This window comes from Bradyrhizobium lablabi (genome assembly GCF_001440475.1).
Classification (GTDB): Bacteria; Pseudomonadota; Alphaproteobacteria; order Rhizobiales; family Xanthobacteraceae; genus Bradyrhizobium; species Bradyrhizobium lablabi.
Genome location: NZ_LLYB01000053.1, coordinates 13,947 through 71,617, shown reverse-complemented (window position 1 = coordinate 71,617; position 57,671 = coordinate 13,947). Strand labels below are relative to the sequence as shown.

Here is a 57,671-nt window from a genome sequence, read left to right as displayed (position 1 = left end):
GCCAGCGGGATCGTCAATGGCACGTCGCGTGTACGCGATAGAGCGCTGGCGCCATTTGCGACGCGCACCGCTACCTTACGGGGTGGCCATAGCGTGCGGCGGTATCTGGACCATCTTCAGCAAAGGATTTTGACATGTCGTCCGCGTTGCGCCTCTCGATCATCCTGGTGCTGTTGCTTGCAACCACCGCGTTCGGGCTGATTGCCTATAACATGAACCTGCCGAAACAGGTCCCGGTCCCGGTAGTAGAGCTTAAGGAGCAGGGGCCGACGCCTCCTTCGACTGTCGGATATTTTGTTGCGGCACGTCCGCTATCGAAAGGTACATTGGCTCGCGAAGATGATTTCACGGTTCGCTCGGTGCCGCCTGAACGTGTTCCAGCAGGAGCGATTCTTGAGACGCCCGACTCGAAGGTCGGACTTCCCGGCTCGCTGGTTCGCAAGTTCGTCGACGCTGGCAGTCCGATCACTTTACAGGACGTATTGCGACCGCGAGATCGGGGTTTCCTGGCCAGCGTCCTGGCACCGGATAGCCGCGCCATCAGCATCAAGGTGGACGAGGAGTCTGGCGTCTCGGGCCTGATCAGGCCAGGTGATCACGTTGATGTCTTACTGACCCACGTGTTCGAGAAGGCAGATCCCGCGCGTCGGGCCTTGAGCGAAACCGTTCTGAGCAACGTTCGAGTCATTGCGATTGACCAGGAGATTGTGCAAGGCGGGCGAGCTGTCAGCTCGATGGCCGGCAAGCAAGCGCAAGCCGTGTCGCTGGAGCTTACGTCAGAGCAGGTCAAGAAGATCACAGTCGCAAAGCAGATTGGAACGCTCTCCCTGGCCGTGCGGGCAGCAGTCGATGGTTGGGATACAGCGGACACTGGCGCCATCTCCAGCTGCGATGTGTCGCCGGAACTTGCTCGCCAGAATGCAGTCGCCGGCCGGACCGCATCGGTAGTCGTCCATTCTGGTGGTCAGACCAAGCAGTACTCAGTCAGGAAACAAGACTCGGACTTCGGCGACGCCATCTTTAGTTGCGATGGGTCGGAAGTTTCGCGCCGAGGTGCGACGATGGTGGCAGGCAAGTCGCTGGAGAAACGTTGATGAGCGTTAACATTGCAGTCGTCAGTTCGCCTGAAGAAGCTACATCTGTCGTAGCGCGCAACCGAGTCGTCTGTTTTGTAAATGACGAGCTCAGTGCTGCGGCTCTGCGCAAGGGCCTCGAAGGTAGCAACGTATCGATCAGGCGTGGCACGATCCGTAATGCCATACGGATGCTCGAAACCGACACCGAATTATTGGCGTTGGTTACGGACATCAGCGGAATCGATGATCCATTTGCCGAACTGGAGAGGTTGGCCGGCGTCTGCCCACCCGACGTCCGGGTAGCTCTGATCGGTGAGAGCAGGGAGATCACCTTCTACCGTCAGCTTATGGACCTCGGCTTGACCGAGTACCTGCCGAGGCCGATCACGCGGGACATGGTGCTGGACCAGCTGCGCCCGAAGCTGCTTGGCGACGTGGCGCCGGGGCCGACCGACCGTGGCGGGCATGTGATCTCGATCTGCGGCGCGCAGGGCGGTGCCGGCGCAACGAGTATCGCCATCAATCTCGCGCTGCAGCTGGCCGAGACCACCAAGGCCAAGGTCGCGCTGCTCGACCTTCATCTGCAGGGCGGCGAAACAGCTGTCATGTTGGGTGTTCAGCCCGGGCCAGGTCTACGTATCGCGCTGGAAAACCCGATGCGCGCGGACACGTTATTCCTGGAGCGCGCCGCAATTGAAGTCAACGAGCGCGTCTGCCTGATTTCCGCCGATGAAGAGCTGGATGCGCAGCTCGACATCACCGAGGCGGGCGTGAGGCACGTGCTGGGTCTGCTACGCCAACGGTTCAATTACATCGTTGTCGATGTACCGGTGCCGTTTCCGCCATCGATCCATCCGGTGATCACTCTTTCTCGTCACGTGCTGGTGCTGCTGGAAGCCGAGGTGACCGGACTTCGCAATGCCCATGCACTGCGCACCGCCGTCACCAACATTGCCGGCAAGGATCGGGTCTTTACTTTGCTCAACCGTGCCAATCGCCCCGGCGGCCTACCCAGGGCCGCGGTTGTCAAGGCCTTGGGGGCAGAACCGGACATGGTGGTACCCGATCTCGGGAAAGGGATGACCCAGGCGGTCAATCTCGGAATTCCAGCGCTCACGCACGTATCGGGTTTGCGACGTCACCTCGCCCCGATCGTACGGGAGATCACGGGGCTCGGCGCCGAGCGGAAGGGACGGCTCAGGAGGCTGCTCGGATTATGAAGACCTTTGGTAGGCGCGACGACGACACGCCAGCTCGTTTGCCTGCATTGACGCCATTGCCTGCGTCGACGCAGAGCGTGCCTGCTTCTGCGCCCAGGCACGAACCTTCACCCCAGCGGCCCATGATATCAGCGTCGCTCCGCGAGCGCGTCATCGAGCTGATTGAGCCATCGGTGGCCGCGACTGTTTCGCGCGATGTCCTTCGGCGGCAGATTGAGGAGATCATCCATGGAATCGCCAACGAGGAACGGCTCGAGCTGTCAGGTCGCGAGCAGCTTCAGCTAGCGGATGAAATTGCGGACGACATGACCGGCTACGGGCCTCTGCGTCCGCTTCTGCTCGATCAATCGATCAACGACATCATGATCAACGGACCGAGTAACATCTATGTCGAGCGAAGTGGCAAGCTGGAGCGAATCGCGGTGCGATTCCGCGACAATGATCACATCGCATCGGTGGCGCAGAAGATTGCTGCGCAAGTTGGGAGGCGTGTTGACGAATCCAGTCCGATGGTAGATTGCCGCTTGCCGGACGGCAGCCGGGTCAACATCATTTTTCCGCCGCTAGCGATCCATAGCCCCTGCATTTCGATCCGAAAATTTCCAAGCCGCCGTTTGGATATCGCAGGGATGATCGAAAACGGGTCAATGACCGCAGCCATCGGACAATTGCTGGAGATTGCCGCCCGGTCTCGGCTCAACGTTCTGGTCTCTGGCGGCACCGGGTCCGGCAAGACGACGCTGCTGAACGCCATGAGTCAATTCATCGATCACAGCGAGCGCATCGTCACCATCGAGGATGCCGCGGAGTTGCAGCTTCAGCAGCCCCACGTGATCAGCCTGGAGACCCGGCCGCCCAGCCTCGAAGGCACAGGGCAGGTGACGCAACGCGATCTTCTATGGAATGCCCTGCGCATGCGTCCTGACCGGATCGTCGTGGGTGAGGTGCGCGGCGCCGAAGCATTTGACATGCTGCAAGCAATGAATACCGGCCATGATGGCTCGATCTCCACGGTCCATGCCAATAGCGCCCGCGATGCCCTGACCCGCATCGAGAACATGGTGCAGATGGGACAGGTCAATCTGCCGTCGCGGGCCATTCGAGCTCAGATCGTCGCTGCGCTGGATCTCATCGTGCAAGTCGAGCGCATGCGGGATGGGCAGCGCCGCATTGTCCAAATTAGCGAGGTGATGGGGCTGGAAGGAGATGTGATCACCACAAATGACATCGCAGCCTTCGAGTACCAGGAGGACGATGTGCATGGGCGGATATCCGGCACCTACAGTTCCACGAACGCCCTCCCGAAGTTCAAGAGCCGTCTTGTCTATTTTGGGCTTGATCGTGCCTGGGCCGAAGCCATGAGGCAAATATGATACCGGAGTTCGTGATCGTCACTGTTCTGGCGCTTGCGATGTGCGCGGCGGTCAATTCGTTGTGGCTCGACGGTCGAGAGCGACGCATGCAGCGCCAGCTGACGGTAGCTCTACCAGCCTCGCATCCGGTCAATCTGCCATCTATTCGGCGGGCGGAGACCGGCTCCCGGTCTCTGTTTCTCCATCGCTTGGCCAATTACAGGCCCGAGATGGTTCACGCCTGGCATCCGGCGTATGCGCTGGTTGCCGCCGCGATCACGGTGGCGGCAATCTTCCTTGCCAATCACCTGCTGAGATTTCCCACCCTTTACGTGTCTGTCGCGGCTGCAATTGCCGCCATAGTGGTCGTGCGAGTTCTGTTTGGATGGCAACAACGTCGCTTCGCCAGTCAACTTTTTCGACAGCTGCCCGACGCGATCCAGCTGGTGACGAGTACGGTTCGATCTGGTCTGCCTGTGCACGAGGCATTTCGCACGATCGCGCGCGAGATGCCGCAACCAACTGCCGGGCAGTTTGCGATCGTATGCAACGAAGTAAATCTGGGAAGACCTCCGGAGGAAGCCGTCGAAGCCGTCTATCGGCGAACGCAAGTGGCAGAGTATGCAATGTTTGCGGTGACGCTTGCCGTTCAGTTGAAGTCAGGCGGCAGCTTGGCCGAAACCTTGCAGACGCTGGGCGACACTGTGAGTCAGCGTGTTGCCCTGGCTGCTCGCGCCAAGGCGCTGGCAGGAGAAGTGATCTTTTCCTCACGAGCACTTACGATCTCCCCCTTGATTGCGGGCGCGTTGCTATACGCAGCCAATCCGAAAAATGTTGATTTATTGTTCTCTGATCCGACTGGAAACAAGCTCCTGGCTTACGCGGTAGCGTCAGTGCTTATCGGGCACCTGGTGATCAGTTGGATGGTCAGACGGGAAACAGAGCTATGACTTTTGGCCTCAGTCTGGTGGCTCTCACAGTCGTAGCCGGGACGGTGACCTGCTTGTTGGTCATCCGTGAAATACATGTCCGTGCATTGGATACGCGGGTATCAAATGCCGTGATGGGGCTCCCTTACCGGTCAGCGCCGTTCCAAGACATGACCAGTTGGTTTTCGTGGCTCGGCACGCGGTATCGGCGCTTCTACGCCGAGGAGAATCTGGAACAGCTACGAACGATCCTTCACTCATCAGGTTTCAATCATCATCGAACCTTGCCGATCTGGATCGGTATCAAAGTTGTCAGCACGTTCTTGTTCCCGGTCATTGCGCTGCTTCTGGCGCAGCTTTCGGGAAGGGGGCCTGCCGACGTGCTGGTCTTCGGGCTCATTGGCGTGGTGATCGGAATTATGGGGCCGCGATTGATTCTGTCGGTGCTGAAACGGCGTTTTGATGCGGCCATTCGTCTAGGCACACCGAATATGATCGATCTGCTGGTTGTGTGCAGCGAAGCCGGAATGGGCATGGAGAGCGGGCTGGCACGTGTGGCGGAAGAAATGAAGCAGTCCAATCCCGCCATGGCCTGGGTGTTGCGTCGACTTCTTGATGATCTCAGGATATTGCCAAATCGCGTCGACGCATTCGAGAATTTGGCATCAACCTCGGATGGGCTTCGCCGGTTCGGCACCATGATCAGCCAGAGCCTGCAGTATGGGACGCCGTTGAGCCAGGCGCTACGCAGTATCGCTGTCGACCTGCGGCGAGAACGTATTACCAAGCTCGAAGAAAGAGCACACAAGTTAGGCGCCAAGCTGACCATTCCGATGGTGCTGTTCCTGCTTCCAGCCATGTTCATCATCATGGGAGGAAGTCCCGTTCTGCATCTTATTCGTTCGTTCGCTAGCTTCGGTAAGTAGCCATGAGCACGATCGCCCTGTCGAAAAACTGTTCTTACGATCGGATCATGCGGCTGTTTGGCAGCATGTGGTTCTTTTTGCTGGCGCTTTGCGTGGCCATCAAAATTGGGGCATCGCCTGCCGATTCCTGGCCATCGCTTCTGTCGGGCTTTTGTCTCGGCATTTTCTACATGCTCCTGGCGCTGTTGATCATGACGCGCGCTCCGGCAAAGGCGCATGCAGATGGCCTGCTTCCGAGAATAGCTGCGTTCGTCGGCAGCTATCTGCCATGGTCGATCAGCTTCCTGGGCAGAACAGACGAAACGCTGCCAAACCTGGCATCGACAGCTTGCGTGCTGGTCGGCACGATCATGATGCTGGTCACCATCCGACATCTAGGTCGGTCATTCAGTTTGGTGCCACAGGCGCGTTCGGTGGTGCAGACCGGTCCGTATCGGTGGATCAAGCACCCGCTCTACCTCGCAGAAGAAATCGTGGTCCTGGGCGTCGTGCTGCAATACCTCACACCGGTTACGGTGATCGTACTGGTCCTCCATGTGTGCATCCAGATATGCCGAATTCTTTACGAGGAAGACCTGCTTCGGCGCAATTTCCCTGAGTATTCCAGCTACGAAGCATCGCGTTGGCGAGTGGTCCCTTATGTTTGGTGAGCGGCTATGCGTGGCCGAATTGTCATAGACATGGTTCAAATCGCTACTGCCCGGACGCCGCGATCGGAAGTGGTCGGTATCGGTCGAGGCAGGCTGGCGTGCCCTGGAGATACGTTCATCGCGGATCAGCGCGGCGCTGTCGCGTTTGAAACAATAATCGTTTACATATTCTTGGTGGCTTCCCTGCTCATGCCGCTCGCCGACGTAGCCGCCGCAGGTTTCCGGTTTATCTCCGCGTGGACGGCGCTGCGCTCGTTCGGGCAGTATATCCAATATAAAAATCCAACCGACCCTGCGAACCCAGGAACCTGGATATCAGGGCTTCAGAAGACGGTCGCAGGGCATACCATCAGCAACATCCAGGTCATGTGCGGAACAACTGTCTGCAACTCAGGCAACCTTACCGCGACTCCCAAGTACTTTACTTTTTCGACAACTGTCACTTTGGCCCCGATTGTATTGACGTCGGTGCTGTGCCCGAACAGCTGTACGTACACGTTGCCTTACTCTGAACGCTTCCAGTAGGTGTTTCCATGCGTAATCTGCTCCGTTCCAGACGAGGCTCAGCCGCATTCGCGACAGTCATCGCACTCGTGCCGCTCATCGGCGTGGTCGCGCTCGGGGCCGAGGCCGGATCGTGGTACGTTACCAGGCAGCACGCGCAGAACGCCGCTGACTCCGCCGCCTACTCGGGCGCCTTGCAGCTTGCATGCAGCATTGCCGGTGTCTGCAATACATCTTTAGTGGCTGCTAGCGGCAAGCAATTCGCGGCGCAGAACGCGTTCTGTAACCTCGGCGACACCAGCTATCCGGGCTCGAACTGTGTGAGCCTCCCGAGCGGAATCTCGCAGGCCGTGCAGATCGATATCGGCGATTATGCGGGCGCGTTCACAACGCCGGCTGCAGGAAGCGGCAACGCCGTTCGCGCCAGGGTCAGCCAGCAACAGCCCGCCTACTTGGCCGCAGTGCTGGGCCTGACCACCGTCAACATTCCCGCCCAGGCCATTGCTGTGGTCCAGCAGCCGAGCAAGGTCTGCGCCTTGGCGCTTGGACCAGATCCGAACGCCGGTGGTGGGGCGCTTAAAATTGCGGGTAACGTCAGCAACAACGGAACCGGTTGCCCAATAATGTCGGACGCTAGTGTCCAATTTGCCAGCACAGCAACTTTCAACGGTAGCGGATGGGCCGTCTTGGGTGCAACTGGCTGCAGTCCAGCCGGCACCTGCGCCAATCCCGGCGTAACGCACAACTATTTTATGCCGTACGCATACAATCCGCTTAGCAAATTGGACAGCCAATCGTTCAACAGCAGGACTGGCCCGTCAACAAAACCATGTGGTGGCAATGTTACCAATGGCGTCACATGTGCGCTGAGCCCGAACAGCGCTGGCGGCGTTTACAGCGACCTGAAGGTGAACGGCGGAGGCACCTTAGATTTTGCCCCCGGAACGTACTTTTTCTACAAAGCAACGATAACTTTTGCCGGTAACGTCAAATGCACCGCTTGCACACCGTGGCCGCCTGCGGGCACAGGTCTGGGTGTGACGCTCATATTGCTCGGGGATTCGAGCATGTCCATCGCTGCCGGCGCTACAGTTGATCTGTCCGCGCCTTCTACCAACACTTTCTCTTCTGATCTGAACGGGGTCCTGATTGATGATCAGGCACCGAACAAGAGCAGCAATCAAGTTACAATCAATGGCGGTACGGTTAAACTAGGTGGTGCGATGTATTTCCCGCACGTCGACGTTACGTTCAACGGATCGACTCAAAGCGCCAATACGACCTGTTCACAAGTGATCGCCAAAACACTCACCATGGGCGGTGGTGGCTTCCTGAGCACGGATGGATGTAATCCGGCCACCGTCCCTTACACGCAAGTCGTCGTTTTGGTGCAATGATGAGAAAGCTCGACAATCGAGGTGCTGCGGCCTTCGAGCTTATCCTCGTCTTCGTGCCGCTTTTCACACTCATCTTCGCCATCTTCGACCTCGGACGCTATGCGATCACGATGCAGTCCTTGCGAACGCTCGCGGGCGCCGGCGCCCGGGCGGTCATGATTCAGTGCTACACGCCCGAAGTAGTGAAAAATCAGTCGCCGTCCGGCTGCACCAACGATCCCATGTCCGCTACCGACAAGCAGAACGCGGCGCCGTTCCTGTATCGCGGCGGTCTCGCGCCGACGTTGACCGTGGCGTCCGGCGGCAACAATTTGACGGTCACAGCTTCTCAAGCCGGCTTCGTCATGCTGATGCCGATATGGGGCACAGCACTCAATGCGCCGAGCGCCTCCACAACCATCCCCTTCTAATCGGGCCTCGTTCTGGCGTGCGTGCGGTAAGCGCTGGAGTTTGGCCCGACTTGAAGGATGTGTACCGCGTCGGTCAGGGAACGTTTGGCGGGCTAGTTGTCGAGCGCAGAGAGGTAGGAAATTAGGGGCGGCGCAATGCACGAAAGCGGGCATAGCAGTGGTGTCTCGGCAACATTTAAAAGTTTTCTCCGTTGTTGCACAGACGGATAGAGGTCTCTTCTTGCTAACGATGCAGATGAGGGGATGATGATTCAGTGACGCATTCGCGGCGAACACTTGGCCTGTGTGAGGCGATGCTGAGTTTGCGCGCGAGACCGGTATGCGTAACGACAAGGAATTCGAACGTAACGATTTGTATTGGAACTGCTTGTAAGCTCTACGACCTGGTGTGCGGGGAGAGTTTTAGGACGCCGAGGCCGTAAATTTACGGGGACGGAAGTGGATCGCGGCGAGGGGAATCGAATGAGGGGCGGTCGCGTTTTTGGTGGCGCGCGAGGGAGGCTTTTCGTCTCGGGCGCAATAGTTCTTGCCGCTGTGCTTGGCTTGTTTGATTCTGCTGATCATGCGGGGGCCGCAGAGCGGCGGAGTTCCGGCGGCGGCGTCTTCGTCAGCGAAATGAACGATGTCCAGCGCGTCAAGGTCACCGTCAACAAGTCGCGCACCTTCAGGGTCGATACGCCTTTTTCAACGATTGTCGCAGGCTCGCCCGACATCGTTGACGTGAAGTCCTTGAGCGATCACCTGATCTACATCCAAGGCAAGCAGACCGGCACCACCAACGTCATCCTGTTCGATTCCTCGATGAAGCAGATCGGCATCCTCGATGTCGAGGTCGCGATCGATACCGGAAATCTTCAGCAGAACATCCGGACCAGCACCGGCATGCGGGGAATTCGCGTCTCGGCCTCCGAGGGGCAGGTGGTGCTGAGTGGAACCGCGACCGACGCGGTTGCGGCGGAGCGGGCGATGGCGATCGCCACCAGCACCGTTGCGAAAGGGGGCGTCGTCGTCAACGCGATGAGCGTCGCGGCGCCGCAACAGGTGATGCTGGAAGTGCGCTTCCTCGAGGTCAATCGGGACGCCGGCCGCAACCTCGGTGTGAACCTGTACGCTGCCAATGCCAATGGGACCAATGTCGGGAATACGGGACTTGGCAATTTGAACACTGCGGCGGGCCGAACACCGATTGGTGGTATTAATACGGTCCAAAGCCCCCTTGGCAATGCTGGCGGTACGCCTGTTGGTGCTTCTCCTACCGGTAGCCTTCCGCTACTCGGAACTGTGGGAACGCTCCTCGGTACCGCGGGCGGTGTAGCTCCTGTCCCGTTCGGAAGTTTGTTGACCAGCATCGTTCGAACGGCCAGCGGCGGGTCCGTGGACTTGCTGATCACTGCATTGGAAACCAAAGGATTGGTTCGCCGGCTGGCGGAACCGAACTTGGTCGCGCTTTCGGGCGATGCGGCGCGCTTCCTGGCAGGCGGCGAATTTCCAGTGCCGATTCCAACCACGAGTGCAGCCGGTTTCCCCACCATTTCTATCGAGTACAAGAAGTTCGGCGTTGAGCTGGCCTTCGTGCCCACCGTTCTCTCGCGCGGCGTAATCAACCTCCGGGTTGAACCGTCGGTCAGTGAGCTTGATTTCGCCAATGCGGTGACGATTGCGGGGACGACAGTTCCAGCGTTGACCCGCCGCGACGCGCGGACCACGGTTGAATTGCGCGATGGTCAGAGCTTTGCCGTCGCCGGTTTGCTGCAGACTCGCAATCGGCAGGAGGTCTCGCAATTGCCCTGGATCGGTTCGGTGCCGGTGCTCGGAACGCTGTTTCGCAGTTCGTCCTACCAGCAGCAGGAAACCGATCTCGTCATTATCGTCACGCCGCGCCTCGTTGCGCCGGCGGCCCCAGGCCAGACGCTGGCGTCGCCGCTCGACTCGCGGCTGCCGGCCAATGATGTCGACTTCTTCCTCAATGGCCAGATGGAAGTGCGCAAGCGCTACAACGACTACGTCAATTCCGGTGGCGAGCTTAAGGGACCCTACGGTCACATCATCGCGCCAGAGGTCACCGCGACGATTCCGGTACCGGCCCCCGCTGCAGACCAGCCGGTCGTGAAAACGCTCAACTGAGAAAGGAAGCGAGAGATGACCATCAGGTATCTGGCTCTGTTCGCACCCATCCTGCTCGGGGGCTGTTACGGACTGTACGGTCATGACGAGGTGGACCGCTACTTCCAGCGTTCCGACACCATCACGATGAGCGCCGGTGATGCCAAGCAGGTCAATGCCGTCACCCATACAATCCATCCGTGGCCGCGAAACGTCGGTGATCGCAGGATCGCATACGACGCTCGGCGCGTGGGCGCCGCCGTGACGCGCTATGGCAACACGAAACAGCCGGTGGATCAGCTTCCCGACATTGGCGATGCGACGAAACAGATGGGCGTGCGGACTGCCCCAACCCAGAACGTCAACATAGAAGGATTGGGCGCCGGATCGACTGGTGGAGTATCAGTGCCGGTTGGTGGCAGAGAGTAGGTAATTTGGTTTTGGTAAGTAGAATTAGCAGTGATTTTTTACGAACGGCGCAGTGAGTCTGCTGGACCGCGCGGGGGACGAAGGTTTATGCGGCGTCTGATTTTAGTGCTGGCCTGCTGCTGCTTGGGGATAGTCCTTGGCGGGTGCGATTACACGTTGAGAGAGGCCGCAATCGTGGCGCCGGTGGATCCGCCGGGCGGCGACCCCGTACAGGAACCGACCGACGTCAAGTATTATCCTTCCGACGAGCCCGTGCGCCTGGGGCTGGAGCATTTCAATCGCGGCGCCTACGGAATCGCTAATCGCTATTTCAGGGATGCTGTCGAGAAATCGCCGAAGGACGTCACGGCCTGGATCGGGCTCGCGGCGAGCTATGATCGGATACGTCGCTTTGATCTCGCCGATCAGGCCTATGCGCAGGCGATCCGGCTGGGGGGCGAAACCGTTCAAGTTCTCAATGATCAGGGATATTCGTACATGCTGCGCGGCAATCTGAATGCGGCGCGGCGAAAGTTCGAGAAGGCTTATTCGCTCGATCCGACCAACCCGGTCATTGCCAATAACCTTGAGCTTCTCAATGGCAGCCGACGGTTCATCGAAAGGCCGCCGAATAATCAGCCATAAAGCCGACCTGTCTTTTTTAGAAGACCAGACGATCTAATACGGCGGCAATACCGCATCGGCCTTTTGACTGTCTCGCTTAACGATGATGATCGCCCCGTTTCGGATGGCGAATCGAGCGCCGACTAATTTGGGCACCTTTTCCGTTAGCGATGATGGCAGAGGGATTGTTCCTCCCGCGACGGGATCGCCGACGTTGATGGCCGGTGTCGCCTGGCCCGCATATGGCGCCGGCTTGATGTATTCACGGATCAACTGAACTTCCTCGCGCGAAAACGTGAGCGGCGCCTGTTGTGGCAGACTTTGCAACAAGGCTTTGCCCTTGTCGGCGGCGGCCTTGATCTCCGCCTCCCTGGCTTTCTCCGCCTGATCAAACTTTGCCAGCCGTTCCCTTGAGGAAAGCAATTCGCGTTGCAGCGAGGCAATCTCGGCTTTCAGGGATTTGATCTGCGTGAGTGCCACCACGGCGCCGGCGCAGATCGTGATGACGAGCAGGGTCAGGAGCGCAAAGGTTCCGCCGCCAATCCCCGCGGCTCTGCGCCGAGCCGTTGTACCCGGTGCATCCCGCACCAGATGACCGCGCCAGATGCCGCCCAGCCGCTCGAGCCTTGCGGCGATTGCCTTGAGGATGCGGCGTGAAGTGTCTCGCGTAGGTGGTCGGAACCCGAAGCCGGAACTCCGCGTCAGAAAAGCAGGTGCGTCCGCGGCGCGATCGGGAATGCAAGGCGCGTTACCGGCTTCCAGCGCGCTCAAAAGCGAACGGCCGGCATCAGTGATTTGTAGTTCCTGACTTTCCAGGACCACCAGACCGGACTGAACGATGTCGATATCGCCAAGCGGCGAGAGCTCTTCCGTCGCTTGGGCCTGATCTTCGTTCGCGACAAGGATTGCAACTTCGCGCGTGACTTCCTCGAGTGTCGCACGCCCGTCGGGGCGTTGAGCCAGCACCGTCAGGATAGCCAACTTGAAGTGCATGCTAGCCCTCGCCATCCGCGAAGCGGCTGAGTCCGGCCTTCGGCAGCGTTCAACAATTCCGCCGCCGTGGAGTCGAGCGTATCATGCAACATCGAGATTCGCGATTGCCGACGCATTTTGCCGCAGTTGGAGGAAGCTGCGGCAGGCTCCGTCTTAATGCAGAGATTCGCTTTTGACGGTGTAAATTGAAGGTCGCTACGGTCGCGATTACCCTTTCATCGTGTAATGACGGCCCGTCCCGCGGCCGTGCGATNCCTGCCAGCCATGCCTGACGAGTTCTGGATCGATGTGTTCTTCCTGCGGCCANCCCGACACACAGGTAGGCCATGAATTTCCAGTTCTCGGGAACCTGCAGGACTTTTGCAACATGCGCCGGGTCAAGGATTGAAACCCAGCCTACGCCAAGCCCAACAGACCGAGCCGCAAGCCAGAACGTCGCGAGCATGGCGGCGACCGAATATTCGAGCGTCAGCGGCATGGTACGGCGCCCGAGATTGGCCCCTTGATTTGTGCTCTGATCGCAGAACACGGCAAACTGCACGGGCGCAAGCTGCAGCCCTTCCAGTTTAAGCCGTGCGTAAGCGATTGCGCGGTCCGCTTCATAGGAAGCAAGCGCCTCCGCGTTGCAACGCGCGAAGTCCTCTCGGATTTTGTCTCTTGCGTCTTTGCTTTCGACGTTCACCCATCTCCAGGGCTGGCTGTTGCCGACGGAGGGTGCAAGTTGCACGAGATCCAGCAAGGCATCGATCGTCTCTGCCTTGACCGTGTCAGCGCGGAAGCGTCTCACGTCGCGACGCCACGCGACAAGCTGCGCAAATTGTGCCCGGAATCGTTCATCGAAAACCGGCGGCGTCGACGTCGAAAGGTTTGAACCGGCGAGCGGCTCGCGGCTTGCCGTGCTTTGCTGGTCGGGGTCGGGCATCAGGTTTCCGCGATGATGTGAAAGAAGCTGCCGGTCACGCGGCCACGGCGGCTTCCCGTGGGCGCGAAATCGCTGCCGTAAGCGTCGGTGACAAAGGCGAACGGCTCGTCCGAGCCATGAGCCGTGATCTCCGCATAGTGGAATTCGTGTCCCTTCAGCGTCTTTCCGAGGGGACCGAGGCACCCGGAGGCTGCAAGGCGCGCTTGCCTGTAACCGAGATGCATTTTCGGTTTGAAAAAGCTCGTTTGAACGCCGAGAAGTCCGGCCATCGGATAGGTCTTTCCCGCCGCGTCGGTCAGGGTCTCACCCAGGATCATGTAGCCGCCGCATTCGCCATGAACGGGCTTGATCGCCGCGAAATGTCGCAGCCCCTCGAGAAAACGGCTCGCCGAGGCAATTTGCGCGGCGTGAAGCTCCGGATATCCGCCCGGCAGCCAGCAAATATCGCAGTCAGCTGGCGGAGGCTCATCAGCAAGCGGAGAGAATGTTCGTATTTCCGCGCCGCTGTTGCGCCAGCCATCCAGGATATGACGATATGTAAAAGAAAACGCCTTGTCGTGAGCGATCGCGATGCGCTGTCCCGGTGGCTGCAGTGCTGTTGCGTGTGGGCCCGCCTGCGAGGCAAGAAATGCTTCCGCGCATCCGAAGAGGGCGTCCATCTGCACGTGTTGCGCCACGAACTCCGCCATTGCGTCCAGTTTGCTTTCCAGCTCCGGCGTTTCAGCGGCCTGTACCAAACCCAAATGGCGCTCCGGCAGCGCCATGCCGTTGGATTTTGGCAGGCTGCCCAGGATGGGAATTGCAAGTCTGGAAATTCCATCGCTTACCAGCCGAAGATGCCTTTCACTGGCAACGCGGTTCAGAACGATGCCCGCGATCTTCACCCGTTCATCAAAGGTCATAAAGCCCTTCGCGATGGCGCCCGCAGATTGCGATTGCGCACTGACATCGAGCACCAGCACCACGGGAAGGCCGAGCGCAGAGGCCACGTCCGCGGATGAGCCGCTGCGACCGGGTTGAACGGGAACGCCATCGAACAAGCCCATGGACGCTTCGCAGATCAGCAGATCGCTGTCCTTCGCAGCTTCGGCTGCAAGCTGTGCGATCAGACCAGGTTTCATCGCCCAGCTATCGAGATTGACGCCAGGCTGGCCGCAAGCGGCACCATGAAAGGCCGCATCGATATAGTCCGGCCCGCATTTGGCGCCGGCCACGCGAATTCCACGTCTTCGGTAAGCCCGAAGAAGTCCGATCGTCAAAGTAGTTTTGCCGCTGCCGGATCGGGGAGCAGCAATCATGAGACCGCGTGGGGGAGGGGCAGCTATCATTCTACGCGCCGGTTGCCGAGCGCAAAATCACGTGCGCGACGCTGCTTGCGACGGACGAATATGCCTGCGCCAAGGTCACAGATCCAATCTCCTCGATGTCGTGCCGAGTTGCACAGCGAGATCCTCGATTTGCCCCAACGATCGCGGCGGCTTCGCCTTGCGATCGATCCGTCCGCGAAACACATCCGCAAGTACTTGATTTTACTTTGGAAAGTTTCAGCGGTGGCATGGACATCAGGTTCTTTCTTGTCAATGCGGTACCTGACGCAACTCGGCTGATCGGTCAACCGCCGTTGACCGGAGCATCTTCGGCGGTTAGCGTCATCGGCGATGGTCCTTCCGCCAGGAAGGTGAAAAGGGAAGCCGGTGCGATAACCTCAACGCCGGCGCTGCCCCCGCAACTGTAAGCGACGAGCCCGCGCCGGTGCCACTGGGATTTCCCGGGAAGGCGGCTACGGGCAGTGACTCGCGAGCCAGGAGACCTGCCATCACGAACTGTGCTTTGGAGGCGTCTGGGCGGGGTGCACCGGACGGGAGCGAGCCCGACGGCGCCGTTTGCCGTCGCGCGCGACCCAACAAAGCTCGCGGCCGCAAGGCCATGATACGAGCAAATGATGGATCGCGACAGCGCTACTCAACCCGCTGGTCAAGCCTTGATCGAACAGCCGCAGGCCAACCTGCCTGACAGGCCCGTCGTCGTGAGTGTTTGCATTACCTGCAAGACTGCGGACGGCGGTGCTGTGGTCGGCCCGGAGATGTACGCGGCTGTGCAGGCTGCGATCGGAAAAGACGGCGCCAACGTTGCCGTCCGCCCGGTGCAATGCCTCAGCGTTTGCAAGCGCCCGGCGACGGTGGCGGTCACGAGTCCCGACGGATACACATTCTTGTTTGGCGATCTGCAGACCGAAAGCGGCACTGCGGCGCTGGTATCCTTCGTGCAATCCTACCAAAAATCCGATTTCGGTCTGGTCCCCTGGCGGGAACGTGCAGAGGTGCTGCGAAAGGGCATGGTGGCACGGGTACCTCCCATCCGTTGGTCACCGGACGACGGACGCGCACCGAAATGACGGATCTGGCGACGACTTTGGTGCTGGGTGGCGCCCGCTCCGGCAAATCTGCGTTTGCGGAATCGCTTGTAAGCGACAGCACGCTGGCGAAGGTTTATATCGCGACGGCTACCGCCGGCGACGAGGAGATGAAGAGCCGGATTGCGTTGCACCGCGCCCGGCGCGGCGAGGGCTGGATCACCATTGAAGAGCCGCTGGCGCTGGTCGACGCGTTGACGCGCGAAGCCGGCCGCAATCGCGTCGTGCTGGTGGACTGTCTCACCTTGTGGCTGTCGAATCTAATGTTCGCCGGGCGCGATCGAGACGTCGAAGCCCGCCGTTTGACGCAATTTCTGGACGTCGCAAAGCATCCCGTCGTTCTTGTCTCGAACGAAGTCGGTCTTGGGCTGGTGCCGGAAACACCGCTCGGCCGCGCGTTTCGCGATGCGCAGGGGCGACTGAACCAGGTGGTCGCCGCAACCGTTCCGCAAGTTGTGTTCATGGCAGCCGGACTTCCGCTCTGGCTCAAGCGCTAATCTCAAGGAGAATGAATATGTCGCGTGTTCCGGTTACGGTGCTGACTGGGTTTCTTGGCGCTGGCAAGACCACCTTGCTGCGCTCGCTGCTGACCCAGGCGGATGGACGCCGCATCGCCGTCGTCGTCAATGAATTCGGCGACGCTGGTTTCGACGGCGGCCTCGTGGAAGAATGCGCAGCGAACGCCTGCGCGCCGGGTGACGTCATCGAACTTACCAATGGCTGCATCTGCTGCACGGTGGCGGATGACTTCATTCCGACAATGGAGCTGCTGTTGGGGCGCGACAAGCCGCTCGATGCCATTGTCATCGAGACTTCAGGGCTGGCGTTGCCGCAACCCTTGCTGAAGGCATTCGCATGGCCGGCGGTGAAAACGCGCGCCACGGTTGACGGTGTCGTTACCGTCGTCGATGCGCTGGCGCTGTCGGAAGGTCGGGTTGCGCTCGATGAGGACGCGGTCGCAGACCAGCGCGCCGCGGATGACTCGATCGATCATGACGACCCGATCGAGGAGGTGTTTGAAGATCAACTGGCTTGTGCCGATCTTGTCGTGCTCTCGAAGAGCGACCTGGTGTCATCAGTGGCGCTTGCCGATATTGAAACACGGTTGAAGGCTGCGCTCCGCCCGGGAGTCAATGTCGTGCGTTCGACCGGCACATTGGCACCCGCGGTGTTGATCGGAATGAACGCCGGGGCCGAGGAGGACATGGCGCCCCGCGCCGGCCATCACGGCGAGGATGAAGAACACGATCACGATGATTTCGACAGCATCGTCGTCAAGCCGTCGGTCGCCCTCAGCGTCGACGAGGTGCGTGGTCGGATCAGCGACGCGCTCGGTCTCGAAGGCGTGTTGCGCGTCAAGGGCCATGCGCGGGTCTCGGACAAGGTCGCGCCCGTGGTGGTGCAGGCTGTCGGGAGCCGTGTCGATCTGGTGTTCGGCCGACCGGACGCGAAGCAGGCCGAGCGTCTCGTCGTGATCGGGCTCAAGGGATTTGACGGGACCGCCGTGCGGCGGGCGTTGGTGGAGTAGTCCGCGAGAGCCAGATGCATCTCAAGCTCGACACCTCAGGCGGCATCGACGATGGCGATGTCGCGCGCGATCTCGGACAGGCTACCGCCGATATCGTCGTGTTGTCTGCGGCGGACAGCGATCTCGCCGCATTTGGCATCGCCCATGCAGCGATGCCGGACGGCTTTCCGACGGTGCGGCTGACCAATCTGTTGGCGCTGGGTCACCCAGCATCGGTGGACGCCTTTGTCGAGCGTACGCTGAGGGAAGCAAAAATCGTCGTGCTGCGCATGCTGGGGGGCGAAAGCTACTGGCCGCACGGCGTTGAAAGCCTGCGGAGCGATGCATTACGTCGAGGTTCGCTGTTCGCCTGTATTCCCGGCGAGCTGGATTGGAATGCCTCGCTGGCCGCGCGCGGAACGCTGGATCGCGATAGCACACACGCGCTGTGGCGTTACTGCACCGAAGGCGGCGTCGAAAATGCCCAACTCGCGCTTCGCTTTGCGGCGCACCTGATCGGCCGAGGTGAGGCACCGGTGCAGGCGCGGCCGATGCCACCAGCGGGATTTTGGGGCGGTGAGCCGCCACGTTCCGACCGCCCCAATGCAATCATCGTGTTCTATCGCGCGCTGGTGGCCGGTGGCGACACCGCCGGCATCGACATGCTGCGCGAGGCGCTCAATGCGCGCGGGCTCAATACGGTCTGCCTGTTCGTCACCAGCCTGAAAGACGGACGGTCGGCAGCATTTTTGCAGACGGTACTGGCGGCCTATCCGCCTGACATCATCATCAATGCGACGGCGTTTGCGACGGCGACCACGAACGACGATGCCGGCGTGCTGGCGGCGTCAGGTTGCCCGATCCTGCAGGTGGCGCAGGCCGGCATATCCCGGGCCGCCTGGGAGGCTTCGACGCGGGGCCTGGCGCCACGGGATCTCGCCATGCATGTCGTGTTGCCCGAAGTCGATGGCCGCATCTTCGCGAACGTCATCGCTTTCAAGGAACGCAGTGACAGCATAGGCGAATTTGCGCCGACGACGTTTCGTCCGGCCCCGGATCGGGTCGATGCGACGGCCGATCTGGCGCTGGCCTGGGTGCGGCTGCGCCGAGAAGCTGTGGCCGAACGCCGGGTAGCGCTAATTCTTGCCAACTATCCGAACCGCGACGGCCGGCTGGCCAACGGCGTCGGCCTGGATACGCCGCAAAGCCTGATCGACGTTCTCAAGGCTTTGGAAAGGGCAGGGTACGATACCGCGGAAGCGCCTGTCGACGCTGAAACCATGATGCAGCTGCTGCAGCAGGGTCCAACCAATGCGCTCGAGCAGCGCGCCACGCGCACGAACGGCGTGACATGGTCGCTGGCGGACTATTACGCGGCCTTGGCGGTGTTGCCGGACACTGTCAGGGGCGCGGTTGAGGGGCGATGGGGCCGCGCCGAACGGGACCCGCATGTCGTCGATGATGCGTTTCGCCTTGGCCTGCATCGGTTCGGCAATATCATAGTCGGTGTTCAGCCCGCGCGCGGTTACAATATCGATCCGAAAAGCAGCTATCACGATCCGGATCTGGCGCCGCCGCATCACTATCTCGCGTTCTACTTGTGGATCAGGCGGGAATTCGACGCGCACGCGGTCGTTCATCTCGGCAAGCATGGCAATCTTGAATGGCTTCCGGGCAAGAGCACTGGCCTGTCGCAGGATTGCCTGCCAGAATCCGTGCTGGGTCGGTTGCCGCATCTCTATCCGTTCATCGTCAACGACCCCGGCGAAGGTATCCAGGCCAAGCGCCGTGCCGGCGCCGTGATCGTCGATCACCTGACGCCGCCGATGACGCGCGCCGAGTTGCACGATGATCTGGCGCGGCTGGAGGCGCTGGTCGATGAATTCACGCTTGCCGCCGATCTCGATCCCAAGCGCGCCGATGCCATTGCCGAGGACATCCTGTCGCTGGCGCGGGCTCAACGGCTGGATGCCGACGTCAATGTCACCCGGGACACCCCGACGGCGGAGGCGCTGCGTGCGCTCGATGCGCATTTGTGCGACCTCAAGGAGATGCAGATCCGCGATGGCCTGCACGTGTTCGGTCGCGCGCCCTCAGGATCGCAACGTAACGACCTCCTGGTATCGATTGCCCGGCTGCCGCGCTCGGATTTGAAGATGCAGGATGCCTCGCTGCACCGCGCACTGGCTACCGATCTCGGTCTCGGCGATTTCGATCCACTGACGCGCAATCTGGCCGATGAATATGCCGGCGCGCGCCCGAAGGTACTCGCCGGGTTTGGGAATGGTCCATGGCGTACGGCTGGCGACACGGTGGAGCGCATCGAAGCGCTGGTGCTGGCCCTGGTCGCCGGCGAGCGCGACGTCGGTCCTGCATGGACGGCCACGCGTGCGGTGTTGGACTGGATCGATGCTGCCTTGCGTCCGGCCATTGACCGCTCCGGGGATGCCGAGATGGCGGCACTCCTTGCCGGGCTCGATGGCCGTTTCATTCGGCCCGGTCCTTCCGGCGCTCCGACGCGTGGGCGGCCCGATGTGTTGCCGACCGGTCGAAATTTCTTTGCTGTTGACGTTCGTGCGGTGCCGACGCCGTCGGCATGGCGCATCGGCCGGCTTTCCGCCGAGCGGCTAGTCGAATCCTATTGGCAGGAAGCCGGCGAGTGGCCGCGTTCGATCGCATTATCGGCCTGGGGTACCTCGAATATGCGCACCGGCGGCGACGACGTCGCCCAGGCGCTGGCGCTGATCGGCGCCCGCCCGCTATGGGAGGAGACCTCCGGCCGGGTGACCGGTTTTGCGATCACGCCGCTGTCGGAGCTGAAGCGTCCGCGCGTCGATGTCACCTTCCGCGTGTCGGGCCTGTTCCGCGACGCGTTTCCGACGCAGATGGACATCATTGGGTCGGCCATCCGGGCGATTTCTGTGCTGGACGAGCCGGCCGAGGCAAATCCAATCGCCGCGAATGTTCGCGCAAAAAAGCTTGCGCTCGAAGCCGCCGGCCTCGACGGTGCCGCCGCTGAGCGGCAAGCGGGCTACCGCGTCTTCGGCTCAAAGCCCGGCGCCTATGGCGCAGGATTGCAGGCGCTGATGGACGAGGGCGGTTGGGACACGCGATCCGACATCGCCAACGTCTATCTCTCCTGGGGTGGCTACGCCTACAGCAGTGGGACCGAGGGTGAAGCCGCGCGCGACGATTTCGCTGATAGGCTCAAGGACACCGACCTCATCGCGCAAGCGCAAGATAATCGCGAACATGATATTCTCGACTCCGACGACTATTACCAGTTCATGGGAGGCCTCGCGGCCACCGTGCAGACCCTGCGCGGCGCCGCACCACGCATCGCGCATATCGATACGTCTCGACCCGAGGCGCCGCTGGCGCGGCCGTTGTCCCACGAAATCTCCCGCGTGGTGCGTGGCCGCGCCGCCAATCCGAAATGGATTCGCGGTGTGATGCGACACGGCTACAAGGGCGCCTTCGAAATCGCCGCTACCGTGGACTATCTGTTTGGCTTCGCCGCTTCGACTGACGCCGTCGCCAATCATCATTTCGATCAATTGTTCGCGTCTTACCTCGAGGACGAGGGCGTCCGCGAATTCATGCGCGGTGCCAATCCTGCAGCCTTGCGTGAAACCGCCTCGCGCTTTGCCGAGGCGATCCGCCGCGGGCTGTGGACGCCGCGTTCCAATCGCGCGCGTGATCTGATTGCAGAGCTTCTGCCGAACCAGCAACGGGAAATCGCATGAACGACCCTTCAAATGTGCCGAACGACCACGATGCCGAGAACGCGCGCCACAAGGAGAAGGCACAGAAGCACAAGGCAGCGCGCGACAAGATCATGGCGACCAAGACCGGCGAAAAGGGCTTGCTGATCGTCCATACCGGCGCAGGAAAAGGAAAAACCTCGGCGGCGCTGGGTATGGTCTTTCGCCATATCGGCTACGGCTTTCCCGTGGGCATCGTACAGTTCACCAAATCGCCGGAGTGGAACACCGGCGAAGCGCAGCTTCTGAGGACGTTCCCTGACCTGGTGACGCTCCACATCATGGGAGAGGGCTTCACCTGGCTCACACAGGATCGCGAGCGGGACATCGCGGCCGCCTCCGCCGGCTGGGAGCGCGCCAAGGAGATGATCCGTGACGACCGCCATCGCCTGGTATTGCTGGACGAGCTCAACATTGTGCTGCGTTATGACTATCTCGATCTCGAAGCGGTCCTGAAATTCCTCCGCGACGAGAAGCCGGCGGACAAGCACGTCGTCATCACCGGCCGCAACGCCAAGCCGGCGCTGATCGAGATGGCCGACCTCGTCACCGAAATGACGCTGGTCAAGCATCCATTTCGCGCCGGGATCAAAGGCCAGAGAGGTATCGAGTTCTGATGAACACGCGCACACCCGCGTTGATGATCCAGGCAACCGGCTCCAATGCCGGAAAGTCGACGATTGTGGCCGGTCTGGCGCGGGCGCTGGTACGGCGTGGCCTGAAGGTGGCGCCGTTCAAGCCGCAGAATATGTCAAACAATGCCGCTGTTACGGTGGATGGTGGCGAGATCGGGCGGGCGCAGGCAGTGCAGGCCCGCGCCGCGCGGATGCCGCCGAGCGTGCATATGAACCCGGTGCTTCTGAAGCCGGAGACCGATACCGGTGCCCAAATCATCGTTCAAGGAAAGCGCTGGGGGACGCTTCGCGCGAAGAACTTCCTCGACAAAAAGGCGGCACTGCTGCCTGCGGTGCTGGAGAGCTTCTCGCTTCTCGCCGATCACGCCGACCTTGTTCTGGTGGAAGGCGCCGGCAGCCCCGCGGAGATCAACCTTCGCCCCGGCGACATCGCCAATATGGGATTCGCGTCGGCAGCCAACGTTCCCGTGGTACTCGTCGGCGATATCGATCGTGGTGGTGTGATCGCAAGCCTCGCCGGCACGCATCTCGTGCTCGAGCCCGAGGAGCGGGCGCGTGTCCGCGGTTTCATCATCAACAAGTTCCGCGGCGATGTAAGTCTGTTCGATCAAGGTCTCGTCGCGGTGACGCGCCTGACCGGCTGGCCATCGCTCGGCGTCGTACCATGGTTGCCGCAGGCGGCCTGGTTACCGGCCGAAGACGCCGTCGATCTCGACCGTGCGCATGCATCGTCGTCCACGCGCGTTATCGCGGTGCCGGTACTCGCCAGAATTGCCAATTTTGACGACCTTGATCCCTTGGGCATGGAGCCCGGGGTGAAGCTGATCTTCGTCCGGCCAGGCGAAGCGATCCCCGGCAATGCCGACGTGATCATCCTGCCCGGCAGCAAGTCGACGATCGGGGACCTCGCGTTTCTGCGCGCGCAGGGGTGGGACATCGACATCAAGGCGCATGTCCGTCGCGGTGGTCGCGTGCTCGGCCTGTGCGGCGGCTATCAAATGCTCGGCAAGACCATTGCCGACCCCCAGGGCGTCGACGGCGCGCCCGGCATTATCGAGGGCCTCGGTTTGCTCGATATCGCGACCGTGATGAGTGCCGACAAGTCGACCACGCTTGTGCGGGGCACCCATTGTGCCACCGGCGCGGATGTTGAGGGCTACGAAATCCATCTCGGGCGCAGCGAAGGCCGTGACTGCGAACGGCCGATGATCATGATCGACGGCCGGCCGGATGGCGCAATATCCGCTGACAGGCGGGTGGAGGGGACCTACGTCCACGGCCTGTTTACCGGCGACGCCTTTCGCAAGAAGTGGCTGGCTGATCTGGGGATCGCGTCAAGCATCGCCTATGAGGCGCAGATCGAAGCGGCGCTTGACGCCCTGGCCGATCATCTGGAAATGCATCTGGACATCGATCAGATCCTGAAGATTGCCCATAGCCGTCAGAGCAGCAGCGCGAGCGCGGCATAGATCGCCGCCTGCAGCAGGCAGGCGGCGACGAACAATTTCAGCGCGCGCCCGATATCGTCAGGCGTGGCCGCCTCGCGCGCACCGGCGTTGAGAAAGGGGTCGTTGACGAGACCTTCGGCGTAGCGGCGCGGCCCGGCGAGCGCGATCCCGAGGGCGCCGGCCATCGCGCTTTCCGGCCAGCCGGCATTCGGCGACCGGTGACGGGCCGCATCCCGGATCATCACCCGGAAGGACGTCCCGACCGATCCGTTCGCTATCGGGGCAACGACGGCGATCAACGGCCCGGACAACCTGGCGGGAACGAGATTGACGAGGTCGTCGAGCCGCGCCGCCGCCCAGCCGAACCACCGGTAGCGCTCCGAGCGATGGCCGATCATCGAATCCGCCGTGTTGATGGCCTTGTAGGCGAGCAGCCCGGGCAGCCCCAACAGTGCCAGCCAGAATACCGGCGCGACGATGCCGTCCGAAAAGTTCTCGGCGGCCGATTCAATCGCCGCGCGGCTTACCGCGGCTTCATCGAGTTGATCGGGATCTCGTCCCACGATCATAGAAACCGCGACGCGGGCGCCAGTGAGCCCGTCGGATGCGAAAGCCATGCGTACCCGGCTGACGTGCTGGTAGAGGCTGCGCTGCGCGATGAAGACCGATGCGACGAGGGCAAGTATCACGTTTCCGCCCGTGACGTACCGCGTTATCTCGGTGAGGAAAAAGCCGGCAATACTGGCAATTGCGACCAGCACGGCGATGGTGGCAATGCCGGCAATCCTGCGCAGCAATGGCGGCCAGGCGTCGCGATTGAGCAGACGGTCCAGCAGGGCGATGAGGGCCCCGAACCACGTTACCGGATGCGGCAACCGCCGCCACAGCCAATCGGGATCGCCGATGACGGCATCGAACGCCAGGGCTGCGATGACGACGAGGAGCGTATCACCCCAGATCAGCATTAGCGGGTCACGCGCTCGAGCTCGGAGGCGAGGCGTTCCAGCGCATCAATCAATGTAAGCCCGCCGCAAACGGTCAGCTTTTCCGGGATCACAATACGTTTCGTCGCGGGATAGAAACGCTCGAGCGCGGGATGGAGCAGGAACGCTCCACCTTCGTCCTGGGCCAAATCGCTGCTGCTGGAAACCAGGAGAAAGTCCGGCCTCAAGCTGACGATGGCCTCCAGCGAGGCGAGGCCTCCCGTTTTGTTGCCGAGCTCGCCCGCGGCGTTATTCAGGCCAGCGGTCCTGAGCAGTGAAGTGGTCAAGCTGTCGCTGCCGGCGACCCAACCGCGTCTCGACACCGCCAGCACCCGGTAGGATTTGCGCGATGCGACCTCCCGGACATGGGCGACCGCCGCATCGAGCCTGCCGATCTCGCGCGCCGCCCGATCCGGATGTCGCACCAGCTCTCCCATCTGGCGGATATGCTTCTTCACATCGTCAAGGGAGCGGGCCACATCGAATTCGACGACGCGAAAGCCTTTCTCCTTCAGTAATTCGCGCGTGGCGCGCTTGGTGAAGCGGCCGGACACCACGACATCCGGGTTCAAAACCAGCACATCCTCCGCACCGCCCGATAAGGGAGGAAATTGCGCGGCCTTGGCGGCGTCCCAGGAGCGAACGGGATCGCGCGCATAGGGGCTGAGACCGAGAATTTGCGCAGGGTCGGCGAGCGCCACCAGCAATTGATCGGTACAAAGGTTGATTGAGGCGATGCGGGGAAGTTCGGCGGCAGCAGCTTTATTTTGTGAGCTGATTGCCATAAACATCGTCACCGCGAGGAGCACGTTGCAAATCGTTGCGCGCGTTGATCGAGGCATTGGCATTTGTTGTCGATAGTACATGGAGGCGATCTCACGGAGGCGATAGCGCGCCATGGTGGCACGCCGCAGCAATGGCTCGATCTGTCGACGGGGATCAACCCGTGGCCATGGCCGATACCGGCTGACCTGCCACCCGCTGTTTGGCAACGCTTGCCCTCGCGGGCCGACCAGGACCACCTCATCGCGGTCGCCCGCACAGCCTATCGGGTGCCCGGCGGGGTCGGGATCGCAATCGCCCCGGGGACGCAGGCGCTGATCCAATGGGTGCCAAGGCTGGCCGCCCCGGGACCGGTTGCGATCATGGGACCGACCTATGGCGAGCATGCGTTGACGTGGCAGCTGGCAGGGCAGGAGGTCGTCGCATGGGATGATCCCGGCAAGCTGCCCGAAGGCGTGCGCCACGCCGTCATCGTGAATCCGAACAATCCCGATGGACGTGTCGTCAGCCCCGACGCGATTGTCCAGCTCGCTGCCCGGCTGGGCGATCGTGGAGGCTGGCTCGTTCTGGACGAGGCGTTTGCCGACGTTGAACCCAGCGTCAGCGCCGTCGCAGTTTGCAAAGGACTGCCGATTGTGATCCTGCGCTCGTTCGGCAAGTTCTACGGCCTTGCCGGATTGCGGCTCGGCTTCGCCGTCGGCGCGCCCGACATCGTGCAACGCATCGTCGCCGCGCTGGGGCCGTGGTCTTGCTCCGGTCCGGCATTGCATATCGGGGCGCTTGCGCTTGCCGATCGGCAATGGGCCGAGGGCACGCGCGACAGGTTGAAGCGCCAGGCGAACAGACTCGATGATGTCCTGGTGAAGGCCGGCTTCGAAGTCGCGGGCGGTACGTCGCTGTTCCGTCTTGCGCGTCATCGGGATGCTCTGAAAAGGCACGCTACGTTGGCCCGACAACATATCTGGTGCCGCTGCTTTGAACGACATGAGGACCTGCTTCGATTCGGCCTGCCGCCCGATGAAGCTGCTCTCCATCGCCTGTCCGCTGCCTTCGCCAAGAGCGACTAGCCAATTCATCGCTCAAACACCGGTCCATGGCACGATCACGCGTTCGCGCTGGTAGTCGGCACGATAGGCCGTCACCTTGAACACATCGGCCATGACGGCTTCGGATAACGCCTGCTCCGGCGTGCCCTGCGCGACGAGGCGGCCGTTCGACAGCACAAGAATGGTGTCGGCGAACCGGGCGGCAAGCGCGAGATCGTGGGTGACCACGATCACCAGAACGCCACCGTCGGCCGTGCTACGAAGGTTCTTCATCACGTCGATCTGAAAACGCGGATCGAGGGAAGCCGTCGGCTCATCTGCCAGCAGGATGGGCGCTTCGACCGCCAGCACCCTGGCGAGCGCGACGCGGCTACGTTCGCCGCCCGAGAGCTCGGTAACGCGACGCGCCGCGAGCGTCGTGATGTCGGTCGCCTGCATCGCGCGAGTTACGGCAATTTCGTCCTCCGGTGAAAGGCGAGCCGGATCGGTCGCGCCACGCGGGTAACGCCCGAGCGTGACGATATCTCTTACCTGCAGCGGCCAATGCACGACATGCCCCTGCGGGAGGTAACCAAAACGCCTGGCGCGTTCGCGCAACGGCAGCGACGACAACGGGTCGCCGCCGACCTCCACGGTACCCGTCGACTGCACCAATCCAGCGAGCGCCCGCAACAGCGTGGTCTTGCCGGCACCGTTCGGACCAACCAGTGCCACGAGGTGCCGGCTTGAAAACGACAGTGAGACGTCCTTCAGCACGGCACGGCCGGACAGGGTCACGCCAAGCCCCTCAACCCTGAGAAGTGCGCCGTTCATGCAACGCCTCCGGCCAATGCCCGGCGCTCACGCACGATCAGATAGAGAAAGAATGGTACGCCGATGATGGAGGTGAGGACGCCGACCTTGATATCGGTGTTCGAGGGAATGATCCGCACGGCAATGTCGGCGGCGGTGAGGAGCGCCGCCCCGGTCAGTGCGCTCGGCAGCAGCAATCGCGCCGGGTCGTAGCCGACCACCGGCCGCATCAAGTGCGGCGCGACAAGGCCGATGAAGCCGATGGTACCGGAGACGGCGACCGCGCCGCCGACGCCCAGCGCGACGCCGGTGATGACCAGGAGCCGCACCCGTGTCACATCGATGCCAAGGCTCTGCGCGGTCTCCTCTCCAAGGCTGAGCGCGCGAAAGGCGCTGCGTTGGCTCCACAGCAGGATGGCGCCCGCCGCAATGAACGGCAAAGCCAGCATAACGTGGCGAAAACTGCGATCCTCTAGGGAGCCAAGCAGCCAAAACGCAATTTCCAGGTTGGCGAACGGGTTGGGTGACAGGTTCATGACCAAAGAGGTTGCCGCTCCCGCGAGGCTGGAGATCGCCAAACCCGCCAAAATCAACAGCAGCAATCCGGCGTTACGGCCGGCGATGCTGAGCAGGACGAACACCGACACAAACGCCATGGCAATGCCGGCTACCGGTAGCGCATAGGAACGTACGTCCGCCCATCCCAGCGCGATCATCAGAACCGCACCGAAAGCCGCCGATTGTGGTGCGCCGAATAGCGATGGCGACGCCAATGGATTGCGCAACAGGCCTTGCAGCGCCGCGCCGGACAATCCGAGCACGGCGCCGATCGCCGAGGCGAGGATGGCGCGCGGCAGGCGAATTTCCCGAATGATCGTCTGCTGCGCGCCAGTGCCTCCGCCGAACAAGGCATCGATGACCGTGACCGGCGAAAGCCTGACAGGCCCCGTTCCAAGCGAAACCAGGGCGAGCAGCACGACCAGTACGACAAGCCCGACCGTGATGGTGTATGACGGCTTCGTTGCGGATTGGCTCACCATGTCGCGTTAACTCCGGCATAGACCGCAGGACCTGTGGTGCCGAAGTTGAACACCTCCTGGTAATGCTCGTTCAGGATATTTTCGCCCCGCGCGAAGACCTTCCAGACGGGATCGATCCTGTACTCGGTATAGAGATCGACCCGGGTATAGGGATCGAGCAGATTGGTTTCGTTGGCGCCGCTGTAGCGTTTGGAGACAGTGAGCACGCGCGGCTCGATCAGCCATTTGTCGGTGGGCGTAATGGCCAGTGCAAGCCGGGCCACATCGGAAGGACGGCGCTGCAAGGTGAGATTGGTCTTGAGATCGACCGCATGCAGATAAGTGTAGGCGGTCTTCAACTTCAGATACCCCGGCAGGAGAACAAGATCCGATCCGAATTCGATGCCGGAGGTCTCCGCACGGGTGACGTTGACATAGTGCCCAAGGGGATTTGCGGCATCGATCGAAAATTCGATCAGGTTGGAAAACTCGTTGGCGAACGCCGTGACCGACAGTGTCAGTCTCCCGTTGAACAGGGTTTGATCTATTCCGGCATCATACCCGAAGCTCTGCTCGGGACTGAGCGAGCTATTGCCGTAGGTTGGCGCGTAGAGCTGATACAGGGTAGGGGCCTTGGCGCCGGTGCCGGCGCTGGCACGAAACTTGGTGCCGGTTTCGGCAATCGCGTAGGCCGCGGTCGCGCGCCAGGTCTCGAAACGGGCGACGTCGACGACGTCGTCGACCCGCCCGCCAAGGCTGATGTTCAGCCGATCGCCGATCGGCAATTGCCACAGCGCAAACACCGAATTGGTATCTTGCGTCCCCTTGAGTTGCGGCGTCTGCGGTCCGGGAATCGGAAGCAGCTTGGTGGCATAGGTGTTTGCGGTTTCGTGCTGTGTTCTGGAGCCGAAAATAAGCGATCCCAGCGGCCCCATTTTCAGGTTGCCCTGGTATTCGGCGCCGACACTGTTGCCGATGTAATCGGAAATGGTCGATGTCGTATTCTGCGGCAGTTTGTTGATCTTGTAGCTCACCTCGTTGAAGGAGCGGTCGATGTGGGTCTCGAACACGTTGAAGCTGTGGTTCAGGATTCCGTCGAGCGTATCGATGGAGGCGCGTCCCCAGACCTGCTGGAGCAGACGCGTGGCGCTCGAAGGCGTGTCGGGAAATGCGCCAGTCGCCGCGTCATAGGCCGATCGCGTGAACGAGGAAAGAATTCCGGATTCCAGTCGCACGCCTTCTCCGGCATCGTAGCCGATACGCGCCGAACCGCCGACGCGATCGAATCCGTCGCGCTCGAGCGGGCCATACTTGGCCTCAAGTGAGGGGATACGATAACCAAAGCGCGAGAACCCGTTGCTGTGTTGTCCGCCTCCGGCAAAGGCGTATGACCATGGACCGGCAGAGCCTGTCACCGATCCGCTGGTGGCGGCGGTGCCATAGCTTCCGCCCTCGGTGCGGACGTTGAATTGGGCGGGGCCGCTGCCCTTCCTCGTGATGATGTTGACGACACCGCCGATTGCGTCCGAGCCGTAGAGCGCACTTTGCGGCCCCTTCAACACCTCGATTCGCTCGATCCAACTCGGCGTCAGCATCGCGAAATCGAAATCGCCACTGGCGGCGGTCGGATCGTTGACGCGAATGCCATCGATCATCACGAGAGTCTGACCGGTGTTGGCGCCGCGCAGCCGGATGTTCGTCGTCGCGCCGGGGCCGCCGCTTTCAGTGATGTCGAGACCCGGAACGGTTCGCAAGGCGTCGACCAGGGAGCCCGGATTGGCGGTTGCAATCGCCTCCTTGTTGACGACGCTGACGGCGCTTCCTGTACGGCTGAGCGGCTCCGGCGTTCGGTCCGGTGTGATCACCAGTTCGGACGGTTGCGGGGGTGAGGAATCGGGCCTTGCCGGCACCGCCTGTCTCGTGCGCGCGGCATTGTCCGTTCGGCGAGCGGGCTTGACGGGCCTGGCCGACGGCTTGGGTTCGATAACGACCTCTGGAAGTTTTTGCGGACCCGACTGGGCGATCGCCTCTACGGGAAGGCCAAACAGGCCAAATAACGCCGCGAAGCCCGCGGCAAACCTAGAAAACCACATGACCACCTTTCCTTCGACCCACCGTCGAACGAGTTGAGCTTGGTCATCGGCCGGTCTCCTGGCTCGCGGTCGTCTCCCGGTCCGCCTTCCCAAACCAATGCAGGTTCAGTGGCATGTTGGACCGAGAATGGCCGCTTACAGTTGCGGGGGCAGCTGCGGCATTGGGGACGTTTCCCCGCACCGCATTCCCGTTTCACCTTCTACGCGAAGGCACCGATGACAGATGGAACGAAGCACAGCGCGACATCCGACGCAACCATTGGCATCGCAAACGCGACCCCTGCTTACGACAAGACTCCGGATTATCGCGCGGAGAACCTGCGAAAGAAAACACCGGTGAGGCAACCAAGCAACGTCCAGAACAGCAGGCTCGTCATGGTCACGGCAACCATGAACTGATGCGAGAGCGCATCGGGAACGTCGCTATGCGCGCCGGCAAGCTGTGGCGCGCCGACCAGGTGCGGGAAGACGACCAGGCAAAATCCCAATACGGTGGCCCAGACGGCGCGATGCAGAAAAATGAGACCCATGCCGAGGGCGGTTGCCAGCGCGGTCATGATCCACCAAAGCTGACGTGCGCCGAGCGCGGCGACCGGTACGCCCGGGAGTTCGGGCGGCAGTCCAAGCCCCGGCGCGGCGGTGAAGACCACAAAGCCGCTCAGGCCCCACAGCAATGCTTCGTGCCGGTCCACGCCGCCGCGCAAAGCATAGAAGCCGGCCAGCAGAAGCGAAAATCCAATTGCCGTGAGAATATTGGCGGCAGCCGTCAGGCCGTTGCGCTGCAATCCTTCGGTTGGTTTCCAGGCGGTCGGCTCATGTTCGTGAGAAGCGTGGTCGTGGGGCGCATGCCCCTTGGCCGATTCGTCCGTCGGCTTGGCACCGGCTTCCGGCGCCTGGTGCTCGTAGGTTTCGGCTTTGAGGATCAGCGGGACGGTGCTGAAATATTGCAGGACAGTGACTGCGGTGCCGCCGATCAGTCCGCTCAAGACCGCGGAAAAGACAATCGAACGAAAAATCGACATCGCAATCAGTGGCAGGGAAACGCATTTGAATGACGGACGTCGTGTGCGGCGTTGTGGACGGCATCGATATGGGAAAAACCGACGAACCCCACGATGAAGAGGCCGAGAGCCATGGCAATAACAGCCTGGTAGACCACGCTCAGGTCATGACTGGCGATCGGCAAGCTGGCGGCGGTACGAGTTTGTTGCATGTCGGTTCTCCCAGGTAATAGGCGTTTCTAGCTGAAGCGAAAGTCTTCCGCGACCCCTAATTGCCCATTTGTTCGATAACGTCGCGGCTGGTGAGGTGAAAATTGACCCCGCGGGCAATTTCCCTTCGAGCAATTTTGGCCGCGGCCGCGGCACGGAACGCGCGTTCCTGGTCGCGAAAAAAGGCCAGGCAATCGTCAGGCTCCGGAAAAAACTGCAGTAGCGTTCGAAAGGCCAGCCGATGCACCATGCAGAAGCCGCCATGGTCATTCGGCCCGAACGCCAGGGCATCGATATCATCCCGCCAGCAAACTGGATTGTCGCTTGGATGCAACGGTAACTCCGGAGTTTAGCCCAGCGGGGCGGGGTAGCTTTAACCACGCAGATAGCGCCAACCGATAACGACGCCGCTCACCGAGACGATCGTGCCGAGGATCGACAGCAGCCACACTACAATGTCCCAGGCCGGGCGGTACATCAGCAACAGTTGAAAATCGAAACTGTGCAGTGCGTTGAACAGCCAGCGATATGTGCGCCGGCTGCCGTCCACACGGCCGATGATATCGCCGGTGACCGGGCTGATGTGAAACCACGTCCTTGCGTCATCATCGAATACCGCGCGCAACACCGGCAATTCGCGGTCGTGATGATGTGCATACCAATGAGCGTCGTACTCCTTGAGGGTCAATCGTTCCGTGATGTGGGCGTGCGGCAGCAGTTTTTCCGCGGCAGTCCAGAGGCGATCCTGCGGAAGTCTCGCAGATGCGCCCGATGCCACATCCAGTGGCGTCTGCGTGCCATCCCGCGATGCGACTGTCATCATCGGGCTGCGATCGAGCCAGACGAACCGCGCTTCAACCGCACCGAATTGCGGCGTTGGCAGCTTCGCCGCAATGGTCGGCGCATCATGGCCGGCATAGCGTTGCAGCACCTCGCGCGTCGTGTTGCGGCTCGCGAAGTATTCGCCGGGATTGAGCGAAAGCCAGCCGGAGAATATCCAGGTCAGCACGAAGATGCCGGCAATCAGGCCGGTGACGTGGTGCCATGCCATCCAGCCGCGATACGGCGTGATCCTGTCGCTCGCATAGCGCTGCTTCAGCCGCACGCGCAGGATACCGATCCAGATGCCGGTGACGCCGACGATCAGGCAGATGCCGGAGATCCACAGCACCACCAGCCGCCACAGCGGCCCGTCCTTGCGCAGCACGGTCGGATAGATCCAGTGCGGGATAGAGCCGAGCCAGTTCCAGACGCGTTCGGTGCGGTCGGTGTCGAGCGCGATCTCGCCGGAGCGCGAGGAGACATAGAGCTTGGTGCCGGCATCGTCGCCGAGCGCAATCAGATAAAGCGGTCGCAGCGGATCGTAACGGGCCGTCACGCTCCATTGATCGCGATCGACGATTTCTTCGAGCTGCGGCGTTCTGCTCGCGGGGTGATATTGCGCGACCGCCAGCGCCTGTCCCTCGGAGACGCTGGTGATGGCGCGGCCATCGGCGGCAGAGATCACCTGCCGTGTGCCGTCCCATGCCGTCATGCGATATACCGGCTCGTCGGCCAGCATCGAAAGCCGGAGGTCGCGCGGATAGCGGGTGGCGCCAGCCTTCTTCATGGCGTCGTCCGGCGACAACGCCACCTTCTCCCATCGGATATCAGGAAGCGCAGCCAGCCTTTCCTTGTTGGAGAGGCCGGGAAACGCGACATACATCATCACGACGCCTGAGATGAACCACATGGCAAAGAACAGGCAGGTGATGATGCCGACCCAGCGGTGGCCGATATACAGCCACCGCCGGAGTCTGCGTTTCAGGGTGCGTGACACGCTCAGAACTTCACGTTGACGGCGAGCTGGGCCGTGCGGGGCATTCCGAGCAGCCATTGAGTGGTGCCGCCGGACGTCGTGTAGACCTCATCGAAAAGATTGTAGACGCGGAACGACACGGTGGTGTTGAGATCCGGCTTCCACTGCACGCCAGCATTGACGATGTTGTAGGCCGGGCGCGTCATCGTGTTGGCATTGTCCGCATAGGTCTTGCCGACGATCTGCACACCCGCATAGGCCGACCAGTTCGGTGCAAAGGCCCAGGTCGCCCAGATATTGGAGACGTTCTGCGGTACATTGACCGGCACGTTGCCGGCATAGTTTACGGCTGCGCCGCCGACTGACTGCACGAAGTCGTCATACCTCGCGCGCAGGAAGGCCGTGTTGGCATCTATTCGCCAGCCGTAGTCGAGCAGGAAGCCGACCGATGCTTCGACGCCGCGCGACGATTGCTGGCCGACCTGGACGATCAGCGACGGAATGTTGGGATCGCGTGCGAGCAGATTGTTCTTCACGATCTCATAGCCGGCCAGAGTCCATTCGCCGCGGCCGCCCCAGAACGATTGCTTGACGCCGATCTCGACCTGCTTGCCGGTGGCCAGTTCGAAATTCCTGTTTGCGGCGGACAGCGAGATGATCCCTCCGACCGGATCGACCGCAGTGGAATACTGGCCATAGAAAGCGAGATCCTTGACGGGCGTATAGACCGCACCCGCGCGCCAGGTCGTCGAGGAGAACGACTTTTCGAAGCTGTCGGCGGCCGAGCGATAGTCGGTGCGCGTGACGGTCGGCTCATCCTGACGGATGCCGGCAATCAGGGATAGTTGCTCGGTGACCGACAGCCTGTTCTCGGCAAACAGCGCGTATTGGTTGGTCACGCTGCCAAAGCCGGGACCCGTAGGGTTCGGGCTGTTGAATATGCCTGGAACGAAGTTGTACGGGTTGACGGATGACGCACCGCCATAGGGCGAATTGTTGGTATGGGTGAAATTGATGCTGTTGACGTCAAAGCCTGCGACGAACTCATTGACCATGCCAAGGATGTGTCCGCGGAATTTCGCATCCATGCGATTGCCGACCTGCTGCTGATCGTGAAAAATCTCGATGTAACTGCTTCGATTGATCAGGCCGGTGGCGGGATTGTAGGCGTAGCTTTCGACGTCCTTCCAGTGTCGCCTGGAGTTCAGATAGTAGAGCGTGTTCTGGATCGAGATGCCATCAGCGACCTGCCATTCGGTCTTCACCTGGTTCCAGCTATCCTGGTAGCGGATGTGGCTGTCGCTGACGTTGTAATTCTTGAAACGTAGCTGCTCATCGAGCTTGCCGTTGATCAACGGCGTGCCGAAGTAACGCGACGGATTGCGGTCACCATAGTCGGTAGACAGCGTCCAGGTGACGTCTTCGTTCTGCCTGATCTGGACCACGGCGTGAAGTGCGACATTCGAGGTGTTGTCGCGATCGACCCAGCCGTCCGACATATTGCCTGTTGCGGTGATCCGATAGGCGACGTCCTTGCTGACCGGACCGCCGCTATCCACGGCAATTCGCCGTGTCATGTTGCTGTCCAGCGAGACCTCGGCCTGGTTGCGAGGGACCCACAAGGGTAGTTTCGAAACCACATTGATGGCGCCGCCGACCGCGCCCGCGCCATACATCACCGACGCAGGGCCGCGCAGCACCTCGATGCGCTCGGTCGACCAGGTGTCGAACGGAAACGTCACTGTCCCGGCGCCGATATAAAGCTGGGTACCGTCATACAACGTCATCACGGAGCCAAGGCCGGTGAAGCCCCGGGTATTGAACGAGACGCCGCCATTGCCGGGTGCCGGGCTCGCCGTGAAGCCGGTGGCGTTTTGCGTCACCGCGTCGAGGATATTCTGCTGGCCGCGTTCGGCGATGGTTTCAGACGAGATCACCTCCACGCTGGCCGGCGTCTGCAGCCGCGTCAGGCCGAGCCGGCTGCCGGCCGTGCTCGTCCCGGTGAGGTTGAGCGTCGCTGCGGCGAAGGCCGGACCCGTCGCGGCGACCGGTGCACCGGTGTTGGCTGCCACGTTGCCTTGCTGGCGGAGATGCGCGGCGCGGGTAGCCGTGCGGCGTCGGAGGCTGCGGGCATTCGGCGGCGCTGCCGACGGATGCACCACCACGGGGTCGAGCGTCTGGCTCGGCCTTGTGGATTGTGTCCAGCCATCGGCGGGAAAAAGCAGGCAGGATAATGTAATCGAACCGAGAAACGCGCGGCGGTGCCGCGGCGCGAAGATGGCAGGGGAATTCATCAATGAAGCTCGCGATAACGTGGCACGTCACCGCGAACGTAGTTTGACCGCTGCCTCGAGGAGAGAACGGCTCAACACCCACCAGGACACCCCGCCCAATGTGCTCGCGTGTGACCACGACTGACGGCAGGTCTCCTGGCTTGCGGGTCGTTGCCCATCGCCGCCTTCCCAGGCCTGCAGGCCCAGTGGCATTTGGCGAAGGCTCGCCGCTTACAGTTGCGGGGGCAGCCACGGCATTGGGGAGACCCCGCACCGTATTCCCTTTTGATCTCCCGAAGGAGAACCGTCGCAATCACCATAATTTCATCTGGAAAGGGCTGTCAATCGCGCGCCTCCCCACGACTGCAAAATCAGCGCGGGACTTACTCCATAAGAGAGCGGCTCAACGCCATCCCAAAGCGGGTGCGACGTGAGTGAGAATTGCTTCGATGACATGGGCGTTGTACTCGACCCCGAGTTGATTGGGGACGGTCAGGAGGAGGGTATCGGCCTCGGCAATCGCCTCGTCCGCTCTTAGTTGCTCGATCAGCGCATCCGGCTCGGCAGCGTAGCTGCGGCCGAAAATGGCCCGCGTCCTTTCATCGATGAAGCCGACCTGGTCTTCACCTTCGCCACCGCGTCCGAAATACGCGCGATCATAGTCGTTCATGAGCGCGATGATGCTGCGGCTGACCGAGATCCGCGGCTCTCGTGCATGGCCGGCCTCTTTCCAGGCCGCACGGTAGGCCCGGATCTGAGCGGCCTGCTGGATGTGGAAGGCTTCTCCGGTCTCGTCGCTCTTGAGTGTCGAGCTCTGCAAATTCATGCCGAGCTTTGCCGCCCAAATGGCCGTGGCATTCGAACCGGCGCCCCACCAGATCCGCTCGCGAAGGCTTTCGGAATGTGGCTCCAGACGCAGCAGCCCGGCCGGGTTGGGAAACATGGGCCGGGGATTGGGCTGCGCGAAACCGCGGCCGCGCAAGAGGTCCAGGAAGACTTCTGCGTGGCGCCGCCCCATGTCGGCATCGCTTTCGCCATCGGCCGGCTGAAAGCCGAAATACCGCCACCCATCGATTACCTGTTCGGGCGATCCCCTGCTGATGCCGAGCTGCAGGCGTTGGCCCGAGATGAGATCGGCCGCACCGGCATCTTCCGCCATGTAGAGCGGGTTCTCATAACGCATGTCGATCACCGCGGTGCCGATCTCGATTCGGCTGGTCTTCGCGCCGACGGCAGCCAACAGGGGGAAGGGGGAGGCGAGCTGGCGGGCGAAGTGATGGACGCGAAAATAGGCGCCGTCCGCGCCGAGCTGCTCGGCCGCAACGGCCAGGTCGATCGACTGCAGGAGCGTGTCCGCGGCTGAGCGCGTCTGCGATTGTGGAGACGCGGTCCAGTGACCAAAGGAGAGAAATCCGATCTTTTTCATACAAGCGGTCCGTCGTCACGAATGGCTTCAACCGCCTTGCAGGAGGCGATCCCTGATCCCGAGGCTGCGCCAGCTCGAGGAAACATCTGAATGTATGTTGCCTCGCCGATCATGTAATCATCGATGCTCAAGTCTGGCCTGTTTCGCCAAACACAATATCAAGAGCTGCCCATGTTCCTGACTGAACACGATCTGACCGAACTGATGGCATGGCGCCGGGAACTTCACCGTAAGCCCGAACTATCGGGACAGGAAGAAAAGACCGCGGCGACCGTGCAGGCGGTGCTCCATGCAGCCGGCGCCGACAAGGTCGTTACAGGGCTTGGCGGCCATGGCGTGCTCGGAATCTACGATGGGGACACGCCCGGCCCGACCATCATGCTTCGAGCCGAGCTCGATGGATTGCCGATTCAGGAGACTTCGGAGCTGGCGTACCGGTCATTGGTGCCGGGAAGTGCGCATCTCTGCGGCCATGACGGTCACATGACCATTCTGGCGGCAGTCGCGCGGGGCCTGGGCCGGCAACGGCCGAAGCGGGGACGGGCCATGCTTCTGTTCCAGCCGGCCGAAGAGGACGGCTCTGGTGCCGCAGCGGTCCTTGCCGATGCGAAGTTCGATGAGGTGCGGCCCGATTTTGTTTTCTCGCTGCATAATCTGCCGGGCCTGCCGCTTGGGCAGGTTTCAATTGCCGACGGTCTGGTCAATTGTGCGTCGCGCGGAATGCAGATCGTTCTGACGGGCCGAACCGCGCATGCCTCCAGCCCCGAGTTCGGCGTTTCGCCGCAACGGGCCATCGCAACGCTATTGAACGAAATCACCGCGCTCGGACGGGGCGGCGCGCTGGATGAAGCGTTCTCGATGGTGACGGTCACCCATGCGAGGCTGGGTGAGCCGGCATTCGGCATCTCGCCCGGTCAGGCCGAGCTCTGGGTGACGCTGAGGACGCTGACCGATTCGACGATGGAGCTGATCCGTCAGCAGGCGGAAGATCTGGTGCAACGCGTGGCGGCGAGCCAGGGGCTGCAAGTCAGAATCACCTATCGCGACGTTTTCAGTCACTGCCTGAACAATGCGGAGGCCGTCGCGCATCTGAGAGGCGCGCTCGACGCAGAAGACGTGCGACATTCCGCGCAGGGCCTTCCGATGCGGGGGTCCGAGGATTTCGGACGATTCAACTCGCGATCGAGGGCCGCGATGTTCTTCCTCGGCGCCGGAGAACAGCATCCCAGCCTGCACGAGCCGGACTATGATTTCCCCGATGAGCTCATTGAAATCGGTGCGAGAGTCTTCATGCGCGCTCTACGTAACCTGTTGGATTGAAAAGGTTTGAACGCATGCAAGGCTGCACTGATGATGCCGTCCGGTGCCGTGTTTGATGGTCACGCAGAAAATTAGAACGGATAAAAACTAGAAAGATTCAAAACATGATCGCGCGTCGAATCGTGCGAACGAAAATTCATCCGTTGAAGCGTGTGTTCGAAAAATATTCGCGCGGGAATTTAGAACAATTAGAAAGTGCGGTGTTGCTCTATCGCCACTGATGCAATCCGCTGTGCGTGCGCAGCATCACCTTAGATAGCTTCTACTCGCTGTTTCCACTTCGGTAGCTAGAACGAGCAGGGACCTGCTTGAGGGCTTTTGGGGTGGAAGTATGACGTATGAAGTCGCTGCCAGAAATGTTATGCGCGCTGTTTCGCTGGGAGCGGTAAGTTATCTCGCGCTTTCGTTGAATGTTTCGATCGGCCAGCAAGCGTTCGCACAGACTTTGCCACCGGTTACGGTGGATGCTCCCGAGAAGCCCAGAGCACGGCAGGCGACCCAGAGATCGCAAACGTCAACATCACGCGCGCAACGCCGTGTCGCCGCGCCCGCACCTCGCCGCGTGGAGCCGGTGCCCTATGTAGTGCCTTCGACCGGCGCGCTTGGTGCTCCGCCCGCGCCCTATGCGGGAGGGCAGGTTGCCACCGGATCGCAGCTCGGATTCCTCGGCAACCGCGGCGTCATGAACACGCCGTTCAACCAAGTGAGCTACACTGCGCAACTCATGCAGAACCAGCAGGCGCGCACCGTCGCCGACGTCCTGTTCAACGATCCTTCGGTCCGGATGAAGACACCCGCCGGCAACGGCATCGACGGCCTCTATATCAGAGGTTTCTACTATGACAGCGGTGACTACGCCATGAACGGCCTCTACGGCATGGCGCCGGCCTATTCGACTTCGGCCAACTATCTGGAACGGGTCGAGGTTCTGAAGGGGCCGGGTGTCATGCTCGGTGGTATGCCGCCTGCCGGCGCCATCGGAGGCAGCCTGAACCTGGTGACGAAGATGGCTCCCGACTTCGACATCACGCAGCTCACCGGTGTGTATATTTCCAAATCCCAGTTTGGCTCGTTTATCGATGTGGCGCGCCGCTACGGCGAGCACAAGGAATTCGGAATCCGTTTCAACGGTGGTGGACGAGGCGGACAGACCCCGATTGACCGTCAGACCGACGAACTCGGTAACGCGGTGCTGAACATGGACTATCGCGGCGAGCGTGCACGTGTTTCCGTGGACCTCGGTTATCAGGCCGAGAATCTCAGTCCGCCGCAGCGGTTCTTGACGTTCACGACCAGCCCGCCCTTTCCACCCGCACAGGCCATTCAGGTACCGCCCGTCCCGAGGCCCGGCACCAATTACATGCCGGACTGGGCTAGCTGGAAGCCGAGAGATTCGTTCGCGATGGCGCGCGCCGAAGTCGATATGACCGACTGGCTCACGATGTATGCCGCGGGCGGCTATCACAGAAGCGAGAACAACTACCAATACGTTTCGCCGCGCATCACCAACGCCGGCGGGGTGGTGGGAAATTGGTCGAATCCTGCTCTAAAGGGGGTCGACATCCTTGACAATTATGCGAGCGAGATCGGCTTTCGCGCATCTGGTCACACCGGACCCGTCCACCATCTCTTTACCGTCAACTACTCGACCTTCGATCGCGACTACTCTTCGTTCGGCAGGTCAGGCGGGACAGTCAGTTCGAACCTGTACAATCCGGTTCCGATTCCTTTGCCGAACTTCACTACCATCGTCCAGAATCTGCGAACCCAGACCAACATGAACAGCGTTGGCATCGCCGATACGATGTCGATGTTCGGCGACAGGCTGCAGCTCGTCGTCGGAGCCAGGCGGCAGGCGGTGGGTGTCGATAGCCAGAACTTATTGACGGCCGGCACTTCACACATCAACATTCCAGTCTGGAGCCCGGGCTACGCGGTCATTGTGAAGCCCGTCGAGAACGTTTCGCTTTATGCGAACTACATCGAGGGGCTCAAAATACCGGAAGTCGTCTCCGGAAGTACGACGTATTCGAACGTCGGAGAGATTCTTCCTCCTGCCCAGACCAAGCAAATGGAAGTCGGCGCCAAGATCGATATGGGCCGCATCACCTTCACGGGCAGCTATTTCGATATTACTGCTCCGAACGCAACCGCAGTTCCCGTGCTGGGACAGGCTCTGCCTGCGAGGAGACTTGTCGGCGAGCAGCGCAATCGCGGCATCGAACTGTATACCTTCGGCGAGCTGGCGCCTTGGTTCCGGGTTCTCGGCGGCGTGACGTTCATTAACGGCGAAGTGGTCTCGCAATCGTATACGTATCCAGGGTTTGGAGTGATCAACTACAATGGAAAAACGCCGGTAGGCGTGTCGACGATCAATGCCAATTTCGGCGTTGAATGGGATACCCCATTTGTGAACGGTCTCACCCTGACGGGCAGGGTCATCTACACCGGCGACAGTTACGCCGACGATGCGAACTTGCTGGTGCTTCCGGCGTGGACGCGGGTCGATCTCGGCGCGCGCTATACCTTCCTGTCTCCCTGGAACGGTAAGCCGATTGTCATTCGTGCTGCTGTCGAGAATGTTTTCAACGAGGCGTACTATAATTCCTACCGGACGGTCAGCAGTGCCGTTTCGATTGGCGCCCCGCGCACCTATCTTGTGTCGACGACGTTCAACTTCTGAACGCCCACCGTTCTCATCGCTTGCTATGCAAGCTGCCGCGGATTTCGTCCGCGGCGGTTTTTCTTTGATCTGCTTTGTCACAAAAGTTCACTTATCGAAATTGATGACAATGTGATGAAAGATTCTCCGAGCACCCGATGTGCGATTTTCGAATCTCGAAAATTGTTCCGAAGTCCCGCACTAGAATTGCAAGAAACTGCGGATCGTTTTGCAAATCAGTGACTTGTCGGTGCGCAACGGTGCGCAAGCGCGGAGGTTGTATCGTGTCGCGCAATCGCCAACTTGGAGCTATTAAAAACTTCGGCGCCGATATTGCTTTGACCATCATTTGCTTCTGACTTAGTCAAACGTCATTGCTTTCGTTTTTCTGAAGAGGGGCCGAACCAATGATGGTGTTCGACAGAGACGACGTCACCTTCACCGTCGTTATCAATCACGAAGAGCAATACTCGATCTGGCCGACGTTCAAGGAAATTCCGAACGGTTGGAAAGCGGCGGGCAAGACGGGCAGCAAGAAGGAATGTCTCGATCACATCGAGCAGGTGTGGACCGACATGCGCCCGTTGACCTTGCGAAAATTCATGGATGAGACGGCGCCACAGCAGTCGGCTTGAGCCAACGGAGCCTTGATCTTTCGATGCGGCTTCTTTGTCTGCCTTACTCCGGCGGCAGCGCCATGATCTATGCGCGGTGGCGCAGGCTTCTGCCGTCGTGGATCGATGTCCAACCGGTGGAGTGGCCCGGGCGCGGCGCGCGCATGGACGAGCCGCCGGTGACCGATCCGCGCGTGCTTGCCTCGCAGCTCGCCCGCGAACTTGGCGCACAGCTTGACGCGCCTTACGCGCTGTTCGGGCACAGCCTTGGTGCCGTGATTGCCTTCGAACTCGCGCACAGCCTGATCGATCGCGGCGCGCCGGCACCAGCCATGCTCTTTGCCTCGGGCGCGGAGGCGCCGGCCGTTCGAGACGGCAGCAAATGGCGCGAGCCCCTGAGCGACGAGGCGTTGCTGCGGGAATTGCGCAACCTGCGGGGCACGCCGGAGGAGGTGCTGTCGAACCCGGAGCTGATGCGATCGGCCCTGCCGGTGCTTCGCGCCGACTTCCTGATGTGCGGCGCCTATCTCTACCGGCCGCGGCCACCGTTGCCGTGCCCTGTGCACGTCTTTGGCGGCGTTGACGACGAGACCAGCCGCGAAGCGCTGCAGGCCTGGGGCCGCGAGACCTCGGCGTCATTCACGCTTCATATGCTGCCGGGGCATCACTTCTTCATTCACACGCAGCAGGCTGAACTGATCGACCTGATCGGCACGGCGCTGGCCCGGCAATCGGGGCGATCGATTGGCTTGCATCGGAGCGAGGATCATGAGCGCGTTCTCCGTCCAGCCACTCCTTGAGGGCAGAAGTCTTCCGTTGCTGCTCAGGGCCGACACGGCCGGGCAGCCGCTCGGCGAAGCGCTGCCCATGCTGCGCGAGACCATCGACCGGCATCTGACCGATTGCGGCGGCCTCGTGTTTCGCGACTTCTCGCTCGACGGTCCCGATGCGTTTCGGGCCTTCGCGGCTGGTTTCGGTCATCCGCTACTGACCTATGAGTTTGGATCGACGCCGCGTTCGCAGGTCACCTCGGGGGTCTACACGTCCACGGAATATCCGCCGCACCAGCATATCCCGCTGCATAACGAGCAGGCCTATACGCGCGATTGGCCGATGAAGATCTGGTTCTACTGCATGCAGCCGGCGCTGGAGGGCGGCGAGACGCCGATCGCCGACAGCCGCGCCATCTATCGCGACATGCCGCCGGCGATTCGGGAGCGCTTCACTGAGCAGGGCGTGATGTATGTGCGCAACTACGGCAACAGCCTCGATGTCGATTGGCAGCAGGTATTCGGCACCGACTCCAAATCGGACGTCGAGGCTTACTGCGCCGGCCATGACATCGAATGCGAGTGGAAGGAAGATGGCGAGCTTCGCACGCGCCAGGTCTGCCAGGGCACGGCGCGCCATCCGGTGACGGGAGAGTGGGTCTGGTTCAATCAGGCGCATCTGTTCCACGTCTCGAACCTCGAGCCGGAGGTGCGCGAGAGCCTGCTCGACGTGGTCGGTGACGAGGTCGACCTGCCGCGCAATGTCTTCTACGGCGACGGATCTCCGATCGACGATGAAACGCTGTCCACCGTCCGCGGCGTGCTCGAGAAACACAAGCTCAGTTTTCCCTGGCACGCCGGCGACGTGGTGATGCTCGACAACATGCTGACCGCGCATGCCCGGGCACCGTTCAAGGGGCCGCGCAAGGTGATCGTCGCGATGGCGGAAGCCCATCGGCGGAGCTGATCTGAAGGCATTCATCAGCCCGATGGTCAGGGAGTCTCGGTTCGCGTTCGGACAGGATTTTGGGAAGATGCACAACGACAACCTTGTCGAACGATTGCGCGAACACGCCGCGGTGCGCCCGAATAAGGTGGCGTTGCGTTTCCTGGAAGGCGACGATGTCGCCGACGAGCTGAGCTTTGCCGCGCTCGATTCGCGGATCAGATCGGTCGCGGCCCGGTTGCAGGCGTTGAACGGCTCGGGCGAGCGGGCGGTGATCCTGCTGCCGAGCGGGATCAACTATGCCGTGGCCTTCTACGCCTGTCTGTATGCGGGCGTGATCGCGGTCCCGGCGTATCCGCCGGAGGGCGGGCCCGAACGTTATGCGGGACGGCTCAACGGCATTCTGCGCGATGCGGCGCCGCGCTTCATCCTGGTGGAGACGGCACTGCGTTCGGCCGTGGAAGCAGCGTTGCCCGAACTGGCCAACGTCCAGATCATTGCGGTGGAAACGATCCCGCTTGAAACGGCGCCGGAATGGCGCGAGACGCGACCTGCGGCCGACACCATCGCCTTCCTGCAATACACCTCAGGCTCGACATCGCAGCCGAAGGGCGTGTGCGTCTCGCATGAAAATCTGACGGCCAATGAGAAGGCGATCCAGGCCGTGGCGGGCGGAACATCAGATGATGTCTTCGTAAGCTGGCTGCCGCTCTATCACGACATGGGATTGATCGGCGGGCTGCTCAATCCGCTGTTCACGGGCTTTACCGCCGTCCTGATGTCGCCGCGCAATTTTCTCGAGCGGCCGCGGCGCTGGCTGGAGGCGATCGGCCGTCACGGCGGCACGCTCAGCGGCGGGCCCGACTTTGCCTACGCGTTGTGCGCCGATCGCATTTCCGATGAAACGCTTCGTCGGCTCGACCTCAGCCGTTGGCGGTTCGCATTCTCCGGCTCGGAATTCGTCCGCAAGACCACGCTCAGGCGGTTCGGAGACCGGTTCGAGCGGACCGGGTTCGATCGGCGTGCGCTGACCGCCTGCTACGGCCTGGCCGAGGCGACGCTGCTGGTGAGCGCCGGTGAACTTATTACCGAGACCGTCAGCCATACGCTCGATACGGCGGCGCTTGCCGCAGGCCGTGTCGCGAACGCCGATGCGGGCACTGACCTCGTGGAATGCGGCCAAACGGTTGCCGATCATGCCACGCGCATCATGCGCGTCGATGGGTCGGCCGCAGCCGACGCGGACGAAGTGGGCGAGATCTGGGTTGCCGGTCCGAGTGTCGCGGCTGGATACTGGAACAATCCGGAAGCGACGCAGAAAGCCTTCGTCGAGCGAGACGGCATGCGCTGGCTGCGCACCGGTGATATCGGCTTCATCAGGGAAGGCGCGCTGGTCGTCACCGGCCGGCTCAAGGATCTCCTGATCGTTCGAGGGCAGAACGCCTATCCGACGGATGTCGAACAGGCGGTCGAAGCCGGTGTGGAGTCTGTCCGCAAGGGGCGGGTTGCTGCCTTTGCGGTCGAGATCGACGGACGGGAAGGCATCGGTGTCGCGGCGGAGTTCAGCCGTACCGTGCTCAAGCGCAGCGATCCCGAGGTGCTTGCGCATGCGGTCGGCGAGGCGGTGCTGCGGCAGGCGCAGGAATATCCGGCCGTGATCGTCCTGTTGAATCCGCAAGCGATGCCGCTGACGACCAGTGGCAAGCTGCAGCGTTCGGCCTGCGCGTCGCGCCTGGCCGACAATACGCTCGACAGCTTCATGGTGTTCGAGAGGGGGCGCCGCCGCGACGGCGTTCCGTTGACGGCGCCGGCGACCGATACCGAGCGTGCCGTGGCCTCGATCTGGTGCGATGCGCTCGGCGTCAGGGCCGTGCACCGCGAGGATGATTTCTTCGTGCTGGGCGGAAACTCGATCACGGCCGGCCAGGTCGCCGCCGCGATTCGCGAACGCTTCAGCGTGGAATTGGAGCTGCGCAGTTTCTTCGACACGCCGACGCTCGCAGCCTTCGCCGGCCATATCGATGGCCTGGCACGGACCGGCGCAGGGCGGGCGCTGCCGCCGATCCCGCGGACAACGGCCGCCGATCGCGCGGCACTGTCGCACGCGCAGGAGCGGCTGTGGTTCCTCTGGAATATGGATTCCACCGGGACGGCCTATACCGTTGCCAGCACGATCCGCCTGAAGGGACGGCTCGATCATGCCGCCTTGTCGCACGCGATCGGCGAGATCGTCCGGCGCCACGAGGTGCTGCGCACGACGTTTGTCGCCAGAGATGGCCGCGCAACGCAGGTCATCCACGACACCATGAACGTTGGTATCAGGCATGAGGATCTCCGCGCGTATCCCGCGCGCGACCGCAACGAACATGCTGCGGAGCTCAGGCGGTCCGAACTCGGAAAACCGTTCGACCTCGTGAACGGGCCGCTGTTGCGGGCGGCGTTGCTTCAGCTCGCCGATGACGCGCATGAGCTGCTGCTGCTGTCGCATCACATCGTCGTCGACGGCTGGTCGCTGGACGTCATGCTCGAAGAGCTGGCCGGGCTCTACCGTGGCGCCATCGGGCAGGACACGGGCGCACCGCCGCTGCAGATGGTTCAATATGCCGATTTCGCGGCCTGGCAACGAAATTGGCTCGCGGGCGGCGAGGGCGACCGGCAATTCGCCTATTGGCGCGCGAAGCTCGGCGATGTGCACCCGGTTCTGGCTTTGCCTCACGACAGGCCGCGAACGGCGACGCAAAGCCATGCCGGGGATACGATTGGCCTTGCAATCGACGGCGCGCTGGCTGCGCGGCTTCGGGAGATTGCTACAAAACATCGCGTCAGCGTCTTCATGCTGCTGCTCGGGGCGTATCAGGCGCTGCTCTATCGCTATACCGGGCAGAACGATCTGCGCGTCGGCGTGCCGGTCGCGGGACGCCGGCATGCGCAGCTCGAACGTCTGATCGGATGTTTCGTCAACACGCTGGTGCTGCGCGCCGAGATTGCCGATGACGCGACGTTTCCGAGCCTGCTGCAGCAGGTCAAGGAATCGGTGATCGAAGCGCTGTCGCATCAGGATCTGCCCTTTGAAATGCTGGTCGACGGCCTTCGTCCCGAACGCAGCGGCGGCCACAACCCGCTGTTCCAGGCCAAGTTCAATTACATGACGGCGCCGCGCGGCTTCGACGGTGTCGAAGGGCTCACCGCCGAGATCGACATCATGGATCTCGCGGGCTCGCATTTCGATCTCGCGCTTGATGTCGTCGACGGCGCCGGTGGCATGAAGGCGACCTTCAACTACGCGACCGATCTTTTCGATTCCCCGACGATCGCGCGGCTGGCGACGCAGTTCGGTTCGATGCTGCGTGAGATCGCTGACAATGTAGAGCGACGAATATCGGAGTTCGTGATTGAGGATACGAACCGACAGATCGTGAAGAGCCAAACCGTCGCGTTTGGATTCTCCGATGTGATCAGTCTTCACCGCGTGGCGACGGCCGACAGGCAGGCCGTGGTTGCCGTCCGATGCGGCAGTGAGACCTGGACCTTTGCAGATCTCGAGCAAAGATCGAATCGCATCGCGCATATGCTTGCCGGGAAGGGCGTGACGCGTGAGGTGCCGGTTGCGTTGTGGACCGAGCGCTCGCCGGCCTTCGTCATTGCGCTGCTGGGCGTGCTGAAGGCGGGTGGCGCCTATGTGCCGCTCGATCCGAAATGGCCGCGGGAGCGCGTCAGGCGCATCCTGAAGGATGGCGGCATCGAAATCGTGCTGGCGGCCGGCGAGAAGTTGGCCGAAACGCGTGCTCTCGATTGCCTTGTGCTCGACGCGGACGCTGAGGCGACACGCGAAGAAACACCAGGTGAACCGCCTGATACGGTGATCCACCCCGCGCAGACGGCATACGTCATCTATACGTCGGGATCGACGGGAACGCCCAAGGGCGTTGCCGTCTCGCATGGTGCTTTGGTCAATTATGTGCAGGCCTTCTTGCAAAGCCTGCAGCCGCAGCCATCGGCAACCATGGCGATGGTCTCGACCGTGGCGGCCGATCTCGGCCACACCGTCCTGTTCGGCGCGCTTGCGTCCGGCGTGACGCTGCATCTGCTGTCTCCCGAAGCGGTGTTCGATGCGGATGCGTTCGCGCAAACCATGCGCGACGGCGACGTCGGCATCCTCAAGATTGTGCCCAGCCATCTTCGCGGCCTGCTGCAGGCGCAGCGCTCGGCCGATCTGCTGCCACGCGATGCGCTCATCCTGGGTGGAGAGGCCTGCGACGCAGCGCTGCTTGACGACATCAGGCAGTTGCGGCCGCAATGCCGAATTCTCAATCACTACGGGCCGACGGAAACGACGGTCGGCGCGGTGACGCATGAATGCGAGACCGTGGACGAGAACGGGCCGATACCGATCGGCTTGCCGCTCGCCAACCTGCGCGCCCATGTGTTGGACGATGCATTCAATGAAGTCCCGATCGGCGTCACAGGCGAACTCTATATCGGCGGCGCCGGCGTCGCGCGGGGCTATCGTGGCGCGGCGGGCCTGACCGCCGAGCGATTCGTGCCGGATCCATTTGGACCGGCCGGAGAGCGGCTCTATCGAACCGGTGATCGCGTTCGCTGTGACCAGGCGGGCCGGCTGATTTTCCTCGGCCGCACCGACGATCAGATCAAGCTGCGCGGCTATCGCATTGAGCTTGGCGAAGTCAGCCGCGCCATCAAGGCGCTACAGGGGATCGATGACGCCGTGGCGATCGCCCGCGCGATCGGCGCGAACGCCGAGCGGCAGGAACTCGTGGCTTACTGTGTGCCTGCCAGCGGCGGGACCCTGCGGCCGGAGGCGATCAAGCAGCAGCTCGCTGCGGTGGTACCAGAGTATATGGTGCCGTCACACATTATTATAATGCAGCGGCTGCCTCTCACGCCCAATGGCAAGGTCGACCGCAAAGGTCTGCCGGAACCGACCGAAGCGACGGCCGCGCCAAGCTATGCCGCGCCCGTGGGTGACACCGAGGAGGCGATCGCGGTCGTCTGGTGTGAGGTGCTCGGTCGCGATCGCATCGGCCGCAACGACAATTTCTTCGAGCTTGGCGGCGATTCCATCCTCAGCCTGCAGATCATCGCCCGCTTGCGCAAGCGCGGCATCCGCCTGACGCCGAAGCAGATTTTTGGTCAGCAAACGATTGCTGCCCTGGCAACCGTCGCGGTCGTTGCGGCAGCGCCTGCCGCCAAAAAGGAGAAGCCGGACACACAGGCAGCGGCCGGCGGCGATCCGGCACCCGGTATGCGTCATCTGCTGCCGATCCAGACGCGTTTCTTTGCTGAGGACATCAGCAACCGGAATCACTGGAACCAGGCGGTGCTGCTGATCTCGCAGCCGCGGATCGACTGGGAAACGCTGCGGCGTGCGCTCGCGGCAATCGTGGACCAGCACGATGCGTTACGCTTGCGCTTCAAGCAGGCGAATGGCGCGTGGCAGGCGGAGCAGGGCGCTCCGCCGGCGCTGTCGGAGTTGTTATGGCTTCATGCTGACGTCGGTGATGTGGCACAGGTCACCGCGCTTGCTTCAGCCGCGCAGGAGAGCCTGTCGCTATCGTCGGGTCCTCTGCTGCGTGCGGTCGGGATGGATCTTGCTGATGGCAGTCAGCGGTTGCTGCTCGCGATCCATCATCTGGTTATCGATGGCGTATCCTGGCGCATCCTGCTGGAAGACCTGGCTTCGGTCTATGATCAGTTGAAGCAAGGCGGCGCCGTCACGCTGACGTCGAAGAGCGACTCCTATGCATCCTGGGGCGAACGGCTGCACGCCTACGCGACAACCGCGGAACTGGCCGATGAACTGCCGTTCTGGCTCAATTGCGGGGCGGGGGCGAGCCTGCCATGCGACGACGACCATGGCGGCATCGACCTCGTCGGCGACGGCGAGGAAGTGTCGCTGGTCTTCGATGCCGAGATGACATCGAGGCTGCTTGAGGAGGCCCCCTCCGCCTATCGGACGCAGGTCAACGATCTCTTGCTGGCGAGCATGGCGCGCGCCGTCGCGCGCTGGAGCAGGCGTGAAGATGTCACGGTCGAGCTTGAAGGGCACGGCCGCGAGGACATGTTCGCCGGCGCGGATGTTTCCCGCACGGTCGGGTGGTTCACGACGGCGTTTCCGGTGCGGCTGCAAGGCGCATCTGGCGACGACGCCCCGCTGATCAAGGCGGTCAAGGAAAGGCTTCGCGCTATACCAAACCGCGGGTTTGGTTACGGCGTGTTGCGCCATCTCGGCTCCGAAGCCCAGCGCCATGCCCTGGCGCAGTTGGCGGAGCCGCAGGTCGTCTTCAACTATCTCGGCCGGTTCGATGGCAGCATCGGCGCATCCTCGCGCTTCGCGTTTGCGTCCGAGAGCGCAGGTCCGTCTCGCAGCCCTTCAGCTCCCATGCGCGGCTGGCTGAACATCACAGGGCTGGTGCGTGACGGCCGGCTGCACTTGTCCTTCGGCTATGGACGCAAGCGCTACCGGCGCGAGACGGTCGAGCGGCTGGCAGGGCTTTACGAGACGGCCTTGCGCGAACTGGTGGCGCATTGCTGCAGCGGCACGTCTGGTCTCACGCCGTCGGATGTTGCGTTGTCCGGGCTCGGTCAGGCCGATCTCGATCGGCTGGGCGCGGCGCTGGATCTTCGCGGCATCGAGGACATCTATCCGCTCTCCCCGATGCAGCAGGGCATGTTGTTCCATGCCCTCCGGGATGGCGACAATGATGCCTATGTGAACCAGGTCGGGCTCGAACTGTTCGGGTTCGATGCCGATAAGCTTCGAGCGGCGTGGCAGGCGATGAGCGACCGGCACGCCGCGCTGCGGACCGGCTTTGTGTGGCAGAATCTTTCGGGCGCCGCGCAACAGGTGGTCTACCGCCATGTGGCGGTGCCGTTCGTCGAAGAGGATTGGCGCCAGCGAGCGGCGGCGCTTGAACGCAGCGGCGAACGTGCAGGGCTGGATGCCGCGCTGGCCGAAGTCTCCCGGCGGGAACGCGCGCAAGGCTTCGACGTCGCGCAGCCGCCGCTGCAGCGGGTGCGCCTGATCCGGCTCGACGACGAGCGCCACTGGCTGATCTGGACCCATCACCACATCTTCGTCGACGGCTGGAGTTCGGCCCGTCTGGTTGCGGAGGTGCTGCAGCATGTGAACGGTAGTTCGCTGCCGGCCGTGCAGGGAAGCTATCGCGACTACATCGCGTGGCTGCAGGGCCGCGATCACGCAGGCGCCGAAAAGTTCTGGCGCGATGCGTTGGCCGGGCTCGAAACGCCGACCCTGCTGGCGAATACGCTGGCCACGAGCAGGACATCGGAAGCCGAAGGACATGGCAGCATTGCGCTTGCGGTGAATGCGGAGTTGACCGAGCGGCTGAAGGCATTTGCGAAGCACGAGCGCGTGACGCTCAATACGCTCATTCAGGGCGCGTGGGCGCAGTTGCTGCGGCGGCATTCGGGACAGGCGGCCGTCAGTTTCGGCGTAACCGTGTCGGGCCGTCCGGCGGAACTGCCGGGCTCCGAGGAGATGGTGGGTCTCTTCATCAACACACTGCCGATCGTCGATGCGCCAAGCCCGCAAGCCGGCGTCGGCGACTGGCTGCGTCAGTTGCAGGAACAGAATCTTGCGTTGCGCGAGCATGGCTGGACGCCGCTCTACGAGATCCAGCGCCTTGCCGGCCATGCCGGGCAGACGCTGTTCGACAGCCTCCTGGTGTTCGAAAACTATCCGATCGATGAGAGCCTGCGGCGGACCGGGGAGAGCGGCCCGCGCCTGGGGCGCGTGGACCATGTGACGCCCACCAACTATGCGCTGGCGGTTGCCGTGTTCGCCGGCAGCGACAGGCTCAATCTCGAGTTCAACTACGACCGTATCAGGTTCGACGAGGCGGCCATCCGGCGTCTTCGCGACATGCTGCAGGGGTTGCTGGAGCGGATCGCGGCCGATGCGGACCGTCCGCTCGGCCAACTCGGATCGGCAGCCGGTGACGAGGCCCGAAGGGTTTTGAACTGGAGCCGTGCGGAACATTTGGCATCGCCTGCTTCCCATATCGGCATCGTCGCCCATATCGAGGCGCAAGCTGCGCAGGCTCCTTCCGCTGTCGCGATGGTGTGGGGCGACCAGCGCGTCAGTTATGGCGAGTTGAACGCCCGCGCAAACCAGCTTGCGCGGCGGCTTCGTCGCTGGAACGTCGGCCCGGATCGCCTGGTCGGCATCGCCTTGCCGCGTAGCCCGGTAATGACGATCGCGCTGCTCGCGGTCCTGAAGGCAGGCGGCGGCTATCTGCCGCTCGATCCGGACTATCCGGCCGAGCGGCTCGCTCACATGCTGCGCGACAGCGGAGCGAGGCTGGTATTGACGCAAAGCGCGCTGCTCGAACCGCTCGCGCCGGTGCTGCACGAGACCGGCGTTGAGGTCTGCTGTACCGATGAGCCGTCGCCGCTTGCCGGGGACGACACCGGCAACCCCAACATTGAAATCCATCCGGACAGCCTTGCCTATGTGATCTACACGTCGGGATCGACGGGCAAGCCGAAGGGCGTAGCTGTCGCGCACGGACCGCTCGCCATGCATTGCGAAGCGATCGGCCGGCTCTACCGCATGACGTCGAAGGACCGGGAATTTCAGACGGCGTCGATCAATTTCGACATCGCCCACGAGCGATGGCTGGTGCCGCTGATGACGGGCGGGTCGCTGGTTCTGCCGTCCAGGCCAGGCTTGCTGATCGACGACCTCGTCAGCGAGATCGAAAGACATTCGGTCTCGACGATCTTTCTGCCGCCGGCCTATGTGGATCAGTTGAGCGCGGCATTGTGGCAGACCGGGCGCAGGCTCGCGATCAGGGCCTGCATCGTGGGCGGCGAAGCCTGGTCGGATACTGGCATCAAGGCGCTCCGCCAGGCCGCCGATGTCGATCTTCTCGTCAACGCCTATGGCCCGACCGAGACCGTGATCGCGCCGACGGCGTGGCCAGTCGACGACGCCGCACTGACGTCGGGTCAGGCCGCGCCGATCGGACGTCCCGTTGGTAACAGGTCCGCTTACATCCTCGATGCCGACCTCAACATCGTTCCCGTCGGTGTCACCGGCGAGCTGTTCATCGGCGGTACCGGATTGGCGCGCGGCTACCTGAACCGGGGCGCACTGACGGCGGAACGGTTTATTCCGGATCCGTTCGGCGATAACGGTGCGCGTCTCTATCGCACCGGCGATCTCGCGCGCTGGCGAGCGGACGGGGTGATCGAGTATATCGGCCGCGCCGACCAGCAGGTGAAGATACGCGGCTTCCGGATCGAACTCGGGGAGATCGAGGCGCGCCTGCTCGAACAGCGCGGCGTGCGCGCAGCGGCCGTGGTGGCGCACGAGAGCAGGACCGGCCGCCAGTTGGTCGCCTATGTGAGCGGCGAGCCCGTGCTCGACGGCAGCGCCTTGCGCGACGCTCTATCGGTCATTCTGCCCGATTACATGGTGCCGGCGACGATCGTCGCGCTGGAGCAATTGCCGTTGACCCCCAATGGCAAGATCGACCGGCGCGCGTTGCCGGCACCGGATGAGGATGCGCTGGCACGCCGCTTCCATGAGGCGCCCGAGGATGAAATCGAGATTGCGCTGGCGAAGATCTGGGCCGAGCTGCTCGGTGTCGACAGGGTCGGACGCCACGACCACTTCTTCGAGCTCGGCGGGCATTCCCTGCTTGCCGTGCGGGTGCTCAGCCGGGTGTCGCAGGAGATCGGCGTATCGATCGCGGTCTCGGATCTGTTCGCTCACCCTGATCTGGCGTCATTCGCACGTGTCGTGTCGATCAGGCTGATCGAGCAGGAGTTCGATGCCGAAGAGCTCCAGGAATTGATCGCGGCGGGGCAGTGAATATGGCTGATGCAGCAAAGCCGAGTTTGCGCGATCTGGATGCCGCGCAGGTGAGGAAGCTCCTGTCGCTGGCGAGAGATCGCGGCAAAAATGCCAGCAGGAGTGGTGCCAGTTCGATTCCGGTGGTGCCGCGCGATGCGCCGCTGGAACTGTCCTTTGCGCAGCAGCGGCTGTGGCTGCTGGCGCAGCTCGATGGCGCCAATTCCAACTATCATATCCGGGGCGCATTGCGCCTTTCGGGAGATCTCGACGCCAGAGCATGGCGCCGGAGCCTCGACCGCTTGTTTGCGCGTCACGAGGCGCTCCGCAGCATCTTTCGCGTGATTGACGGACAGCCGCGGGTGGAACTGTTGCCGGCTCACGAACATCTGCCGGTGCTCGAGCATGATTTGCGCGGTCGCGGCGATGTCGAACAGGAACTTGCGCGCCTGTGTCGCGAGGAGGCCGGTGCGCCGTTCGATCTCGCCACCGGACCATTGATCCGCGGCCGCCTGATCCGGACCGCGGAGCGCAACTATCTCTTCCTGCTCACGCAGCATCACATCATATCCGACGGCTGGTCGATGGCCGTGCTGGTGCGCGAGCTCGGCACGCTTTACCGGGCATTCGCGGCCGGCCAGGACGACCCGCTGCCGCCGCTGGCGATTCAGTATCCGGACTACGCCGCCTGGCAGCGGCAGTGGCTGGCGGGCGAACGGTTGCAGCGGCAGGTCGATTATTGGCGTCAGGCGCTTGCGGATGCGCCCGCCGTGCTCGAACTGCCAACCGACCGGCCGCGATCGCCGGCGAGGTCGCTCGCCGGCGCCTCGCTGCCGATCGAGATCGATGCCGATCTGGCGCTCGGCATCAGGCGGCTCAGTCAGTCGCAGCGCACGACGGCATTCATGACGGTGCTGACGGCATGGGCGGCGGTGCTGTCAAAACTTTCCGGGCAGACCGATCTCGTGATCGGTACGCCGACGGCTGGCCGCAACCGGCGTGAGATCGAGGGCCTGGCCGGCTTCTTCGTCAACATGCTGGCGCTCCGCATGGACCTGACGGCGGAACCAAGCGTGGCGGAGCTGCTCAGCCGCGTGCGCGCTGCGGCGCTTGCGGCCCAGGATCATCAGGATCTTCCGTTCGAGCAGCTCGTCGAGATCGTCCAGCCGCCGCGTCGGCTGGAGCATCCGCCGGTGTTCCAGGTCGTGTTCGCCTGGCAGAACAACGAGGCGGCAGTCCTGGAGCTGCCCGGGCTCAGGGCCGAGATCGCCGATATTCCGCTGCAGCAGGTCAAGTTCGACCTCGAGCTCAATCTGGGCGAGGCGGATAGCGGCATTGCCGGCACCCTGAACTATGCAACGGCGCTGTTTGACGAAGCGACGATCAAGCGTCACCGGGATTATCTGCTGGCCGTGCTGCGCGCGATGGTTGCCGATGCGGATCAGATCGTCGATCGCATCGATATTGTCGGCGCCGAGGAGCGCAGGCTCGTTGTGGATACGTGGAACGAGACCGCTGCGCTGTTCACGTCCGAGCGCTGTATCCACGAGCTGTTTGCCGAGCAGGTTCGGAGAGCGCCGGAAGCCGTTGCGCTGGTTCACGAGGGTGTTCGTCTGAGCTATGGCGAATTGGATGCAAGGGCCAACCGGCTCGCACGGCACTTGATCGTATTGGGTGTCGGCCCGGATCAGCCGGTCGCGATCTGCCTGCAGCGTGGCATCTCCATGGTCATCAGCCTGCTGGCCGTGCTCAAGGCGGGCGGCGCCTATCTGCCGCTCGATCCGACCTATCCGGCGGAGCGGCTGCGGCAGATCGTCGAGGATGCAAAGCCGAAACTCTTGATCGCGGATCATGCCGGACGCGCGATATTCGCGAATGCGACGTGCGAGATTCTCGATCCGGAAGCGAGTACTTCGGCCATTGTCGGCCTGGCGCCATCCGCTCCGGCCGTTACAGGGCTTACATCGCGGCATCTCGCCTACATCATCTACACGTCCGGTTCGACCGGAAGGCCAAAGGGGGTGATGGTCGAACATCGCGGCCTGGTGAATCTGGCGCTGACGCAGCGCGCGCTGTTCGAAGTTTCCCCACGCAGCCGCGTCGTGCAGTTTGCCTCCTTCAGCTTCGACGCCAGCACATGGGAAACCGTCATGGCGCTGTGCTCGGGAGCCGCGCTGTTTCTTCTCAGTCCGCGCGAGCATCAAAACGCCTCGGAACTGCTCGGCTACCTCGCGGATAACGCGATCACGCATGCGACCTTGCCGCCGGCGATGCTGCAGGGACGTACCGACCTCGACAGGCTGGCGTCGCTGCGGGTACTCGTTCTCGCCGGTGAGCGGCCCAAGGCCGAACTCATCAAGGGGGTGCCTTCAGGCGTTGCCGTCTTCAACGGCTACGGGCCGACGGAAGCAACGGTCTGCGCCACAACCTGGCGGCGGCCGGCGGGCTTTGATAGCGACGTCGTCCCGATCGGCCGCCCGCTACCGAATACGCGGATCTATCTGCTGGACAGGTTTGGCGCGCCAGTTCCGCTCGGGGCGATCGGCGAGATCTATATCGGCGGGGCAGGGCTCGCCCGCGGCTATCTCGATCGCGCCGACCTGACAGCGGAGCGCTTCGTGCGTGATCCCTTCGCGGCGGATGTGACGGCGCGCATGTACCGCACCGGCGATCTCGGCCGGTACCTGCCGGATGGCAATATCGAGTTCCTTGGCCGCAATGATCACCAGGTCAAGATCCGCGGCTTCCGAATCGAGCTCGGCGAGATCGCGTTTCGTCTCAACGAGCACCCCGGTGTGTCCGATTCGGTGGTGCTGGTGCGTCACGATCTCACCGGCGACCCGCGGCTGGTCGCCTATGTAGCCGCGCGTGGGGGCGATAACGCAGCGATCGATGCCGGTGAATTCGCGGCCGCGATGCGAAGCCATCTTCGTGCGCGCCTGCCGGAATACATGGTGCCATCGGCCTTCGTTCGGCTGGATGCGCTGCCACTCACGCCGAACGGCAAGGTCGATCGCAAGGCGCTGCCGGCCGCGGAGGATGATGCGTTTGCAAGGCGCAGCTTCGAGCCACCGCAAGGCGAGATCGAGGAGGTCGTTGCCGGGATCTGGGCCGAGCTGTTGGGCGTCGAGCGGATCGGGCGCAACGATCACTTCTTTGAACTGGGTGGCCATTCGCTGCTCGCGATCCGCATGCTGGAACGGCTGCAGCGTCATTCGCTCCGCGCCGATGTGCGCACGCTGTTTGCAAAACCGGTGCTGGCCGATTTCGCCGCCGGTCTCAACGGCGGCGGAGAAGCCGACATTCCGGCCAACCTGATCACGCCGCGGACGACGGCGATTACGCCTGAGATGTTGCCGCTGATCGCGCTGACACAGTCCGATATCGACGGCATTGTGGCCAAAGTGCCCGGCGGCGTTGCCAACATCCAGGATATCTACGGCCTGTCGCCACTGCAGGATGGCATCCTGTTTCACCATCTGCTGTCGAGGGAAGGCGATCCCTATTTGCTGGTCGGCCAGATGGCGTTTGCCGGCCGCGACTTGCTCGATCGCTATCTCGCCGCTGTTCAGCACGTCATCGACCGCCACGACATTCTGCGCACGTCGATTGCGTGGGACGGCTTGTCCGCGCCGGCGCAGGTGGTCTGGCGAAAGGCTTCCGTTGATGTCAGCGAGGTCGTGCTGGATGGGGAAGGTCCCGCGCATGAAGAGCTTGCGCGGCGCTTCGACCCGCGCCGCCATCGAATCGATCTTGGCCAGGCGCCGCTGCTGCGATTTATAATCGCGCGCGATCCCGGCAAGGAGCGCTGGCTGCTTTTAGTGCTGCTGCATCATTTGATCGGCGATCACTCGACGCTGGAGGGGATGCACCACGAAGTCCGGAAGATATTGTCCGGACGCGGTTACGAGCTTTCGACCCCGTATCCGTTCCGAAACCTGGTGGCACAGTCGCGCGGATCGGCGGCTGCCGCGGAGCATGAGCGTTTCTTCCGAAGCATGCTCGCCGATATCGATGAGCCGACCACGCCGTTTGGCCTCGACCGGGTGCACGGTGACGGTGGCGGCGTGACGGAAGCGCGGCGAATGCTGCCGGACCAGCTCAACGCACGGCTTCGTGCCCTGGCGCGGCACATGGGCGTGAGCCTTGCCAGCCTCTGCCATCTTGCCTGGGGACAGGTGGTCGCGCAAAGCAGCGGCCGCGAGCACGTCGTGTTCGGCACCGTCCTGTTCGGCCGCATGCACGCCGCCGCCGGTGGCGATCGCACCATGGGCCTGTTCATCAACACATTGCCGCTGCGGCTCGATCTCGACGGCACGGCGGTCGAAGACAGCGTTCGCGGGGCGCATGCCCGGCTGGCTGAACTGATCGCGCATGAGCACGCCTCGCTGGCGCTCGCGCAACGATGCAGCGGCGTCGCGGTGCCGGCGCCCCTGTTCAGCTCGATCCTGAACTATCGGCACAATGCAAGGCCGGAGCCGTCGTCCACAGACCAGGGTGGCGTGGGCCTGCACGGCATCGAGTGGCTCGGCGGCGAGGAGCGTACCAACTATCCCCTGATGATGGCGGTCGAGGATTATGGTGAGGGGCTCGGCCTGACCGCCCAGGTCGTCCACCCGCTCTCGGCCGATCGCATCTGCGCCTTGATGCAGCAGGCGCTGGATCAACTGGCTGAGACGCTGGAGCAGGCGCCACGCTCTCCGGTCCGGCAACTGGATGTTCTGCCTGGCGAGGAGCGTCGGCTTCTGCTGGAGACGTGGAATCGGACGCACGTGCAATATCCGGGAGACCGCTCATTTGTCGCGCAGTTCGAATC

General features: G+C 62.2%; 42 protein-coding genes and 3 riboswitches (1 of these 45 only partly in view). Of the genes, 27 read left to right on the top strand and 15 right to left on the bottom strand.

The features are described from left to right. The 13 genes from CQ14_RS09205 to CQ14_RS09145 all read left to right on the top strand — a co-directional run. On the top strand, positions 1 to 133 hold the end of the coding sequence (locus tag CQ14_RS09205) for an A24 family peptidase (RefSeq protein WP_057857587.1). The gene continues 374 nt to the left of window position 1, outside the view; only the last 133 of its 507 coding nucleotides appear in the window; its start codon lies off the left edge, out of view; the stop codon is at positions 131 to 133. 1 nt (position 134) lies between these two features. Next, entirely contained in the window at positions 135 to 1,094 is a 960-nt protein-coding gene (gene cpaB / locus CQ14_RS09200; RefSeq protein WP_057857586.1) for a Flp pilus assembly protein CpaB, read from the top strand. Then, positions 1,094 to 2,296, top strand: coding sequence for a CpaE/TadZ family protein (locus CQ14_RS09195; RefSeq protein WP_057857585.1), 1,203 nt, complete (start codon positions 1,094 to 1,096; stop codon positions 2,294 to 2,296). Before cpaB ends, CQ14_RS09195 begins: the two co-directional genes overlap by 1 nt. After that, complete coding sequence (locus CQ14_RS09190; RefSeq protein WP_057857584.1) at positions 2,293 to 3,669, top strand: TadA family conjugal transfer-associated ATPase; 1,377 nt, start codon at positions 2,293 to 2,295, stop codon at positions 3,667 to 3,669. Before CQ14_RS09195 ends, CQ14_RS09190 begins: the two co-directional genes overlap by 4 nt. Next, entirely contained in the window at positions 3,666 to 4,598 is a 933-nt protein-coding gene (locus CQ14_RS09185; protein ID WP_057857583.1) for a type II secretion system F family protein, read from the top strand. Before CQ14_RS09190 ends, CQ14_RS09185 begins: the two co-directional genes overlap by 4 nt. Continuing rightward, on the top strand, positions 4,595 to 5,503 hold the full coding sequence (locus CQ14_RS09180; RefSeq protein WP_057857582.1) for a type II secretion system F family protein: 909 nt from the start codon (positions 4,595 to 4,597) through the stop codon (positions 5,501 to 5,503). The genes CQ14_RS09185 and CQ14_RS09180 overlap by 4 nt, the downstream gene beginning before the upstream one ends. A gap of 2 nt (positions 5,504 to 5,505) precedes the next feature. After that, a complete protein-coding gene (locus tag CQ14_RS09175; protein WP_057857581.1) occupies positions 5,506 to 6,153 on the top strand; it encodes a methyltransferase family protein in 648 nt (215 codons plus the stop codon). 6 nt (positions 6,154 to 6,159) lie between these two features. After that, on the top strand, positions 6,160 to 6,678 hold the full coding sequence (locus tag CQ14_RS09170; protein ID WP_245320271.1) for a hypothetical protein: 519 nt from the start codon (positions 6,160 to 6,162) through the stop codon (positions 6,676 to 6,678). A gap of 8 nt (positions 6,679 to 6,686) precedes the next feature. Next, positions 6,687 to 8,054 (top strand): pilus assembly protein TadG-related protein, encoded by a 1,368-nt coding sequence (locus CQ14_RS09165; RefSeq protein ID WP_057857579.1) that lies wholly within the window; start codon positions 6,687 to 6,689, stop codon positions 8,052 to 8,054. Beyond that, a complete protein-coding gene (locus CQ14_RS09160) occupies positions 8,054 to 8,464 on the top strand; it encodes a TadE family protein (protein WP_245320270.1) in 411 nt (136 codons plus the stop codon). The genes CQ14_RS09165 and CQ14_RS09160 overlap by 1 nt, the downstream gene beginning before the upstream one ends. Before the next feature lie 462 nt (positions 8,465 to 8,926). Then, positions 8,927 to 10,588 carry a type II and III secretion system protein family protein gene (locus CQ14_RS09155; RefSeq protein WP_057857577.1) on the top strand — a complete coding sequence of 554 codons (1,662 nt, stop codon included), beginning with the start codon at positions 8,927 to 8,929 and terminating at the stop codon, positions 10,586 to 10,588. 15 nt (positions 10,589 to 10,603) lie between these two features. Beyond that, positions 10,604 to 10,996, top strand: coding sequence for a hypothetical protein (locus CQ14_RS09150; RefSeq protein WP_057857576.1), 393 nt, complete (start codon positions 10,604 to 10,606; stop codon positions 10,994 to 10,996). 87 nt (positions 10,997 to 11,083) lie between these two features. Further along, positions 11,084 to 11,620, top strand: coding sequence for a tetratricopeptide repeat protein (locus CQ14_RS09145; protein ID WP_057857575.1), 537 nt, complete (start codon positions 11,084 to 11,086; stop codon positions 11,618 to 11,620). Positions 11,621 to 11,653: 33 nt separating this feature from the next. Here CQ14_RS09145 and CQ14_RS42070 read toward each other — a convergent pair whose 3' ends face one another. The 4 genes from CQ14_RS42070 to CQ14_RS43430 form a co-directional block, all read right to left on the bottom strand. After that, positions 11,654 to 12,592, bottom strand: coding sequence for a hypothetical protein (locus CQ14_RS42070; RefSeq protein ID WP_057857574.1), 939 nt, complete (start codon positions 12,590 to 12,592; stop codon positions 11,654 to 11,656). Positions 12,593 to 12,899: 307 nt separating this feature from the next. After that, a partial coding sequence (gene bluB / locus CQ14_RS09135) for a 5,6-dimethylbenzimidazole synthase (protein ID WP_347337127.1) occupies positions 12,900 to 13,514 on the bottom strand: 615 nt, incomplete at its 3' end. Then, positions 13,514 to 14,842, bottom strand: a complete 1,329-nt coding sequence (locus CQ14_RS09130; protein WP_057857573.1) for a cobyrinic acid a,c-diamide synthase CobB — start codon at positions 14,840 to 14,842, stop codon at positions 13,514 to 13,516. The genes bluB and CQ14_RS09130, both read right to left, overlap by 1 nt. Before the next feature lie 75 nt (positions 14,843 to 14,917). After that, entirely contained in the window at positions 14,918 to 15,025 is a 108-nt protein-coding gene (locus CQ14_RS43430) for a nicotinate-nucleotide--dimethylbenzimidazole phosphoribosyltransferase (protein ID WP_245320269.1), read from the bottom strand. Positions 15,026 to 15,156: 131 nt separating this feature from the next. Continuing rightward, positions 15,157 to 15,346: riboswitch (cobalamin riboswitch) on the top strand. Positions 15,347 to 15,453: 107 nt separating this feature from the next. Here CQ14_RS43430 and CQ14_RS09125 point away from each other — a divergent pair. The 6 genes from CQ14_RS09125 to CQ14_RS09100 are packed head-to-tail and all read left to right on the top strand — an operon-like array spanning position 15,454 to position 23,302. Then, a complete protein-coding gene (locus CQ14_RS09125) occupies positions 15,454 to 15,909 on the top strand; it encodes a DUF1636 domain-containing protein (RefSeq protein WP_156434804.1) in 456 nt (151 codons plus the stop codon). Beyond that, positions 15,906 to 16,424 carry a bifunctional adenosylcobinamide kinase/adenosylcobinamide-phosphate guanylyltransferase gene (gene cobU / locus CQ14_RS09120; protein ID WP_057857572.1) on the top strand — a complete coding sequence of 173 codons (519 nt, stop codon included), beginning with the start codon at positions 15,906 to 15,908 and terminating at the stop codon, positions 16,422 to 16,424. Before CQ14_RS09125 ends, cobU begins: the two co-directional genes overlap by 4 nt. Before the next feature lie 17 nt (positions 16,425 to 16,441). Beyond that, a complete protein-coding gene (gene cobW, locus CQ14_RS09115; RefSeq protein WP_057857571.1) occupies positions 16,442 to 17,455 on the top strand; it encodes a cobalamin biosynthesis protein CobW in 1,014 nt (337 codons plus the stop codon). 14 nt (positions 17,456 to 17,469) lie between these two features. Next, positions 17,470 to 21,180 carry a cobaltochelatase subunit CobN gene (gene cobN / locus CQ14_RS09110; protein ID WP_057857570.1) on the top strand — a complete coding sequence of 1,237 codons (3,711 nt, stop codon included), beginning with the start codon at positions 17,470 to 17,472 and terminating at the stop codon, positions 21,178 to 21,180. Continuing rightward, positions 21,177 to 21,815, top strand: a complete 639-nt coding sequence (cobO, locus tag CQ14_RS09105) for a cob(I)yrinic acid a,c-diamide adenosyltransferase (protein WP_057857569.1) — start codon at positions 21,177 to 21,179, stop codon at positions 21,813 to 21,815. The genes cobN and cobO overlap by 4 nt, the downstream gene beginning before the upstream one ends. Then, the gene (locus CQ14_RS09100) at positions 21,815 to 23,302 is read left to right on the top strand and encodes a cobyric acid synthase (protein ID WP_057857568.1); all 1,488 of its coding nucleotides are present in this window, start codon (positions 21,815 to 21,817) and stop codon (positions 23,300 to 23,302) included. Before cobO ends, CQ14_RS09100 begins: the two co-directional genes overlap by 1 nt. Here the strand turns inward: CQ14_RS09100 and cbiB are convergent. Both cbiB and CQ14_RS09090 read right to left on the bottom strand, forming a co-directional pair. Continuing rightward, positions 23,275 to 24,246: an adenosylcobinamide-phosphate synthase CbiB gene (gene cbiB, locus CQ14_RS09095; protein ID WP_057857567.1), complete on the bottom strand. Its 972-nt coding sequence runs from the start codon at positions 24,244 to 24,246 to the stop codon at positions 23,275 to 23,277. The genes CQ14_RS09100 and cbiB overlap by 28 nt on opposite strands. Further along, entirely contained in the window at positions 24,246 to 25,055 is an 810-nt protein-coding gene (locus CQ14_RS09090; protein ID WP_057857671.1) for an ABC transporter substrate-binding protein, read from the bottom strand. Before CQ14_RS09090 ends, cbiB begins: the two co-directional genes overlap by 1 nt. A 57-nt stretch (positions 25,056 to 25,112) precedes the next feature. On the opposite strand from CQ14_RS09090, the gene cobD reads away from it, so the two are divergent. After that, positions 25,113 to 26,114 carry a threonine-phosphate decarboxylase CobD gene (cobD, locus tag CQ14_RS09085; protein ID WP_347337126.1) on the top strand — a complete coding sequence of 334 codons (1,002 nt, stop codon included), beginning with the start codon at positions 25,113 to 25,115 and terminating at the stop codon, positions 26,112 to 26,114. Positions 26,115 to 26,126: 12 nt separating this feature from the next. Here cobD and CQ14_RS09080 read toward each other — a convergent pair whose 3' ends face one another. The 9 genes from CQ14_RS09080 to CQ14_RS09040 all read right to left on the bottom strand — a co-directional run bounded on the left by CQ14_RS09080 (position 26,127) and on the right by CQ14_RS09040 (position 36,705). Next, on the bottom strand, positions 26,127 to 26,906 hold the full coding sequence (locus CQ14_RS09080; protein ID WP_057857566.1) for an ABC transporter ATP-binding protein: 780 nt from the start codon (positions 26,904 to 26,906) through the stop codon (positions 26,127 to 26,129). Further along, entirely contained in the window at positions 26,903 to 27,925 is a 1,023-nt protein-coding gene (locus tag CQ14_RS09075) for a FecCD family ABC transporter permease (RefSeq protein ID WP_057857565.1), read from the bottom strand. The genes CQ14_RS09080 and CQ14_RS09075 overlap by 4 nt, the downstream gene beginning before the upstream one ends. Continuing rightward, entirely contained in the window at positions 27,919 to 29,997 is a 2,079-nt protein-coding gene (locus CQ14_RS09070; protein ID WP_057857564.1) for a TonB-dependent receptor plug domain-containing protein, read from the bottom strand. Before CQ14_RS09070 ends, CQ14_RS09075 begins: the two co-directional genes overlap by 7 nt. A gap of 31 nt (positions 29,998 to 30,028) precedes the next feature. Then, a riboswitch (cobalamin riboswitch) is annotated at positions 30,029 to 30,230 on the bottom strand. Positions 30,231 to 30,299: 69 nt separating this feature from the next. Next, positions 30,300 to 31,019 (bottom strand): CbtA family protein, encoded by a 720-nt coding sequence (locus CQ14_RS09065; RefSeq protein ID WP_057857563.1) that lies wholly within the window; start codon positions 31,017 to 31,019, stop codon positions 30,300 to 30,302. Positions 31,020 to 31,024: 5 nt separating this feature from the next. After that, positions 31,025 to 31,210, bottom strand: a complete 186-nt coding sequence (locus CQ14_RS09060) for a CbtB domain-containing protein (protein WP_057857562.1) — start codon at positions 31,208 to 31,210, stop codon at positions 31,025 to 31,027. A gap of 56 nt (positions 31,211 to 31,266) precedes the next feature. After that, positions 31,267 to 31,542 (bottom strand): hypothetical protein, encoded by a 276-nt coding sequence (locus CQ14_RS09055; protein WP_057857561.1) that lies wholly within the window; start codon positions 31,540 to 31,542, stop codon positions 31,267 to 31,269. 39 nt (positions 31,543 to 31,581) lie between these two features. Further along, a complete protein-coding gene (locus tag CQ14_RS09050) occupies positions 31,582 to 33,027 on the bottom strand; it encodes a PepSY domain-containing protein (RefSeq protein ID WP_057857560.1) in 1,446 nt (481 codons plus the stop codon). A gap of 2 nt (positions 33,028 to 33,029) precedes the next feature. Continuing rightward, positions 33,030 to 35,300, bottom strand: a complete 2,271-nt coding sequence (locus tag CQ14_RS09045; protein WP_057857559.1) for a TonB-dependent receptor — start codon at positions 35,298 to 35,300, stop codon at positions 33,030 to 33,032. A gap of 108 nt (positions 35,301 to 35,408) precedes the next feature. Then, positions 35,409 to 35,603, bottom strand: a riboswitch (cobalamin riboswitch). A 79-nt stretch (positions 35,604 to 35,682) separates the two neighbouring features. Beyond that, positions 35,683 to 36,705, bottom strand: a complete 1,023-nt coding sequence (locus CQ14_RS09040) for an LLM class flavin-dependent oxidoreductase (protein ID WP_057857558.1) — start codon at positions 36,703 to 36,705, stop codon at positions 35,683 to 35,685. A gap of 171 nt (positions 36,706 to 36,876) precedes the next feature. On the opposite strand from CQ14_RS09040, the gene CQ14_RS09035 reads away from it, so the two are divergent. The 7 genes from CQ14_RS09035 to CQ14_RS09005 all read left to right on the top strand — a co-directional run. Continuing rightward, entirely contained in the window at positions 36,877 to 38,025 is a 1,149-nt protein-coding gene (locus tag CQ14_RS09035; RefSeq protein WP_057857669.1) for an amidohydrolase, read from the top strand. Positions 38,026 to 38,356: 331 nt separating this feature from the next. Beyond that, positions 38,357 to 40,708: a TonB-dependent receptor gene (locus tag CQ14_RS09030; protein WP_057857557.1), complete on the top strand. Its 2,352-nt coding sequence runs from the start codon at positions 38,357 to 38,359 to the stop codon at positions 40,706 to 40,708. 386 nt (positions 40,709 to 41,094) lie between these two features. Then, positions 41,095 to 41,322, top strand: coding sequence for an MbtH family protein (locus tag CQ14_RS09025; RefSeq protein ID WP_057857556.1), 228 nt, complete (start codon positions 41,095 to 41,097; stop codon positions 41,320 to 41,322). A 23-nt stretch (positions 41,323 to 41,345) separates the two neighbouring features. Continuing rightward, a complete protein-coding gene (locus CQ14_RS09020; RefSeq protein WP_082649785.1) occupies positions 41,346 to 42,101 on the top strand; it encodes a thioesterase II family protein in 756 nt (251 codons plus the stop codon). Next, entirely contained in the window at positions 42,070 to 43,038 is a 969-nt protein-coding gene (locus CQ14_RS09015; RefSeq protein ID WP_057857555.1) for a TauD/TfdA family dioxygenase, read from the top strand. The genes CQ14_RS09020 and CQ14_RS09015 overlap by 32 nt, the downstream gene beginning before the upstream one ends. Before the next feature lie 67 nt (positions 43,039 to 43,105). Further along, positions 43,106 to 52,876, top strand: coding sequence for a non-ribosomal peptide synthetase (locus tag CQ14_RS09010; RefSeq protein WP_057857554.1), 9,771 nt, complete (start codon positions 43,106 to 43,108; stop codon positions 52,874 to 52,876). Between the two features lie 2 nt (positions 52,877 to 52,878). Next, a partial coding sequence (locus CQ14_RS09005; protein WP_245320268.1) for a non-ribosomal peptide synthetase occupies positions 52,879 to 57,671 on the top strand: 4,793 nt, incomplete at its 3' end.

What these genes read in the sequence shown, in the direction of transcription:
- CQ14_RS09155 (WP_057857577.1), top strand. Translation starts at nt 8,927, where the DNA reads ATGAGGGGCGGTCGCGTTTTTGGTGGCGCGCGAGGGAGGCTTTTCGTC.
- CQ14_RS09170 (WP_245320271.1), top strand. Translation starts at nt 6,160, where the DNA reads ATGCGTGGCCGAATTGTCATAGACATGGTTCAAATCGCTACTGCCCGG.
- CQ14_RS09065 (WP_057857563.1), bottom strand. Translation starts at nt 31,019, where the DNA reads ATGTCGATTTTTCGTTCGATTGTCTTTTCCGCGGTCTTGAGCGGACTG.
- CQ14_RS09025 (WP_057857556.1), top strand. Translation starts at nt 41,095, where the DNA reads ATGATGGTGTTCGACAGAGACGACGTCACCTTCACCGTCGTTATCAAT.
- CQ14_RS09190 (WP_057857584.1), top strand. Translation starts at nt 2,293, where the DNA reads ATGAAGACCTTTGGTAGGCGCGACGACGACACGCCAGCTCGTTTGCCT.
- cbiB (WP_057857567.1), bottom strand. Translation starts at nt 24,246, where the DNA reads ATGCTGATCTGGGGTGATACGCTCCTCGTCGTCATCGCAGCCCTGGCG.
- CQ14_RS42070 (WP_057857574.1), bottom strand. Translation starts at nt 12,592, where the DNA reads ATGCACTTCAAGTTGGCTATCCTGACGGTGCTGGCTCAACGCCCCGAC.
- cobO (WP_057857569.1), top strand. Translation starts at nt 21,177, where the DNA reads ATGAACGACCCTTCAAATGTGCCGAACGACCACGATGCCGAGAACGCG.
- cobU (WP_057857572.1), top strand. Translation starts at nt 15,906, where the DNA reads ATGACGGATCTGGCGACGACTTTGGTGCTGGGTGGCGCCCGCTCCGGC.
- CQ14_RS09100 (WP_057857568.1), top strand. Translation starts at nt 21,815, where the DNA reads ATGAACACGCGCACACCCGCGTTGATGATCCAGGCAACCGGCTCCAAT.
- CQ14_RS09195 (WP_057857585.1), top strand. Translation starts at nt 1,094, where the DNA reads ATGAGCGTTAACATTGCAGTCGTCAGTTCGCCTGAAGAAGCTACATCT.
- CQ14_RS09045 (WP_057857559.1), bottom strand. Translation starts at nt 35,300, where the DNA reads ATGAATTCCCCTGCCATCTTCGCGCCGCGGCACCGCCGCGCGTTTCTC.
- CQ14_RS09015 (WP_057857555.1), top strand. Translation starts at nt 42,070, where the DNA reads ATGAGCGCGTTCTCCGTCCAGCCACTCCTTGAGGGCAGAAGTCTTCCG.
- CQ14_RS09130 (WP_057857573.1), bottom strand. Translation starts at nt 14,842, where the DNA reads ATGATAGCTGCCCCTCCCCCACGCGGTCTCATGATTGCTGCTCCCCGA.
- CQ14_RS09090 (WP_057857671.1), bottom strand. Translation starts at nt 25,055, where the DNA reads ATGTTTATGGCAATCAGCTCACAAAATAAAGCTGCTGCCGCCGAACTT.
- CQ14_RS09030 (WP_057857557.1), top strand. Translation starts at nt 38,357, where the DNA reads ATGACGTATGAAGTCGCTGCCAGAAATGTTATGCGCGCTGTTTCGCTG.
- CQ14_RS09020 (WP_082649785.1), top strand. Translation starts at nt 41,346, where the DNA reads ATGCGGCTTCTTTGTCTGCCTTACTCCGGCGGCAGCGCCATGATCTAT.
- cobW (WP_057857571.1), top strand. Translation starts at nt 16,442, where the DNA reads ATGTCGCGTGTTCCGGTTACGGTGCTGACTGGGTTTCTTGGCGCTGGC.
- CQ14_RS09035 (WP_057857669.1), top strand. Translation starts at nt 36,877, where the DNA reads ATGTTCCTGACTGAACACGATCTGACCGAACTGATGGCATGGCGCCGG.
- CQ14_RS09080 (WP_057857566.1), bottom strand. Translation starts at nt 26,906, where the DNA reads ATGAACGGCGCACTTCTCAGGGTTGAGGGGCTTGGCGTGACCCTGTCC.
- CQ14_RS09075 (WP_057857565.1), bottom strand. Translation starts at nt 27,925, where the DNA reads ATGGTGAGCCAATCCGCAACGAAGCCGTCATACACCATCACGGTCGGG.
- cpaB (WP_057857586.1), top strand. Translation starts at nt 135, where the DNA reads ATGTCGTCCGCGTTGCGCCTCTCGATCATCCTGGTGCTGTTGCTTGCA.
- CQ14_RS09145 (WP_057857575.1), top strand. Translation starts at nt 11,084, where the DNA reads ATGCGGCGTCTGATTTTAGTGCTGGCCTGCTGCTGCTTGGGGATAGTC.
- CQ14_RS09175 (WP_057857581.1), top strand. Translation starts at nt 5,506, where the DNA reads ATGAGCACGATCGCCCTGTCGAAAAACTGTTCTTACGATCGGATCATG.
- CQ14_RS09010 (WP_057857554.1), top strand. Translation starts at nt 43,106, where the DNA reads ATGCACAACGACAACCTTGTCGAACGATTGCGCGAACACGCCGCGGTG.
- CQ14_RS09125 (WP_156434804.1), top strand. Translation starts at nt 15,454, where the DNA reads ATGATGGATCGCGACAGCGCTACTCAACCCGCTGGTCAAGCCTTGATC.
- CQ14_RS09160 (WP_245320270.1), top strand. Translation starts at nt 8,054, where the DNA reads ATGAGAAAGCTCGACAATCGAGGTGCTGCGGCCTTCGAGCTTATCCTC.
- CQ14_RS09070 (WP_057857564.1), bottom strand. Translation starts at nt 29,997, where the DNA reads ATGTGGTTTTCTAGGTTTGCCGCGGGCTTCGCGGCGTTATTTGGCCTG.
- CQ14_RS09150 (WP_057857576.1), top strand. Translation starts at nt 10,604, where the DNA reads ATGACCATCAGGTATCTGGCTCTGTTCGCACCCATCCTGCTCGGGGGC.
- CQ14_RS09060 (WP_057857562.1), bottom strand. Translation starts at nt 31,210, where the DNA reads ATGCAACAAACTCGTACCGCCGCCAGCTTGCCGATCGCCAGTCATGAC.
- CQ14_RS09040 (WP_057857558.1), bottom strand. Translation starts at nt 36,705, where the DNA reads ATGAAAAAGATCGGATTTCTCTCCTTTGGTCACTGGACCGCGTCTCCA.
- CQ14_RS09185 (WP_057857583.1), top strand. Translation starts at nt 3,666, where the DNA reads ATGATACCGGAGTTCGTGATCGTCACTGTTCTGGCGCTTGCGATGTGC.
- CQ14_RS09180 (WP_057857582.1), top strand. Translation starts at nt 4,595, where the DNA reads ATGACTTTTGGCCTCAGTCTGGTGGCTCTCACAGTCGTAGCCGGGACG.
- cobN (WP_057857570.1), top strand. Translation starts at nt 17,470, where the DNA reads ATGCATCTCAAGCTCGACACCTCAGGCGGCATCGACGATGGCGATGTC.
- CQ14_RS09165 (WP_057857579.1), top strand. Translation starts at nt 6,687, where the DNA reads ATGCGTAATCTGCTCCGTTCCAGACGAGGCTCAGCCGCATTCGCGACA.